The 57,671-nt window shown below is 51.3% G+C and carries 54 protein-coding genes and 1 pseudogene; 32 read left to right on the plus strand and 23 right to left on the minus strand.

The window, feature by feature from the left end; translation table 11 throughout:
- Nucleotides 1-12: 12 nt before the first annotated feature.
- From FBQ85_00005 to FBQ85_00115, 23 genes and pseudogenes are all read left to right on the plus strand, one after another.
- On the plus strand, nucleotides 13-1,194 hold the full coding sequence (locus FBQ85_00005) for a tetratricopeptide repeat protein (GenBank protein ID MDL1873545.1): 1,182 nt from the start codon (nucleotides 13-15) through the stop codon (nucleotides 1,192-1,194).
- Between the two features lie 110 nt (nucleotides 1,195-1,304).
- Nucleotides 1,305-1,543 (plus strand): annotated as a pseudogene (locus FBQ85_00010) (DUF2283 domain-containing protein).
- Between the two features lie 78 nt (nucleotides 1,544-1,621).
- On the plus strand, nucleotides 1,622-2,857 hold the full coding sequence (locus FBQ85_00015; GenBank protein ID MDL1873546.1) for a hypothetical protein: 1,236 nt from the start codon (nucleotides 1,622-1,624) through the stop codon (nucleotides 2,855-2,857).
- A 10-nt stretch (nucleotides 2,858-2,867) separates the two neighbouring features.
- Nucleotides 2,868-3,833, plus strand: coding sequence for a hypothetical protein (locus FBQ85_00020; protein ID MDL1873547.1), 966 nt, complete (start codon nucleotides 2,868-2,870; stop codon nucleotides 3,831-3,833).
- A gap of 70 nt (nucleotides 3,834-3,903) precedes the next feature.
- Nucleotides 3,904-4,965 (plus strand): hypothetical protein, encoded by a 1,062-nt coding sequence (locus FBQ85_00025; protein ID MDL1873548.1) that lies wholly within the window; start codon nucleotides 3,904-3,906, stop codon nucleotides 4,963-4,965.
- A gap of 22 nt (nucleotides 4,966-4,987) precedes the next feature.
- Nucleotides 4,988-5,746: a FecR domain-containing protein gene (locus tag FBQ85_00030; GenBank protein MDL1873549.1), complete on the plus strand. Its 759-nt coding sequence runs from the start codon at nucleotides 4,988-4,990 to the stop codon at nucleotides 5,744-5,746.
- Nucleotides 5,747-5,788: 42 nt separating this feature from the next.
- Nucleotides 5,789-5,995: a type II toxin-antitoxin system HicB family antitoxin gene (locus FBQ85_00035; protein ID MDL1873550.1), complete on the plus strand. Its 207-nt coding sequence runs from the start codon at nucleotides 5,789-5,791 to the stop codon at nucleotides 5,993-5,995.
- 14 nt (nucleotides 5,996-6,009) lie between these two features.
- On the plus strand, nucleotides 6,010-6,171 hold the full coding sequence (locus FBQ85_00040; protein ID MDL1873551.1) for a type II toxin-antitoxin system HicA family toxin: 162 nt from the start codon (nucleotides 6,010-6,012) through the stop codon (nucleotides 6,169-6,171).
- 120 nt (nucleotides 6,172-6,291) lie between these two features.
- The gene (locus FBQ85_00045; protein ID MDL1873552.1) at nucleotides 6,292-7,581 is read left to right on the plus strand and encodes a DUF512 domain-containing protein; all 1,290 of its coding nucleotides are present in this window, start codon (nucleotides 6,292-6,294) and stop codon (nucleotides 7,579-7,581) included.
- Nucleotides 7,582-7,607: 26 nt separating this feature from the next.
- Entirely contained in the window at nucleotides 7,608-8,576 is a 969-nt protein-coding gene (locus FBQ85_00050; protein ID MDL1873553.1) for a hypothetical protein, read from the plus strand.
- Nucleotides 8,577-8,703: 127 nt separating this feature from the next.
- The gene (locus tag FBQ85_00055; protein ID MDL1873554.1) at nucleotides 8,704-9,024 is read left to right on the plus strand and encodes a hypothetical protein; all 321 of its coding nucleotides are present in this window, start codon (nucleotides 8,704-8,706) and stop codon (nucleotides 9,022-9,024) included.
- Nucleotides 9,021-10,367, plus strand: a complete 1,347-nt coding sequence (locus FBQ85_00060) for a ribosome biogenesis GTPase Der (protein ID MDL1873555.1) — start codon at nucleotides 9,021-9,023, stop codon at nucleotides 10,365-10,367. The genes FBQ85_00055 and FBQ85_00060 overlap by 4 nt, the downstream gene beginning before the upstream one ends.
- Nucleotides 10,364-12,043 (plus strand): hypothetical protein, encoded by a 1,680-nt coding sequence (locus FBQ85_00065; GenBank protein MDL1873556.1) that lies wholly within the window; start codon nucleotides 10,364-10,366, stop codon nucleotides 12,041-12,043. The genes FBQ85_00060 and FBQ85_00065 overlap by 4 nt, the downstream gene beginning before the upstream one ends.
- 112 nt (nucleotides 12,044-12,155) lie before the next feature.
- The gene (gene sppA, locus FBQ85_00070) at nucleotides 12,156-13,043 is read left to right on the plus strand and encodes a signal peptide peptidase SppA (protein MDL1873557.1); all 888 of its coding nucleotides are present in this window, start codon (nucleotides 12,156-12,158) and stop codon (nucleotides 13,041-13,043) included.
- Between the two features lie 7 nt (nucleotides 13,044-13,050).
- Nucleotides 13,051-13,284, plus strand: a complete 234-nt coding sequence (locus FBQ85_00075) for a zinc ribbon domain-containing protein (protein MDL1873558.1) — start codon at nucleotides 13,051-13,053, stop codon at nucleotides 13,282-13,284.
- 314 nt (nucleotides 13,285-13,598) lie between these two features.
- Nucleotides 13,599-15,827: a response regulator gene (locus FBQ85_00080; GenBank protein MDL1873559.1), complete on the plus strand. Its 2,229-nt coding sequence runs from the start codon at nucleotides 13,599-13,601 to the stop codon at nucleotides 15,825-15,827.
- Between the two features lie 10 nt (nucleotides 15,828-15,837).
- The gene (gene xseA, locus FBQ85_00085; protein MDL1873560.1) at nucleotides 15,838-17,067 is read left to right on the plus strand and encodes an exodeoxyribonuclease VII large subunit; all 1,230 of its coding nucleotides are present in this window, start codon (nucleotides 15,838-15,840) and stop codon (nucleotides 17,065-17,067) included.
- A gap of 137 nt (nucleotides 17,068-17,204) precedes the next feature.
- Complete coding sequence (locus FBQ85_00090; GenBank protein MDL1873561.1) at nucleotides 17,205-17,642, plus strand: hypothetical protein; 438 nt, start codon at nucleotides 17,205-17,207, stop codon at nucleotides 17,640-17,642.
- 399 nt (nucleotides 17,643-18,041) lie between these two features.
- Nucleotides 18,042-18,428 (plus strand): hypothetical protein, encoded by a 387-nt coding sequence (locus FBQ85_00095; protein ID MDL1873562.1) that lies wholly within the window; start codon nucleotides 18,042-18,044, stop codon nucleotides 18,426-18,428.
- Nucleotides 18,429-18,595: 167 nt separating this feature from the next.
- Nucleotides 18,596-20,155 carry an SLC13/DASS family transporter gene (locus FBQ85_00100; GenBank protein MDL1873563.1) on the plus strand — a complete coding sequence of 520 codons (1,560 nt, stop codon included), beginning with the start codon at nucleotides 18,596-18,598 and terminating at the stop codon, nucleotides 20,153-20,155.
- A 199-nt stretch (nucleotides 20,156-20,354) separates the two neighbouring features.
- Nucleotides 20,355-22,286, plus strand: a complete 1,932-nt coding sequence (locus FBQ85_00105; GenBank protein ID MDL1873564.1) for a hypothetical protein — start codon at nucleotides 20,355-20,357, stop codon at nucleotides 22,284-22,286.
- Nucleotides 22,287-22,498: 212 nt separating this feature from the next.
- Nucleotides 22,499-23,683, plus strand: a complete 1,185-nt coding sequence (locus FBQ85_00110; protein MDL1873565.1) for a pyridoxal phosphate-dependent aminotransferase family protein — start codon at nucleotides 22,499-22,501, stop codon at nucleotides 23,681-23,683.
- Nucleotides 23,684-23,791: 108 nt separating this feature from the next.
- Nucleotides 23,792-24,895, plus strand: coding sequence for an N-acetyltransferase (locus FBQ85_00115; protein ID MDL1873566.1), 1,104 nt, complete (start codon nucleotides 23,792-23,794; stop codon nucleotides 24,893-24,895).
- Nucleotides 24,896-24,913: 18 nt separating this feature from the next.
- Here the strand turns inward: FBQ85_00115 and FBQ85_00120 are convergent, their stop codons facing one another.
- The 12 genes from FBQ85_00120 to FBQ85_00175 form a co-directional block, all read right to left on the minus strand.
- The gene (locus tag FBQ85_00120) at nucleotides 24,914-25,264 is read right to left on the minus strand and encodes a hypothetical protein (protein ID MDL1873567.1); all 351 of its coding nucleotides are present in this window, start codon (nucleotides 25,262-25,264) and stop codon (nucleotides 24,914-24,916) included.
- The gene (locus tag FBQ85_00125) at nucleotides 25,264-25,722 is read right to left on the minus strand and encodes a PTS sugar transporter subunit IIA (protein ID MDL1873568.1); all 459 of its coding nucleotides are present in this window, start codon (nucleotides 25,720-25,722) and stop codon (nucleotides 25,264-25,266) included. Before FBQ85_00125 ends, FBQ85_00120 begins: the two co-directional genes overlap by 1 nt.
- An 8-nt stretch (nucleotides 25,723-25,730) precedes the next feature.
- The gene (locus FBQ85_00130) at nucleotides 25,731-26,120 is read right to left on the minus strand and encodes a hypothetical protein (GenBank protein MDL1873569.1); all 390 of its coding nucleotides are present in this window, start codon (nucleotides 26,118-26,120) and stop codon (nucleotides 25,731-25,733) included.
- The gene (locus FBQ85_00135; protein ID MDL1873570.1) at nucleotides 26,042-27,115 is read right to left on the minus strand and encodes a mannose-1-phosphate guanylyltransferase; all 1,074 of its coding nucleotides are present in this window, start codon (nucleotides 27,113-27,115) and stop codon (nucleotides 26,042-26,044) included. The genes FBQ85_00130 and FBQ85_00135 overlap by 79 nt, the downstream gene beginning before the upstream one ends.
- A 142-nt stretch (nucleotides 27,116-27,257) precedes the next feature.
- Complete coding sequence (locus FBQ85_00140) at nucleotides 27,258-28,517, minus strand: NAD(P)/FAD-dependent oxidoreductase (protein ID MDL1873571.1); 1,260 nt, start codon at nucleotides 28,515-28,517, stop codon at nucleotides 27,258-27,260.
- Between the two features lie 108 nt (nucleotides 28,518-28,625).
- A complete protein-coding gene (trxA, locus tag FBQ85_00145; GenBank protein MDL1873572.1) occupies nucleotides 28,626-28,949 on the minus strand; it encodes a thioredoxin in 324 nt (107 codons plus the stop codon).
- Between the two features lie 195 nt (nucleotides 28,950-29,144).
- Nucleotides 29,145-30,236 carry an undecaprenyl/decaprenyl-phosphate alpha-N-acetylglucosaminyl 1-phosphate transferase gene (locus tag FBQ85_00150; GenBank protein MDL1873573.1) on the minus strand — a complete coding sequence of 364 codons (1,092 nt, stop codon included), beginning with the start codon at nucleotides 30,234-30,236 and terminating at the stop codon, nucleotides 29,145-29,147.
- 104 nt (nucleotides 30,237-30,340) lie between these two features.
- The gene (locus FBQ85_00155) at nucleotides 30,341-31,504 is read right to left on the minus strand and encodes a glycosyltransferase family 4 protein (GenBank protein ID MDL1873574.1); all 1,164 of its coding nucleotides are present in this window, start codon (nucleotides 31,502-31,504) and stop codon (nucleotides 30,341-30,343) included.
- A complete protein-coding gene (locus FBQ85_00160) occupies nucleotides 31,497-32,573 on the minus strand; it encodes a glycosyltransferase family 4 protein (protein MDL1873575.1) in 1,077 nt (358 codons plus the stop codon). Before FBQ85_00160 ends, FBQ85_00155 begins: the two co-directional genes overlap by 8 nt.
- Entirely contained in the window at nucleotides 32,573-33,544 is a 972-nt protein-coding gene (locus FBQ85_00165) for a glycosyltransferase (protein MDL1873576.1), read from the minus strand. The genes FBQ85_00160 and FBQ85_00165 overlap by 1 nt, the downstream gene beginning before the upstream one ends.
- Before the next feature lie 5 nt (nucleotides 33,545-33,549).
- Nucleotides 33,550-34,902 (minus strand): GHKL domain-containing protein, encoded by a 1,353-nt coding sequence (locus tag FBQ85_00170; protein ID MDL1873577.1) that lies wholly within the window; start codon nucleotides 34,900-34,902, stop codon nucleotides 33,550-33,552.
- 2 nt (nucleotides 34,903-34,904) lie between these two features.
- Nucleotides 34,905-36,281: a sigma-54-dependent Fis family transcriptional regulator gene (locus tag FBQ85_00175; protein ID MDL1873578.1), complete on the minus strand. Its 1,377-nt coding sequence runs from the start codon at nucleotides 36,279-36,281 to the stop codon at nucleotides 34,905-34,907.
- Between the two features lie 180 nt (nucleotides 36,282-36,461).
- Between FBQ85_00175 and FBQ85_00180 the strand changes: the two genes are divergently transcribed.
- Both FBQ85_00180 and FBQ85_00185 read left to right on the plus strand, forming a co-directional pair.
- Nucleotides 36,462-37,106 (plus strand): response regulator transcription factor, encoded by a 645-nt coding sequence (locus FBQ85_00180; GenBank protein ID MDL1873579.1) that lies wholly within the window; start codon nucleotides 36,462-36,464, stop codon nucleotides 37,104-37,106.
- Between the two features lie 93 nt (nucleotides 37,107-37,199).
- On the plus strand, nucleotides 37,200-37,661 hold the full coding sequence (locus FBQ85_00185; GenBank protein MDL1873580.1) for an Rrf2 family transcriptional regulator: 462 nt from the start codon (nucleotides 37,200-37,202) through the stop codon (nucleotides 37,659-37,661).
- Between the two features lie 93 nt (nucleotides 37,662-37,754).
- On the opposite strand, the gene FBQ85_00190 is transcribed toward FBQ85_00185, so the two are convergent.
- Nucleotides 37,755-38,033, minus strand: coding sequence for a hypothetical protein (locus FBQ85_00190; protein MDL1873581.1), 279 nt, complete (start codon nucleotides 38,031-38,033; stop codon nucleotides 37,755-37,757).
- Here FBQ85_00190 and FBQ85_00195 point away from each other — a divergent pair.
- The 7 genes from FBQ85_00195 (at nucleotide 38,024) to FBQ85_00225 (ending at nucleotide 44,707) form a co-directional block, all read left to right on the plus strand.
- The gene (locus FBQ85_00195; GenBank protein MDL1873582.1) at nucleotides 38,024-39,040 is read left to right on the plus strand and encodes a sulfate ABC transporter substrate-binding protein; all 1,017 of its coding nucleotides are present in this window, start codon (nucleotides 38,024-38,026) and stop codon (nucleotides 39,038-39,040) included. The two genes, FBQ85_00190 and FBQ85_00195, sit on opposite strands and share 10 nt — an antisense overlap.
- A 106-nt stretch (nucleotides 39,041-39,146) precedes the next feature.
- Nucleotides 39,147-39,980 carry a sulfate ABC transporter permease subunit CysT gene (gene cysT, locus FBQ85_00200; protein ID MDL1873583.1) on the plus strand — a complete coding sequence of 278 codons (834 nt, stop codon included), beginning with the start codon at nucleotides 39,147-39,149 and terminating at the stop codon, nucleotides 39,978-39,980.
- A 23-nt stretch (nucleotides 39,981-40,003) separates the two neighbouring features.
- The gene (gene cysW, locus FBQ85_00205; protein MDL1873584.1) at nucleotides 40,004-40,903 is read left to right on the plus strand and encodes a sulfate ABC transporter permease subunit CysW; all 900 of its coding nucleotides are present in this window, start codon (nucleotides 40,004-40,006) and stop codon (nucleotides 40,901-40,903) included.
- A complete protein-coding gene (locus tag FBQ85_00210) occupies nucleotides 40,900-41,961 on the plus strand; it encodes a sulfate ABC transporter ATP-binding protein (GenBank protein ID MDL1873585.1) in 1,062 nt (353 codons plus the stop codon). The genes cysW and FBQ85_00210 overlap by 4 nt, the downstream gene beginning before the upstream one ends.
- A gap of 290 nt (nucleotides 41,962-42,251) precedes the next feature.
- A complete protein-coding gene (locus tag FBQ85_00215; protein ID MDL1873586.1) occupies nucleotides 42,252-42,824 on the plus strand; it encodes a hypothetical protein in 573 nt (190 codons plus the stop codon).
- A 165-nt stretch (nucleotides 42,825-42,989) separates the two neighbouring features.
- A complete protein-coding gene (locus FBQ85_00220; protein ID MDL1873587.1) occupies nucleotides 42,990-43,568 on the plus strand; it encodes a cytochrome c in 579 nt (192 codons plus the stop codon).
- 626 nt (nucleotides 43,569-44,194) lie between these two features.
- The gene (locus tag FBQ85_00225; GenBank protein ID MDL1873588.1) at nucleotides 44,195-44,707 is read left to right on the plus strand and encodes a hypothetical protein; all 513 of its coding nucleotides are present in this window, start codon (nucleotides 44,195-44,197) and stop codon (nucleotides 44,705-44,707) included.
- Here the strand turns inward: FBQ85_00225 and FBQ85_00230 are convergent.
- The 10 genes from FBQ85_00230 to FBQ85_00275 form a co-directional block, all read right to left on the minus strand.
- Nucleotides 44,697-45,260: a hypothetical protein gene (locus FBQ85_00230; GenBank protein ID MDL1873589.1), complete on the minus strand. Its 564-nt coding sequence runs from the start codon at nucleotides 45,258-45,260 to the stop codon at nucleotides 44,697-44,699. The two genes, FBQ85_00225 and FBQ85_00230, sit on opposite strands and share 11 nt — an antisense overlap.
- A 63-nt stretch (nucleotides 45,261-45,323) precedes the next feature.
- On the minus strand, nucleotides 45,324-45,854 hold the full coding sequence (locus FBQ85_00235) for a GNAT family N-acetyltransferase (GenBank protein MDL1873590.1): 531 nt from the start codon (nucleotides 45,852-45,854) through the stop codon (nucleotides 45,324-45,326).
- A 69-nt stretch (nucleotides 45,855-45,923) separates the two neighbouring features.
- The gene (locus FBQ85_00240; GenBank protein ID MDL1873591.1) at nucleotides 45,924-47,672 is read right to left on the minus strand and encodes a hypothetical protein; all 1,749 of its coding nucleotides are present in this window, start codon (nucleotides 47,670-47,672) and stop codon (nucleotides 45,924-45,926) included.
- A gap of 19 nt (nucleotides 47,673-47,691) precedes the next feature.
- On the minus strand, nucleotides 47,692-50,409 hold the full coding sequence (locus tag FBQ85_00245) for a hypothetical protein (protein ID MDL1873592.1): 2,718 nt from the start codon (nucleotides 50,407-50,409) through the stop codon (nucleotides 47,692-47,694).
- The gene (locus FBQ85_00250) at nucleotides 50,410-52,032 is read right to left on the minus strand and encodes a hypothetical protein (protein MDL1873593.1); all 1,623 of its coding nucleotides are present in this window, start codon (nucleotides 52,030-52,032) and stop codon (nucleotides 50,410-50,412) included.
- Between the two features lie 13 nt (nucleotides 52,033-52,045).
- Nucleotides 52,046-52,564 carry a hypothetical protein gene (locus tag FBQ85_00255; protein ID MDL1873594.1) on the minus strand — a complete coding sequence of 173 codons (519 nt, stop codon included), beginning with the start codon at nucleotides 52,562-52,564 and terminating at the stop codon, nucleotides 52,046-52,048.
- A gap of 7 nt (nucleotides 52,565-52,571) precedes the next feature.
- Complete coding sequence (locus FBQ85_00260) at nucleotides 52,572-52,988, minus strand: hypothetical protein (GenBank protein ID MDL1873595.1); 417 nt, start codon at nucleotides 52,986-52,988, stop codon at nucleotides 52,572-52,574.
- A gap of 1,012 nt (nucleotides 52,989-54,000) precedes the next feature.
- On the minus strand, nucleotides 54,001-54,849 hold the full coding sequence (locus tag FBQ85_00265; GenBank protein MDL1873596.1) for a hypothetical protein: 849 nt from the start codon (nucleotides 54,847-54,849) through the stop codon (nucleotides 54,001-54,003).
- Between the two features lie 192 nt (nucleotides 54,850-55,041).
- A complete protein-coding gene (locus FBQ85_00270; protein ID MDL1873597.1) occupies nucleotides 55,042-55,653 on the minus strand; it encodes a hypothetical protein in 612 nt (203 codons plus the stop codon).
- A 376-nt stretch (nucleotides 55,654-56,029) separates the two neighbouring features.
- A complete protein-coding gene (locus FBQ85_00275; GenBank protein ID MDL1873598.1) occupies nucleotides 56,030-57,613 on the minus strand; it encodes a sigma-54-dependent Fis family transcriptional regulator in 1,584 nt (527 codons plus the stop codon).
- Nucleotides 57,614-57,671 lie beyond the last annotated feature (58 nt).

Genomic DNA, 57,671 nt, shown 5'->3' on the forward strand with positions numbered 1-57,671 from the left:
CGGAGCAAGCCGTTGCAGATGCTCGTCCTGTTGTGCGCCGTGATTTTAATGGCCGGCCAGTGGGCATGCGGGTCAAAGGCGCTCAAGAAAGAGTCCGTCCTGGACACACCCGACAACCATTTCAGCATTGGTATGCGCCGGCTGGATAGCGGCAACATTGCCGAGGCCAAGCAAGAATTCATGCGCGCCAAACAACTCGATCCCAAATATCCCGAAGCGGATGCCGGGCTCGGTTTGGCGTATGCTTACGAGGGCAATATCGATCAAGCGATGAAAGCCGTCGATGATGCGCTGGGCAAAAACGATAAGTCGGTCGAGTCCCGCATTATCAAAGGCCGCATTCTTAGCATGCGCGTCGCCTCGTTACAGGGAGATGAAGGCAAAAATCAGGATAAGATTGCGGATCTCACCAAAGACGCCGTCAATGAATTTGATCGCGCCCTCAAATTGAATCCCAACAGCGACAAGGCGCATTTTTACAAAGCAGAAGCCTACAAAACTGCGTATCAATTCGGGCCGGCCGCGGAAGCGTACAGCAAAGTTATCGCGCTGAAAGGTGAATTTGCCGGCCGCGCCGATGCCGGTTATGCCACGATGCAAAAGATTCAACGCGCTGCCCCGGGCACCAAAATCGGCATGAAAATCGCGTTGATTCCTGAAATCGACCGCGCCGATCTTGCCGTGCTGCTGCTGGAAGAATTGAAGCTTGAAGAAGTTTTCAAAAAGAAACAACAACCCAATTTCGACACCGGTTTCCAAGCCCCGGCAGATCCCACCAAAATGGAACAGCCCAAGGCTGCAGAGTTGCCTGCCGCAACGGATATTGAAACGCATTGGGCAAAAAACTGGATCAAGGATATCATTCGCATCGGCGGCATGGAGGCGTTTCCGGATCACACCTTCCAGCCCGACATGAAAATCACGCGGGCGAACTACGCCACGACGATGCAGAGCATCCTGGTTGCCGTGACCGGCGACAAGGCGCTTACAACGAAATACATTGGCGGGCAATCGCGCTTTCCGGACATGCGCAGCGATCATTTTTCTTACAATGCCGCAGCGTTGATGGCTGATCGCGGCATCATGAATGCCGATAAGATTACCGGCGCATTCAATCCCGAAGGCCATATGTCCGGCGCAGACGCTTTGCTGGTGATTCGCGATTTTCAGAATGCCTTGCGCATCACCTTTTAACTTCACGTGCTGAAATTTTCGAAAACCTCGGCGGGAAGAAAAACCGGCGGTGTTATCACGGGTTTTCTTTCGTCCGGGGTTTTCTGCTGTTGTCGACTGGCGAATAAACCATGAAGCTTACTTACGATTCACGTCATAACCTCGCTTATGTTTGTTTTCACGAAAAAACTTCTGCCGTGGAGGCTATTCCGATGAGTGATGAAGTCGTGGTCGATATGGCGCCGGTGGAACGATCTATGGCATTGAATTGCTGAATGCCAATCAACAACTACGTCATGCCGAAACCGGCACTCTCCTTGTCATAAACGAAGCAACCGGGGAGCACGCCGAGTTGCCATTGGCATTGTAACCGGCAGCCGTGCGTGTGAAATACTGAAAATAATTTTGAACTTCTGGCGTCGAACAACTTAGATCAGGAGGGATAATCTTGTCAAAGCAAAACTGGATGAGCCGGGCGCTTGTCGCGCTCGCCTTGTGGGGCATGTCATCAGTCGCATGGTCACAGGCGGCGCGGCCGCAAACTGCGGAGATCACGGTCGTCGGTTTGGGCGCAGTTTTAGCCGGTGATATGGCGGCTGCCCGCGACAAGGCGATCGATGATGCCATGCGCAAAGCCGTGCAACAAGCGCTGGGCACGAACATCAAATCCGAAACGCTGGTGCAGAATTTTCAAATGGTCGAGGATCGCATTCTCGCCTGGTCTGCCGGCTATGTAAGCAAATATGACATTCTCCGCGAAGGCGCGGGCCAATACGATACCTACGAAGTCGAAATGCGCGCGCAGGTCAATTTGAACGATTTGAAAAACGACGACAATGCGCTCGCGGAATTGCTGCAAAAGGAAAACCCGCGTGTGATGGTGATGATCGGCGAGCAGAACATCGGCTACACCGATCGCTATCATTATTTCGAAGTCGATCTGACGGTGGCGGAGACCACAATCATCGATGCATTCCGCAACAAAGGCTTCGAAGTCATTGATCCCGGCCAGGCAAAGGAAAATCAAAATCGCGATCAAATTTTGGCTGCGCTGGAGGGTGACTCCAAAGCTGCAGCCGCAATTGCCGTGGCGCAACAAGCGGAGTTGATCATCACCGGCAAAGCCGTTGCCAAAGTGGCGCAAACGAATTTGAATCTCGGCGGCATGAAATCCTGCCAGGCGAATATGACGGCAAAAGTTGTGCGCGCCGGCGATGCGCGCATCATCGCAACCGCCACGGATAACGCCGCGCACCCGCATATCGACGAAGTCACCGGCGGCACGAAGGCCATTGAAAAAACCGCTAAAAAAGTCGGCGAAACCCTGTTGACGAAAGTCGTAGCCGAGGCGCAAAAAAATTTCTACAACGAGAACAGCATTACCGTGCAAGTGCAGGGGCACAAAAACTACGGCGACCTGCAACAATTTGTCAGCACGATCAAATTCAACCTGCGTGGCTTGAAAAACGTTTACGAGCGCAACACCGCCGGCGGCGTCGCGACCCTGGATCTCAAAATTTTGGGCACCGGGGCGCAGCTTGCGCGTGAGCTGGCCAACAAGGATTTGGCGCCCTTCACAGTTGATATCGTGAACGTTTCGCCGAATCGCGTTGACATCAAAATCAAACAGCAGGCGGCTGAAATGGAATCTATTTCCACCACGCCTGATTCGACCAATCAATAATCATGCTTATATGCAAGGAGCCAGTATGACGCACAGAAAATTCCTGGGATTGGGGATCTTATTCGTTGCCGCGCTTGCCTTAACCACCGGCGCGCCGGCGCAAGAAAAAACCGGCGGCAAAAAACGCGTTGCGGTTTTCTCCTTCGAGGATAAAACCGACTCACGCAACCGCTGGTATTGGTGGACCGGGCAAGGCGTGGGCGACGGCATGGCGGACATGCTGACAACCACGCTGGTCAAAAGCGGCAAATACCGCGTCATGGAGCGCGGCGAGATGGACAAGCTTCTGCAAGAGCAGGGGCTGGGCATGTCCGGCGTGGTCAATCCGCAAACCGCGGCGCAAGCCGGCAAAATGCTCGGCGTTGAATTGGCCGTGATCGGCGCGGTGACAGAGTTCGGCTACAAGAAAGCCTCCACCGGCGGCGCTCTGAAAAAAATCGGCATTGGCGCAAGCGTCGGCAAGCAAAGCGCAACCGTCGGCATCGATGTTCGCTTCGTCGATGTCACCAGCGGCGAAATCTTGAAAGCGGAAAACATTCGCAAAGAAAATTCCAAAGCCGGCATTTCGGTTGATGTTCCGGATTTCCGCTTCAGCGATCAATCCCAATTTGATCAATCCCTGGTGGGCAAGGCCACCCGTGAAGCGATCGACGACATCGTCAAGTTGCTGGATGAACAAAGCGGGGGCGGCGTGTGGTCGGCGAAAGTGATCATGGTGAAAGACGGCAACGTCATCATCAACTCCGGCAAGGAAAACGGCGTCAAAGTCGGCGATGTTTTTGTCGTGACACGCAAGGGCGAGGAATTGATCGATCCGGATACCGGCGAGTCCCTAGGCGCTTCGGAAGAGACTCTGGGTGAAATTCGTGTCACCGACAACAACTACGGCGGCAAAGGCAAGGCTTCATCATGCGCAGTGGTCAGTGGTAGCGGCTATACCAGCGGCGATGTGGTTAAAGAGAAGAATAAGAAGTAGTGTGCGTTGCAAGGAGAGGGAGGCTGCACACATCACGACGCAGGAAACTTTCAACCAAGGAGAAAGCCTCATGAGAATTCATCGTAATATCACGCGATTGCTCATTCTGTCAATCGTTCCCATTTTTGCACTGGGCGCTTCCTCACGCGGCGTCAAGCAAACGACTGTGACGAAAACCAAGTTTCACGGTTTCATGGGCAGTGTGATGAAAATGGGCGGCGGCGACAAGCCGCAGACCGCCACAAATTCGGTTCAGGGGAATCAGCAGCGCACGGATCAATTCGATGACAAAGGCAAATTGATCAGCACCGCCATCGTCGATCTCGACCGCGAAATCATGATCACTTTCGATCATAAGAAAAAAGAGCGCACCGAGATGACGTTCGCGCAATGGAAAGAAATGCTGAGTAAAATGGCCAGCTCTTTTTCACAGCCACAACCGAAAGCCAAGAAAAAAGACGAATCCGCGCCAGAGGTGAAGGTTGATTTTGACGTTAAAGTCACACCGACAGAAGAGACCAAAACGATAGCCGGGTATTCGACCAAGAAAACGATTCTCACCATGACCGCGACCGGCACCAAGGAAGCAACACCGCAAGAGCAGGGCGGCAAAGGCGGAATGGTTATCACTTCAGCGATGTGGTTGACGGAGAACGCGCCGGGCTATGAAGAGTTATCGGCATTCGGGCGCAAGTTTGCAGAGAAGCTCGGCATGGATATGTCCGCCACTGGGGCGCAAAGCATGCTTGCGGCCTTGCAATCCAACCCGCAATTGAAAGATGCCATGAAAAAGCTGGCGGAAGAAGGCCAAAAGATGAAGGGCTTTGCCTTGTTGACTGAAAGCAAATTCGAAACGACAGCCATGCCTGGCGGCCAGAATCCACAAATGTCAGCGGAGGATCAAGAAAAGGCCGCTAAAATGCCGAAGTCGGTCGGCGGCTTGCTCGGCAAAATGATGCCAAAGCCGAAAAGCGACGAAGGTTCTGGCAGCAACGTGCTCTATGAAACCACGGTAGAAACAACGGAACTCACCACCGAAAATTTTCCGGCAAGCCATTTTACGGCTGAAGCTTTTGCCGATTACAAACTGGTCAAGCATCCACTGGTCAAGCATCCAATGGTGAACGAATAATTTTCCAGCTAAGGCAAGGATCATGCAACTGCGACTGAAGTTTTCAACTTTTGCCTTGGTGGTGTGGTTAATGGCGAGCGGCATGGCGCATGCGCCCGCGCCCGACGCGGTGGGAACCATTAGTTTCGTTTTGGGCAAAAACGAAGAAGTAACCGTGCTGCGCCGCGAGAGCACCAAATGGCTGCCGGCGCAATTGAAAATGCCGGTGCTGCAAGGCGATCAGATTCAAACCGCAGCAGAATCACGCTGTGAAATCAAACTCACCGACGGCAGCGTGATTCGCATCGGCGAAAAATCACTTTTTGATTTCGAACAATCGAAACTGGCGCAAAGCAACCGGCAAGTTGACGGCACACTGAAGAGCGGGTCGATTTGGGCGAATATTTTCAAGCTCAAATGGGGCCGCGAGAAATTCGAGATCAAATCGCCAACGGCAGTTTGCGCCGTGCGCGGCACGGTTTATCGCATGGAAGCCGACAGCACGACGCGCATCGCGGTATATGACGGCCAGGTTGACATCGGGCCGGCCAGCGGTTTGCGCCAACGTTTGCAGCAACAATCGCGTCCCGTTGGCCCGCCGACACAAGTGCCCGGCCCCACGGAAATTCCCGGGCCGTATGAAGTTTCGCTCGATCAGTGGGTGCGCTTGGTTGCCGGCTTTCAAATCGAGATTCGCGAAAACGGGCGCTATGCCAAATCCAGCATCGACCCCAATCGCGAAGCCGGCGTCGATTGGATTCAATGGAATTTGCAGCGTGATCGCGAGCTGCAGCAACGATGACGCACAAAACCAACTGTGCAATACTTTGGAACAACACAGACTATGCGAAGGCAATTTACACTTGAGTACTGGCTTGATGATGGCTGGTACGTCGGCAAACTGAAGGAAATTCCCGGGATCTTCAGTCAAGGCGAATCGCTGGAAGAGTTGGAACAAAACATCCGCGAAGCGCATCAACTGATGATGGCCGAGGAGGCGACCGAATTTCGCGCCGGCGTTCAGACTAAAGAACTGGAAGTTGACGTGTAAAACGGCGCGATTTCATTCGAGAACTCGTCAATGCCGGCTGCTATTTGAAACGCCATGGCGGCAACCACGACATTTACACGAACCCTAAAAACGGACGAAGTGCGCCAATACCCCGTCACACCGAGATCAAGGAAAGCCTGTGTGAATTGATCCGCAAACAACTCGGGATCAAATAGTGCTCAAAGTTTTGGTTTGACTGCGACAGCCCGATTGCTTATATTTGACGCGCTCGCCAAGTATTTGGCGGGCGTTTTATTTTTGACCAAAAATCAATCACATTAATCGAATGAATTTGCGTGAAAATCATCGCGATTGACAACGCCAGTACCGGCGAAGAACTCGGGTTACGCGTCAACGACGAAATCGTGCGCATCAACGGCCAGCGGGTGCGCGACGTGCTCGACTATCGCTATCTCGTCACTGACGAAGAACTCGAACTGGAGGTCAAACGGGAGGGCGAAACTGTCATCTATGAAATTGAAAAAGAAACCGACGACAGCCTCGGCCTCAATTTCGAGCCGTTGAAAATCCGCGGCTGCGGCAATGATTGCATTTTCTGCTTTGTCGACCAAAATCCCAAAGGCATGCGCTCGACCATGTATTTCCGGGACGAGGATTTTCGCCTCTCTTTTTTGTCTGGGCATTACGTCACGCTCTCGAATATTTCGCGCGTCGATCTCAAGCGCATCGTGCAGCAGTGCATGACGCCGCTATTCATTTCCGTGCATGCCACCGAGCCGAAGATCCGAAAATTCCTGCTCGGCATTAATTTCGACGATCGCTTGCTGGATAAGATTGCCTACCTCACCGAAAACGGCATCACTCTCAACACGCAAATCGTGTTGTGTCCGGAGATCAATGACGGCGAGGTGTTGCACAAAACGTTGTGGGACCTGGCTAAATTTTATCCCGGTGTGCGCAGCGTGGCCATCGTGCCGGTGGGCTTGACGAAACATCGCGAGGGTTTGACCAGGATCGCGCCAGTGACGCGAGATTATGCCCGGCAGTTGCTGCGCATTGCCGATGATTACGCCGCGGAATTCCGCCGGAAGCTTGACACCCATTTCGTTTATCCCTCGGATGAATTTTATATTATTGCCGGCGAAGCCCTCCCTCCTGCCGCACGCTATGATGCGTTTGACCAAATGGAAAACGGCGTAGGCATGCTGCGCGATTTGTTGAACGATTTTCAGAAGAAACAAATAAATCGTTTGCCGCAAGTCCTTCCCAAGCCGACCAAAGTCACGCTGGTGACGGCCACGCTGGCCGGGCAATTCATTCAAGAAAATATCGTATCGCGTTTGGCAGAGATCGAAAATTTCACACCGGAACTCGTAGTGGTCAAAAACAAATTTTATGGCGAGAGCATAACGGTTACCGGCCTGCTCACCGGCCAGGATATTTTCGCCGCCCTGCACGAACGCGATCTTGGCGCGGCGGTGTTTTTGCCCAAAAGCTGTCTGAATGATAACAATATTTTTCTCGATGATTGGAAGTTGAGCGAATTATCGGAAAAACTCGGCGTCCCGGTGGCGCCGCTGCAGAATGATTTCAGCCAGATTTTTTCATTGTTAAATGAATTTTGATAAAATCATCATGAAGAAGTCGAGCCATGATACAATTCCTTGAAGTCAAAAATTTCAAGTCGATCAAGCAGCTTGCCCTGGATTGTAAAAAAATCAACATCATTCTTGGTCGTCCGAATACGGGAAAATCGAACCTTCTGGAAAGCATTGGTCTGTTTTCATTACCCTTAGCGCCTTTAAGGAATCTCAAAGAACTTGTCCGATTTGAAAACATGACGAACCTGTTCAATGATCATGATCTCAGCCAGGTTATAGAAATAAATGCCGATACGATGTCCTTGCAAATTAAGTTCGATCGGGGAGAATTCAAGGGCGAACTCAAAGATAAGGAGCACGGCGGCTCTTTCAAATTCAGTGCGACTCTAAAAGAGATTCGAAACTCGGAGGGGGATTGCAACACGCCGTTTAGATTCTATCGGTTTGCCACTCTAGAAGTGTTTACCAATCAGGAAGCTGATTTTCTCATGCCGGTAAATGGGGAGAACCTTTCCCAGATTCTTTTAACCAACAAAGAGTCCAGGAAAATGGCCGCCAACGTATTCAGCGAATACGGCCTCAAGATCGTCTTAAAGCAGAGTGAGAATAAAATCGAAGTCCAGAAAGAAATTGAAGACGCGGTTATCTCTTTTCCTTATGCGCTGGTTTCAGATACGCTACGTCGAATTGTGTTTCATCATGTCGCGATTGAAACCAACCATGACTCCATCATCATCTTTGAAGAGCCGGAGGCGCATGCTTTTCCCTACTACACGAAGTTTTTGGCAGAACGGATTGCATTGGATTCATCGAATCAATATTTTATCTCAACACACAATCCCTATTTTCTAATTTCGGTTTTAGAAAAAGCGCCAAAAGATGATGTTGGTATTTTTGTAGCCTCCTCGTCAGACTCCGTAACTCAATTAGAAGCTGTTTCGCCGGAGGCATGCTCTGAGATTCTTGGCCTCGATGCCAGCGTGTTTTTTAATTTGGAGCGATTTCTGGGGGAGACATGATTTATCTTGAGTGCAACCCGGATAAGGTTCTTGTGAGTGCTTTGGGAATTTCGAACAAAGAGATAAGCATGCTTACAGCAGAGGGAATGTTTGCAACACGCTTGCTAAAAACAATAACGTTGTCGGTTTGGTTGATGAAGTTCCTTTCAGTCCACAACCCGGCTACATCAAAACATTGCAGAATCAGGATTTCCTGCATGGTGTAAAGCTTTTTGTGGATCAACGCCGGGGCAATCGCTTAATCATGCTTTGCCCGAGGTTGGAAGAATGGATTATCTTGGCAGCACATGAGGCCGAAATCAATCTCAACGATTATGACTTGCTTGAGAATGCAAAACAATTACACAAAGCAATAAACCTCCAGCAGTCAAGCTTAAAGAGATTTATTGATGACATAAAAACGAGCAGCGCAAAACTGCAAACGCTCGCCAGTTTCTTGAGATTATGACCAAAAAGCCCATCGTCGCCATCATCGGCCGGCCCAACGTCGGCAAATCGACCTTGTTCAATCGCTTCGCCGGCAAGCGCGTGGCGATCGTGCATGATTTGCCCGGCGTGACGCGCGACCGCAATTATGCTGAGGCGGAATGGGCCGGTTATGAATTCGTCGTGATCGATACCGGCGGTTATTTTGCCGGCAGCTCGAATGTTATCGATCAAGCGGTTCTGCGGCAAATCTCCGACGCGGTTAGTGAGGCGCACACTTTGGTGTTTGTCACGGGTGCGCAAACCGGCATCACTGCGCTGGATCAGGAAGTCGCGCGCATGTTGCGGCAAAGCGGCAAGCCGGTTTTACTTGCGGTAAATAAAATCGACGACAACAGCCATCTGCCCGCCATCGCCGATTTTTTTGTACTCGGGCTCGGTGAGCCTCATCCCATCTCCGCAGTTTCCGGAACACGAGTCGGTGATTTTTTGGATGTCGTCGTTGCGACATTGCCTGCGCACGCCCGGCGCCGCGCTGCGAGCGACGAGGAAAACACCAGCGCTGAACCGCCCTCGGAAGATTTGCGCCTGGCAATTGTCGGCCGCCCCAATGTCGGCAAATCTTCCCTGGTGAATGCGCTGCTGGGTCACGAAAAAGTGATTGTGACCGATATTCCCGGCACCACACGCGATGCCATTGACACGATTTTACGCTACAAGAATCGAAATATCGTTTTGATCGACACCGCCGGCCTGCGCAAATCCGCGCGCGTGAAAGAAGCCGTGGAATTTTACAGCACCGTACGCACACGCGACGCCATTCGCCGCTGCGATGTGGCCGTGGTGGTGATGGATGCCCAGGAGGGCATCACCGAGCAGGAGTTGCACATCATCGATGAAATCGCGCATCTGCACAAAGGCGTGATTCTGGCGATCAACAAATGGGATTTGATCGAGAAAGAGGCCGGCACGGTGAAGGAATTTGAAAAAGCCATTTCCGCAGAGTTGCGCATCTTCAACTACATTCCTTTGATTTTCATCTCGGCGTTGACCGGCCAGCGCGTGTTCAAATTGCTCGAATTGGCGATGCAGGTCGAAGCCGAGCGCAAACGCGAGATTCGCACCAGCGAGCTGAATGCGTTTTTGCAGGAAGCGATTCAAAAATATCAGCCGCCCTCGATGGATCAACGCGAAATCAAACTCAATTACTGCACGCAGGTAAAAATCAATCCACCGGTATTTGCCATCTTTTGCAATCACCCGACTTCCATTGCGCGCAGTTACCGGCAGTATTTGGAAAAAAAATTCCGTTCGCGTTTTGGATTCACCGGCGTCCCGTTAACCTTCACTTTTCGAAAAAAATGACCTTACTTATGTATCGACTTTTGCCTCTGCTTCTGATCTTGTCTGCTCTTGCTCCGTCCGTGTGGGGTCAAACAAAAACTCATGCTGAACAATTGCTGACCGATTATCAACAAGCCCGCGCCGGCTTGGCGGCTGAGCCGGTAAAATGCGGTTTTCCTGCGCTGGCGGCTTTGCATGCCGAGCGCACAAAGAACCCTGACTGGCAACCGCAACTGCGAGCAGCATTCGCGCGTCCCTCCCTCCCGCAAACATATGTGACGCCCGATGGCCGATTCAAAATTCACTATACCACCACTGGGTTCGATGCCGTTAATCCCGCCTCCACCAACACGGCCGGCGTTCCGGATTTTATCTATGAAGCCGGCCTCGCTGCACAACGCGCGTACTCTCTACTCGTCGATGAGCTTGGCATGCGTCCGCACGCAAATGACAACGGCTCAGACGGCCCGGAATTCGACTTCTACGTGCTCGATCTCGGCAATCTTTATGGCGAGACGATTCTGGAGTTCTCGTCCGGTAGTGGGCCTTCTTATATTCGCATCGATAATGATTATGGCTCAAATTTCTATACGCGCGGCTTGGAAGGGCTGCGCGTTACGGTGGCGCATGAATATTTTCATGCTGTGCAATTGAATTACTTTTTCCGTGATGTCGATATCTTTTTTTTCGAGCTTTCTGCCACCTGGTTCGAAGACGTCGCCTACGATGACATCAATGATTATTATCAATATCTGCGCACCTGGTTTCGCAACCCCGATTTACCGCTAAACTCGACGACGAACTTTCATCAATACGGTTCCTGCATTTGGTTGCATTATCTTGCCAAAAAACTTGACCCCGTGTTGGTGCGTCTGATCTGGGATCAAATTGAGGATAAACCGGCGGTATTCGCAATGCAAGGTGTCTTGGATTCGGGAATATACCCCATCACTTTCGCGCAGGCGATACAGGAATTTTCCAGTTGGAATTATTTTACCCGCTACCGGGCAGACGCGGATTTGTTTTATGAAGAAGGCGAAGCTTATCCTGCCGTGGCGATCGCGGCTATGCAAAAGACTTCATCCGATACGACGATCGCAAGCAGCTTAGAACCGCTGGCGGCGCACTACTATCAATTTGTGCGTCAGGGGCGCAGCATGCAAATTTATCTACACGTCGACGCTGATCCCGGACGCTGGGCGGTAACCGCGATTTCAGGTTCGCCCAGTGCAGGTTATGACGTGATGAAAGATCAAGGCCTCGCCGCGGTCAATCTTCCTGCACTGCTGCGTGAAGATACGGTTAGCGTTGTGATCACGAATGTCGGAGCGCCGCCCTCCGCAAATCAGTCGCCGAGTTATGATTATCAATTGCAGGTAAAATACGGCGTGCAGCAGGATTTGCCGAGTGTGTTGGAAAATCCCCGGCCGAATCCTTTTCGCATCGGAGAAGGCGCGGTTCTGGTTTTTCCCTATCGTTTGGCGGAGCGCGAGCGCGTGCACGCTACGATCTATCGCGAAGACGGCAAAGTCGTCAGGGAATTCAATCTCGGGTCGCGTGGTGCGGGCTTTCATTCAGACCTGACTTGGAACGGAACCGACGGCTCCGGTGAGCGTGTGAGCAGCGGCGTCTATTTCATGCGTCTGCGGGCCGGCGATTTGCTTGAAACAACGAAGGTCGTGGTCATTGCGCATTAGAATCAAACGCCCTGTGGGCCTTGGCAGACGTGCCTTTCGTTGACTTTTAGGCGCTTTTTTATTATACTGGTGCGTTCATTAAGGCCTCAACTTAGCAAATCACGAAACAATTATGGCACGCGGGAGAGATTGGTTTTTAGGTTTATTATTGCTGGCGGCAGCGGGCATTTTCATTTTCTTCATCGCCTCGATTTTCTTTGGACGCACCGACAACGATGACGGCTTCGAGCTTTCCACCGGCAGGCGCGTTGGGTTAATCGAGGTCAAGGGTGTCATTCTTGATTCCGAAACCACGGTCAAAAATCTTGAGCGCTACGGCAGCAGCCAGGATATCGCCGCGATTATCCTGCGCATCGACAGCCCAGGCGGCGGCGTGGCTGCCAGTCAAGAAATTTATGAAGCCGTAAAACGCGTGCGCGAAGGCGGCAAATTCGTAATCGCGTCCATGGCTTCGGTGGCGGCATCGGGCGGCTATTATATCGCATGCGGCGCCGATACGATCATGGCGAATCCTGGCACGACGACCGGAAGCATCGGCGTGATCGCGGAGATGTTCAACGCCACGGAGTTGATGCAAAAAATCGGCGTGCATTTTGAAGTCATCAAAAGTGGAAAATTCAAAGATACCGGCTCGCCGTTCCGGCCCATGAACGAAGAAGATCGCCTGCAACTGCAAAGTTATGTTGACAATGCCTATCAGCAATTTGTCAACGTGGTCGCAACGGAACGCGACTTGACCACAGAACAAGTACTGAAATACGCCGATGGCCGCATTTACACCGGCCAGCAGGCGCATGAAATCCGGCTAATCGATCTCCTCGGCACGTATGAGGATGCCGTCGATCTGGCCGGCAAAATGGGCGGCATCACCGGCAAAGCCAGAGTGATCAAACCGTCGGTTCGCAAAACAACCATGTGGGATTTGTTGTTTGGCGATATCGAGCAACATCTGATTCGCTTGCAAACCCTACCCGTACTGCGTTATCAAATGATATTTTGAGGTGACTATGCCGATTTATGAATATCGCTGCCCGGCATGCGAGACGAAATTCGAACAACTTATTCGCGACAGTGAAGCATTGGAATTGCAGTGTCCTAACTGCGGCACGCGCGAGGTGAGCCGCTTGCTCTCGGTTTTTGCGACCAACACGACCCTCGGCAGCAGCGCGCCTGCGCATGCGTCTGACTTCTCCGCCGGCGGCGGCCATTGTTGCGGCGGCGGCGGATGCGGGTGCCATTAGATCGCTGAGCAATCTTTGAACTCCGGCGCGGCAACATCTGAAATCAAATGAAGTTTTGCCCCAAGATTGTAAAATGATGCGATAACACATAAAAACTAGTTCGAAGGAGGTGAAGCGATTTGCCCAGCGGCAAGAAACGTAAACGGCATAAAATTGCTACGCACAAACGCAAAAAGCGTTTGCGGAAGAACCGGCATAAAAAGAAGCTCCGTTAACCGTGGCGGGCGTTTTACTGGGCGACGCAGCAACAAACATGCTGCCAGCGCACGGCGGGACGCCCGTTCGTCTTTTAGCCATTTCTGTATGGATATGCCATGATCGGGGACACGCCTCGCACCATCCTGCTGATCGATGATGATGCCACGATGCACGATCTCGCGCGCGCCCATCTCGAAAAGTCGGGCTATACGCTCATTTCTGCCTACAACGCCCACGCCGGCTTGCAAGCAGTGCTGGCGCATCGCCCGGATTTGGTGTTGCTGGATTTTATGATGCCGGAGATGGACGGCGAGAAAGCCTTCTACGAATTGACGCACAATCCCGCTTATCGCGCCGTAAGCGAGACCCCGGTGATCATGCTCACCGCGCGCGGCGGCGACGAGTTGCTGAAAACGACGCTGCTCGAACGCGGCGTGAGCGCCTACCTGCTCAAACCTTTTGGCCTGCGCGAGCTGACGAACGTCATCGAAAATGTTTTCATCATTCATGACATTCGCCTGCGCAACCAGCAATTGCGCGCCGAAGTCGAGTTGACGCGCGATCATCTCGAGTTGATTATGCGCACGGCCCCAATCGGTATTTTTTCAACAGATGATATAGGCCGGATCGAGCACGCCAATCACGTGCTCGCGCGGCTGCTGGATTTTGAAAACCCCAAAGACCTGCGCCATCGCGTTATTGCAGAAGATGAAAGACTGCGGGACACCTTTTTGCGCACCGCCGTGGCACGCGTATTGACCGGCAAAAAACCCTGGAAGGTTCACTATTTTCATTATATCAAACATGCCGACCGGCGCCGCGTGCTCAATATTCATTGCGTGCCGGTCAAAAAATCCTCCGAAGAAATTGAAGGCGTGGTCGGCGTCGTCGAAGATGTCACGGAGACGCACAAACGCGATGAACAATTGCAGATGCTGACGACCATCGGCCTGGCATTGCAAAGCATTATTGATCTCGATGATTTGCTCCATTTGATTTTAACCGGCATCACCGCCGGACCGGCGCTCGGATTTACGCGCGCCATGATTTTCCTGGCCGACAATTCCGGCCAGCATTTAGTGGGAAAAATGGCGGTCGGCCCGGTTAATGCCAAGGAAGCCGAGGAAATTTGGAAAACGTTCGAGCGCGAGCATCTTTCACTGGAAGATTTCCTGGAGAAATACGGCAAACGCCGGCCTGCGACGCCGAGCCGTTTGGATCTCATCGTGCGCGAACAAATCATTCCACTCGGCATTCAAGATTCCGACTTCGTCCGGCAAATCCTGCTCAAACATACCTATCGCGGGCTGCCGAACCGGCTCGATCATCCGAGTTGCAAAAAAGTCTTTCGCGCATTGCAGCTCGAGGATTTTGTCGCTGTACCGCTGATTGCAAAAGACCGCCTCAAGGGCGTGATTGTGGCGGACAATCGCTTCAGCACGCAGACCGTTGCCTCAGATTTGATTTCCCTGCTGGAATTGTTTGCCAGTCAAGCCGCGCAAGCGCTCGAAAAAGCTGATGCCTATCGCCGGCTGGAGTTGGAAAAGCGCAAGCTCGAACACGCTTATGAACAATTACAGACAACGCACGATCGCCTGGTGCATGCCGAGCGCCTGGCGACAATTGGCAACATGGCGGCGCATGTCGCGCACGAAATCCGCAATCCGTTAGTTACGATTGGCGGATTTGCCCGTTCCCTCAATCGCCAGTTGCATGATCATGAGTCGGCCCGCAACATTACCAGCGTAATCGTGGAAGAAGTGATACGCCTGGAAAAAATTCTGGCGAACGTTTTGGATTTTTCCAAGCTGCCCAAACCCTCACTGCAATTGGCCGATCTCAATCAACAAGCCGCAGAAGTTTGCAATTTGCTGCGCGACGAGGCCCGGGAAAAACGCGTTGAAATACGCATGAATCTCGCGCCGGGCTTGCCCAAAATGTGGATCGATACGATTCAAATCAACCAACTGCTGGTCAATCTCGTGCGCAACGGCATTCAAGCAATGAAAACCGGCGGCTTGCTGGAGGTGCGGACCCTACTCTGGTCAAAGCGTTTTGCTCGCATCACCGTGCGCGACACGGGCAGCGGCATTCCGCACGAAATTATCGAGGATGTTTTTAAACCGTTCTTCACCACGAAAGCCTATGGCACCGGACTCGGGCTTGCGATTTGCCGGCAAATCGTCAATGATCACGGCGGCGAAATTTCTGTGCAATCATCTCCCGGCGAGGGCACGATTTTCACGATTGATCTTCCGCTGGAGAAAACCTCTCCGGAAGAAAAATTTGAAACCACTTTCATCAACGACAATTCGACTCCGGATTCACCGCTTTTGATCACCTGACAACTTTGCCATGGCTTCTCGCGTCGCGCAAAGCGAACAACCACCCAACGAACTGCTCACGGTATCCGAGTTAACTGCGGGCATCAAAAATCTACTCGAAGAAGGGCTCCCTCCCTTTTGGCTGACCGGTGAAATTTCGAATTTTAAACATCACACGTCCGGGCATTTTTATTTTTCGATGAAAGATGAAGAGGCCCAAATTCCCTGCGTCATGTGGGCCGGGCGGAATCGTAATTTGCGCTTCACCCCGCGCGACGGCATGCAGGTCGTGGTGCATGGCAAAGTCACGGTTTACGAAAAACGCGGCTACTATCAATTCGAAGTCTGGCAAATGCAGCCCGCCGGCGTCGGCGCTTTGCAATTGGCGTTCGAGCGCTTGAAGCAACGCTTGCACGCGGAAGGCTTGTTTGATGAAGATCACAAAAAACCTCTGCCGGAATATCCGCAGCGTATCGGCATTGTGACCTCGCCGACCGGCGCGGCGATTCGTGATGTAATCAGCGTGTTGCGGCGGCGTTGGCCGGCGATTGCCATCATACTCCGGCCCGTGCGCGTCCAGGGCGCAGGCGCAGCGGAAGAAATCGCTCAGGCACTGGAGGAATTCAACGCGTACGGCGAAGTTGATCTCGTCATTATCGGTCGCGGCGGCGGCTCGCTGGAGGATTTATGGCCGTTCAACGAGGAGATTGTCGCGCGCGCGATCTACGCCAGCGCGCTTCCGGTGGTCTCTGCCGTGGGGCATGAGATCGATTTCAGCATCAGCGATTTCGTGGCGGATTTGAGGGCTCCAACGCCTTCGGCTGCCGCCGAGATGGTTGTTCCACAAGCAGGGGAAGTAAAACGCCTGTTGTGGCATCAATTACAGCGCGCTTATCTCCACCTTCACCGCCAGATGCAAACGCAGCGCGAACGGTTGCGGCGTTTCGCCCGCAGCTATGGCATGCGCCGGCCAATCGACGCGCTTCATCAACACAGCCAAACGCTGGATGAAAAGCACCGCCGCCTGCAACAAAGCATGCAACAATTGCTGGCGCAACACCGGCGAGATATCGCACATCTCTATCATCGCCTGCAGGCCTTGAGCCATCAGAATATTCTCCGCCGCGGCTTTGCATTAGTTTTTAAAGATGATTCAGGTTCGCTTGTCAGCGCAGCCGCACAGTTGCAGCCGGAAGATAGGATTCGTCTGCAATTTGCTGAAGGTCAGGCGCATGCTACGGTTCAAAGCAACCAACCTTAATCTCTGCCGCGTCAATTTCCTTATCAAACCGCAAATTGTAAGGTTTGCCGGTACCTTTCGTTGTGACTTTTTGGGCACGAACGGCAGCATCCGTTCGGTTTGCATGACATCTCGATGAATTCGAAAGGCACCTCCTCATGCGGTTCATTTGTCTGTTTCTCCTGACACTCGCGCTGCTTGGCTGCGGTGGTACACGAAATCAAACAAGTTTATCCGAATTACAAAACTGGGCCGGCACCTGGCAGGGCAAGGGTATTCGCGAAAATCGTGCTGATCCCGTGCGCGATTGGACCCTGAAGCTGACGATAAAGAACAATCGTCTCACCGGGTTCATGCAAGACGATGGCGGCGAAATGGGAAAACAAAATCTCAATAAGATTCGTTTGCACGGCGGTATATTGACGTTCAATTTGAATTTCGAATCCGCGCGCGGCTTGCAAGTGACTTATCGTCATGAGGCCGTGTTAAAGGGCGATAAGATCTTGAGTGAATTCAAGGGCCGTGAAGGCGGGCGTTCATTCCAGGGCAAATGGGAGGCCGTCAAAACCGCTGAAGACGACAGCACTCACAACTGAAAATCCCGCCAAGCAACTTCGCACGTTTTATTCCATCACCCGGCAGCCCTAGCGTCGAGACTCAAGTTATTGTTGGGATTCAAGAAGCCGGCGCCGCGCTTCGATCTCTTTCGTATCTATGTAAATTGAACAGCTATGCCGGCGATTCTTGAGTCGCACAACAACTTAAACGGAAGTGAACAACGCCGCTTGCTGAAACGATCGCGGCGTTTTTGATTCTTGACAATAGGCCGGCGAGAACACGATACAATCATCTGAAAAAGTGTCAACCTCGTAATCTTGTCGCCGGCTGCCATTTTTCACCTTGCGTTTGGAACAGAAAAAAAATAGATTCGCCGTTACCAAAAATCAGACGTCACACCAGCGTTTGCATCCTTAATAGGATTAAAGGATCTAAACATGACGGACAACATCGAACAGCAACTCATCGACGATCACCCGCTCCAACCGGCCATTATCGACGCAGCACCCGCGACAAAATACGAAAAGAGTAGCTCTTCCCTTTCGCCGGACCAGATTTCACTCGAAGCTGTGATCAACGTTTTAGTGCAACGCGGCATTTGCACCGAAGCCGAGCTCTTAACAGAAGAAAAAAGACTGCACGCCGTGCGCCAGACCATGGCGGGACTGGCCTTCGTCCCGGTGCAAACAAAACACGGGAGGCAAACTCATCACAAGGAACATAGCGCTTTACGACATTGGGCTTCGCGACATCGCTGGTCGCGCCGGTTGGGCAGCACATTATTCGGCTGGAAGTGGCGAAAAATAAAAAATAATCCGGCTTGATCCATCGCACCGGTTGAATTGCGGACAGGCCCGGACCAACGATTGTAGCTCTTCGCGAGCTATCAGGCAATAAATTACCATGCCGTCGTTTCGCGCAGCCTTCCAGGTCTTGTTTACTTGCCGCATTCTAATCAACCTGCTGGTTTAATTTTTGGAAGATTACCTCAATGGCTTCTAAGCCGCCAGTACCAGATGAAATGGCGAGCGGATATTTTGGCGCCCGCCGCAAAATCGGCTTGCTTGTTGGACCGTTGCTCTTTCTCATGCTCTTGTGGCCGCCGTTGACTCCCGAACTTTCACCAGAAGCGCGCAGCCTGCTCGCAATAAGCATGCTTATGGCCTTTTGGTGGATCACGGAAGCGATCCCGATGCCTGCGACTGCCTTGCTGCCCATGGTGTTGTTTCCATTTTTTGGCATTCTGCCGATGAAAGCAGTCACGGTGAATTATGGCGACGAGATTCTTTTTCTGTTTCTGGGCGGCTTCTTCATTGCCATGGCCATGCAAAAATGGAATCTCCATAAGCGGCTGGCGTTACGCATTATTCACCTGCTCGGAACGAGTCCGCGGCGTATGGTGTTGGGTTTCATGCTGGCAACGGCGTTTATCTCCATGTGGATTTCAAATACCGCCACGACGATGATGATGTATCCGATCACATTGGCCGTTATCTCCCAACTTGAAACAAGTGAGAGCGGGCACACGGCTGCCAGCCTCCACAATTTGCGCACGTGTTTGATGCTCAGCATCGCCTATGCCTCGAATATCGGCGGCATGGGCACATTATTGGGAACGGCGCCCAATTTGATCTTTGCCAGCAATGTCAAAAAGCTTTTTCCACAAGCACCCGAAATTGATTTCATAACGTGGGCAAGCTTTGGCATTCCGACCGTCATCATGTTCATCCCGCTCGTATGGTTGTTCATGACGCGAGTTTTATTTCCCCTCAAGATGGAGAGTTCACCGGCAACCGGCGCCGTGATCGCGGATGAGTTGCACAAGCTCGGCCGCATGGAGCGAGGCGAGCGCCTGACGCTGATAATCTTCGTACTGGCAGCGCTGGCCTGGATTTTTCGCATCGATATTGATTTGGGGCTTTTTTGCATTCCCGGTTGGGCCAGCGCGTTCGATCTGCAAAACCATGTAGCAGATTCGACCGTCGCCATGGTCGCCGGCCTGCTGCTGTTTCTGATACCCGTCAACTGGAAACGCGGCGAATTCTTGCTCGACTGGGAAACCGCGGTGAGAGTGCCGTGGGGGTTGTTGCTCTTTTTCGGCGGCGGGCTTGCGCTTTCAGCCGCATTTGTTTCGACGGGATTGTCGCAATGGCTGGGCGAACGCCTGCAATTGCTGTCCGGCATGCCGCCGCTGCTGATGATTTTGTTGATTTGCGCGGCCATCACGTTTTTTACTGAAGTCAATTCCAACACGGCAACGGCAACGATCTTCATACCCATCGCAGCCGCCACGGCCCAGGCGATGCAAATAAATCCCTTGCCGCTCATGATCGCGGTTGCGGTATCCTCCTCCTGCGCGTTCATGCTGCCGGTTGCCACTGCGCCGAATGCCATAATCTTTGCATCCGGTTATGTCTCAGTTCCACAAATGGCAAAAACCGGATTTTGGTTTAATTTGATCGGCATCTTCATCGTGACGCTGGCGATCTATTTTGGCCTGGAAATGGCGTTTGAGGTTGATTGGAATCAATTCCCCGAATGGGCAAGATAGCCAGTGAACATCGTAACAGCTTTTTTGATATGAATTGTTCTATTTAAATTCATCACTTTTCCTGAACGCAAAGCCCGCCGTGATCGCGCAACGGTTACGATATTCAATTTCTTGATCATACCATACGTTCGAGCCTTGCGATTTAGTTAACAATTCCAGGAAATTTATCCTCACTCAGGATGCATCAGAAGGATTCGATATGCACGTTTTCATGTTGCCTCGCGCCGCTGCGAAGGAATTGCACCGCCCGACTCGCCTTTCACACTTCCCCCAAACGCTGGCCTGGTGTTTACTCACGTTAAGCACGGTTTTCGCCGCCGCACCCGGCCGTGCACAAGAAGAACCGGATAGCACACAAAATCAAAGTGGCGTCGAGTTGCGCGGACAAATGCTGCTCTTGCATTTTGTCGAAAATGAGCGGCAGCCGGGTTTTGCCGCGGTCGCCGCGCGCTATGCCACCGGCGAACGCGTGAATGAAGCGCATCGCATGCTGGAAGAGTTGCTGACGCGGCCCAATTCCGAACCGGCAAACGCTTTCTACCGCATTGCAACCTACCTCTTTGGCCGGCAAAACCTGCCGTATGGCCTTGCCGAAAATATCAAACGTTCCCTCTCCCAGGTGCCGACCTTGCGTGGCGAGGCGGAACACGAATGGCATATGTATTATGCCGCATTGTTGCTCGCTTCCGAAACCTGGCCGGATACGCCTGCGGAGCAATGGTTTAACGGAAAATCCTCTGCAGAAAATATGCGCGAAGCCAAGGATTACTTCACCGCCTGGATTAATCAAGTCATCACCAGCGGCCAAAGCGAATATGATTCACCGCAATTTATGCCCGCTTTTTTTGCCTCCCTCGCGCTTATGCACGAGTTTACGCGCGACGATCTTTTTCGTAAGCGCCTGAACGTCATGCTGAATTTGCTCATGCTTGATTTCGCTTCCGAGCATTTAGACGGCTTGTATGCCGGCGCGCACAGCCGGATTTCCGAAGCGCAAATCATGTCCCCGCGTGAAACGTTGAGCGCAGGCTTTGCCTGGTTATATTTCGGCACCGGCAAAATGGTGCCCAGCCCGGAACTATTGTTTGCCTCGCTCAGCAGTTTCGAACTGGCGAGCGTAATTTTGGAGATGGCGACGAACCGCGATCCGCTCGGCGGCTATGTTCATCTCGAACGCAAGCATGCCGGCCGTTTCCTGCGCACCGCGCCAAAGCAGGAGAATAATGTCGGTAAATATGCCTATGTCACGCGGCAGTATATTCTGGGCTCCATTCAAGGCGGATTGTATTATCCCACGTTTCAACATTCCTGGGGATTGACGTACCTGTCCTCGACCGACGATCGTCCAATACTCTTCATCACCTACCCCTCCACAACTGCGCGCGAGCTGGCGTTGTTTCGCACGGAAGAGCCGCGCATTCTGCTTGCCGAAGCCAATTCGCCGCGCGGCCGTTTGGCGCAGGAGATCAAGCTCACCGGCGCTTCAGCTTATGAACGTTTGTTTCAACATCGCAATGTTTTGATCGGATTATATGATGCGCCCGACTCTTCCAGGCAAGTGCGGCTGAACGGTTTTTTCTCCGATGATCTGCAGAACTTTTCCTCCGCGGTGACGGAGAGCAAGGATTTCCTGCCGCCGGATTGGATTTTCTGCCGCGCCGAGGATACTTACATCGCAGTTCTGCCGATGCAGCCCTACCGTTTTGAAAAAATTCCTGACGGCAAATTGTTTGTTTCGGAAGGCCGTCGCAACGGCTTCGTGATCGAAGTCAGCACGCCGCTGGAAAATGAGAATTTTGAAGAATTCCAGCGCCGTGTGCGCGAGGTTGGCCGGCTCGAAATCAAACGCGATATCGACGCTACCAATCGCATCAAATACACCACGAGCTATGGCGATCGCATGTTGTTTTCGTATAACGCCGCAACCGGCGATGTCCGCCGCATTTTGAATGATTTTCCGGTGCGCACCGACGCCTACCCCCTGTTTGACAACCAATTTCTGAAATTCTATCCCGACCAAAAACGCCTGGCATTGCGCGTCAACAACCAATGGCTCGAGCTCGATTTCGTCAAATGGGAAGTTACGCAACGTGTGAGTGAGATTACCGACGAGTTGAAAGCAAATTGGTAATCTAGGGAAACAAAAATTCACCTTGAAATTGTTCAACATTTCATCGCTTTATCTTAAACGAGAGGTAAGCAACCGGCGTTTTTATCCCAGATTTAAGCTTGCTTTAATAGGCGGCCAAGATTATATTTGCGCACGTTCGTTTACCTTGTTGGATATATTTGGCATGTTATGAGAGCAAAATAGCACAGAATCCCAAGGGAGGAGGAAGCAAGTTGGATTTATTTGACAAGTGTCGCAAATTCACCCGCGCCCAGGAAGCCATTGCCGAGGGTTGGTATCCTTATTTTCAAGCCATTTCATCCGGCGCCGATATTGAAGTCACCATTCGCGGCCATCGTTTAATCATGGCCGGCTCCAATAATTATCTCGGCCTCACCCAAGATCCCCGCGTCAAAGAAGCTGTCATCAAAGCCGTGCAAGAATTCGGCTCCGGCTGCACCGGTTCGCGCTTTCTCAACGGCACGCTCGAACTGCACGAAGAGCTGGAGAAGCGGCTTGCGAAATTCATGCAGCGCGAAGCGGCATTATGTTTTTCCACCGGTTTTCAAACCAACCTCGGTGTGATCAGTACGCTGGTGGGTAAAGGCGATATCATCTTCGCCGATCGCGCGAATCACGCCAGCATTGTGGACGGCTGCCGCCTCTCACTCGGCCAGGTCGTGCGTTTCCGCCACAACGACATGGATCATCTTGAGCGCCTTTTGAACAAGCATCAAGATGCTCCCGGCAAGCTCATTATCGTTGATGGCGTTTTCAGCATGGAAGGTGATATTGCTGATTTGCCCGGCCTCGTCAATCTCGCGGAAAAATATCACGCGCGCATTCTGGTGGATGATGCCCATTCCGTCGGCGTATTGGGTAAACATGGCCGCGGCACGGCCGAGCATTTCGGTTTGGAGAAAAAAGTCGATGTCGTGCTGGGCACGTTCAGCAAATCATTTGTGTCGATTGGCGGATTTGTTGCGGGTGATGCTTATGTCATTGACTACATCAAGCATCATGCGCGTTCTCTCATTTTTTCGGCGAGCATGCCGCCGGCGGCCACCGCCGCGGTGCTGGCGGCCTTGACGATCTTGGAAGAGGAGCCGCAACGCCTGGAATGGCTTTGGCGCAACGTGCACAAAGTCAAAACCGCTTTTGATGAACTCGGTTTCAACACCGGCGGAACGCAGACGCCAATCATTCCGATTCACGTCGGCGAAGACATGAAAACATTTGAATTTTGGAAATTGTTGTTCCAAAACGGCATCTTCACCAACCCCGTCATCACGCCAGCGGTGCCCGCAGGCCAGGGCTTGATTCGCACGAGTTACATGGCCACGCACACCGACGAACATCTCGATTACATCATCAGTCAATGCGCGCTTGCCGGACGGCAATTCGGCTTGATTCCCTGATCGCCATTTCGACCTTCCTGCATTTAAACTGCCACGACCGGGTCGTGGCAGAAACCTTCCTCAAAAATTTTTCGCGAAGGGAGCCGCTCGGTGTCAAAAATTGATATCATGCCTGTTGACCATGCGCAAAAACTGCGTGATTTCATTCGTTTACCCTGGCAGATTTACCGCGGCGATCCGCATTGGGTGCCGCCGCTGATTATGGACATGAAGAAGCTGCTCGATAAAAAAAAGCATCCCTTCTTTCAACATTCTCAGGCCGAGTTTTTTCTGGCGCGGCGTAATGGCAAGTATGTCGGGCGCATCGCCGCAATTCTCAACAACAATCATAATCGCTACTATCAAGACCAAACCGGCTTTTTTGGTTTCTTCGAAGCGATCAATGACCAGGAGGTTGCCAACGCTTTGTTCGAAACCGCGGCAAACTGGGTGCGGCAAAAGGGTATGAACGTGTTGCGCGGGCCGGCCAATTATTCAACCAATGAAACTGTCGGCCTACTGGTGGAGGGGTTTGATTTGCCGCCGGCAGTGATGATGACTTACAATCCGCGGTATTATGTCGAGCTGGTTGAAAAAGCCGGATTTGGCAAGGCTATGGATTTGTATGCCTGGTACATGACCACCGCCATCAGCATCAATCCCAAAATTTTGCGCATCGGCGAAAAAGTTCTTCAGGATCAAGGCATTGTTTTGCGCACGATCAATATGAAAAATTTTTGGGAGGAAGTGCAGCTCATCAAGAAAATCTACAATGACGCGTGGAGCACAAATTGGGGATTTGTGCCCATGACGGATGCCGAATTTGATTTTCTTGCCAAAGATTTAAAGCCGGTGGTCGATCCGCGTCTGGTGTTGATTGTTGAAAAAAAAGGGGAGCCGGTGGGGTTTTCTCTTTCGTTGCCCAATTTCAATCAAGCGCTGCAAAAGATCAATGGGCGGCTGCTGCCGTTTGGGATTTTCAAAGTCCTGTATCATTCCAGAAAGATCAAGACGCTGCGCGTGCTCACACTGGGTGTGATCAAAAGACTGCAGAATGTCAGCGGCATTGGCTCGGCGCTCTATATGGAAACCTACCGCCGGGGCGTCACAGCCGGTTTTGACAGCGGCGAGTTTTCCTGGACGCTTGAGAACAATGTTGCGATCAATCGCGGCATGCAATTGCTTGGCGCTGATCTCTATAAACGTTATCGCGTTTATGAAAAGCCGTTGTAGCCGAGTTTTGGAATACCACTACGCCAGCCAGTATAAAAACCGGCCGCAATTTTCGCATACCAAAACTTCCTGGTCAGTGCGGCCGTGCGCGGTGATGGAGGTGGGCACGCGCATGAAGCAGCCCAAACAGGTGTCGTCTTTTACCGGCACAATGGCGCGTTTATAGCGCGAGCGCAGACGCTCGTAGTTGTTAAACAGCGGCTTTTTGATTTTGGCCGCCAGTTCTTCGCGCGCGCGCGTCAGCGTGGCCTTGCCTTCATTGTCAACTTCGAATCCCAGTTCTTTCACATCCTCGATTTCTTTAAGCATGATATCGAGATCTTGCAATGCAACGAGGAATTCGATCGGGGTTTTGATTTTTTCAGCCATTAGTTTTTGAGAAGGTTGATGAAGTCAGAGAAGGATTTGACATTGCGGAATTTTTCACGTTCGCGGGAGTGACTCAGGATTTCGACCAGGCGGCCCAGCACCGGCAGGTACTTGTTATCGTGCTCTTGCGGCGGCGCGATAACCATGAAAACCAACTGAACCGGCTCGCCGTCCATCGCTTCCCACTCGATGCCCTTTTTGGAACAACCGAAGGCGATCATCAGCGTGGGCGCGGCCGTGCTGCGGCCGTGGGGAATTGCGATGCCGCGACCGATACCCGTGCTGCCGAGCTGCTCGCGGCGATGAATCATCTCGAGCACGATGGCGGGATTGCGCACAAACCCGCTGCTCACAAAACAATCCACCAATTCTTCCAATGCGCCGTCTTTCGACTTGGCTTGCAGCGCGGGTACGAACAACGCTTCATTAAAAAACGGCACGAGATCCAGCTTATCCATTTCCGCTCCTATGCACTTTCAAATGAGACTCCGTTCTGCTGCATGCCACCTTCATTGGCGGCCGGTGACGCTGTTGCGCCCACGATCACTTCCCGCAACGCCGGCACGATGAACACGTTTTCCAAATTCATCTGCGCCAACTCGCGCGCCAGTATTTTTATTTTCTGGCCCGCATTCAGCGCGTTGTTGACGATCATCATCGGCTTATCTTTGACGCGGCAGTAGCCTCCAACAAAATCCCCTTTTTCGTAACGCAGGGTAACACCCAAACTATCCAACAGCTTTTCCAGGCCCGGCAGAATTTCTTCTTCTTTCATAATCACAACAAATTCATTTTCTTTTTTCGTTTTAACAGCTCCACCACTTCTTTCACGTCTTGCGCATGCTCGCGCGGACACAGCAACAGCGCATCTTCCGTTTCCACCACGATCAAATCACGAATGCCCACGGCTGCCACCGTTTTTCCGGCGACATCAATCAGGCAGCCCGAGGTATTCACCAGCGCGTGATCGCCGTCACACAGGGCGTTTTGTTCCTTGTCCTTGGGCGATAATTTATACACCTCATCCCAACTGCCTAAATCATTCCATTCGAAATTCGAAAGCACAACTAAAACATTCTTGGCCTTCTCCATCACGCCGTAGTCGATCGAGATGCTTTTGATCTGCTGATACACACGCACGATGATGTCCTGTTCCTCCGGCGTCCCCAAATGCCTGGAGATCTCCAGTAAACCATCGTGAACTTGCGGCAGGTGTTCTTCAAACTGCTCGCGAATCGTGGAAATGCGCCATACAAAAATACCGCTGTTCCACAAGAAATCGCCGCTCGCCAGAAACACTTTGGCTGTTTCGAGATTGGGTTTTTCTGCAAACGTCTTGACCCGCCACGCGCTTGCCTGCCCGGCTGAAACCGTTTCCTGGCTGAACTGGATGTAGCCGTAACCCGTTGCCGGAAACGAGGGCTTGATGCCGATGGTGATCAACACTTTTTCTTCTGCGGCAATTTTCGCGGCGTTCAACAGCGTTTGGCGAAAATTCTGCTCGGCGCCGATAAGATGATCCGCCGGCAACACGATCATCACTTCATCACCGAAACGCTGTTGGATGAACAACGCGGCCAGGCCGATGCACGGCGCGGTGTTTTTGCCCTGCGGTTCGATAATGATATTTTCGCGCGGCAGCTCGGGCAACTGCCCTGCGACCGCTTCCCGATGTGACTGTTTGCAAACGATGAAAACCCGGTCCGGCGGAATGATCGGTTGCAACCGCCGCACCGTGCTTTGCAACATGGTGCCGCTGCCGATAATTTGCAGGAGTTGTTTTGGGTGATGATCTCTGCTCTTTGGCCAAAATCGCGTGCCGGCTCCACCGGCCATAATCAATGCTACCATGATGCAGCCCTCGGTTGATTCAATCCTGAATGAAAAAAGAAGATTCGCCGTAATGTCTCATCTTCTTTTGCTATAACACGAATAATGTCTAGGCCAGATTTGTTTTTGGAACAGGGCAATGTATACAACCGGCTCTAAAAAATCAAGAAGTTTCCCCACTGTTTTTTGCCCCAACGAGGAGATGGGCGGCGAACGCGCCGGCGAGTTTGCGCAACTTTGATTTTTTGAAATGATGACGTTGTTGCCACAATGCTTTAAGCAGAACTTTGTTCGACCACTCCCCTTTCAACAACGGTGGAATTGCATGTGCGGGGAAATGTGACAGCGCCTTGATTTTTTCGTTCCAGGCGTGATCATCATAATCTGCGATATGGCGATTGATAAAGGCGGCCTGTTTGAATAAGCGGCCATAACGCGCCTGCCAGGCTTTATCGTATCGCGCCAAAAACCGGGAGTCAAAACGATTCGCGCGATGCGCCTCCACCGCCATCTCACCGGCCAGCCGGCCCAACTCAATCGCAAACCGAATGCCTTCTCCCAAGAGTGTCGAAATCAAACCCGCAGCGTCGCCGACGACTAGAAGGCCGTGCGCCGAGGTTCTCTGCAGCGGCGGTGTTGCAGGAACGGTTCCAGTATGATATTCCAAAGCTGAAACGGATTTGACATGCACGCCATGAATGGCGCCGCGGCGCACATTTGCCAGCAACGCCTGCAATGCTTGTTCCGGAGCCGTGCGCGTATCCGGTTGAATCAGGCCAACGCCGATCCTAACACGATCCTCGCCGTGTGGAAAAATCCAGCCGTAACCGGCGGGGCCGGCGAGGCCGCCAAATAGCAATGCAACGGTATCTGCCGGCCAGTCATTTGTGACGATATCACATTCGGCGCCCACGCCATAACGTCGCGGGTTTTCTCGCAACCCCATCTGTTTCGCGAGCAGGCCTGCCATGCCGGTCGCATCAATTAAAAGCGGCGCCAATACTTTTTGCCCCCTGGTTATCTGCAATCCTGACGGCTTGCCATTTTCAACAATCACCCGCTCGACTCGCGTTGCTGGAAAGATTTCCGCCCCGGCTTTTATCGCGAGGCGCGCGAGGTATTGATAAAGGCCTCGCACATCGAGTACACAACTCACCGGATCGCCATACGTAAAGGTCGCTTCAGCCGCCGGCGACAAAAACCGGCCAATATGAATGGGGTGAAGGAAACGCTCGGGAATATCGAGGCGCCGCATTTCCGGCAGCCAACTGCCGCCGCTGGTGTGAATCGGATAACCGATCTCTTTGCTGCGCTCGCACAGCGCAACCCGCAAACCTCCAAGAGCAGCCGCATAGGCGGCGCTCAAACCGGCAGGGCCGCCGCCAGCCACAAGCACATCGTATTTATTTGGGGGGGGAGTCATTACACGAAACGATCATCGCTGAAGCGGTAAGTACCGAGGCGATTTCCACCGGCGCTTTGGCCGGGGTATAAACAAAAAAGCATCCGCGTGTGCGGATGCCTAATGCGCCTAAAGCGTGGCATCTAATCGTTCTTTGATTCTTTGCTTGGGCACAGCGCCGACGATTTGATCGACGACAACTCCGTTCTTGAAAATCAATAATGCCGGTATGCTGCGAATGCCGAGTTGGCCCGCGATGATTTGATTGTTATCAACATCCATCTTGGCAATTTTAGCCCGGCCTTCATACTCGCGCGCCAAATCATTGATCGCCGGAGCAATCATTTTGCACGGGCCGCACCATTCTGCCCAGAAATCCACCAGCACCGGCTTATCCGATTTCAATACTTCTTGCTCAAAATTACTGTCACTCAAAACCACGGGGTGAGACATGCGTTTCTCCTTTTCGCCTTGCGGCGTGATTCACATGATATGCAACAACATTTATTACGATATATTTTTCATTTCATGAAAACATAAAAACCTTTCGCAAAATTCCAACAGATTTTTTGTCGTATGCGAGTCAGGCTTGGACACCATGGCTCTCGGTTGCATGTTGATCCGTTGCGTCCAAGCCTGGCCGGCTAGTTACTGGCGAGGTTTGGCGACATGCACGAGTGTCGTGATCATGACATAAATCAAAACCGTGTGAATGAGAACAAGGATTTCGCCCCACAAAGGCAAATATGGCAACAATGCAGCGGCAATGCCGATGGTCGTCGCGACGAGATAAATGAACACGACAGCGCCCGCCGGCGTCATGCCCAGATCTGTCAGCCGATGCGAAAAATGGCGGCGATCGCCGCTAAAGATCGGGCGGCCTTCCTTCAGGCGAATGATGATGACGGAAAGCGTATCAAAGATAGGCAAACTCAGCACCAGCAGCGGCATGAGCGCCGGAATCATCGAGGCGCTTTGCGGCACGACGTAGCTGCTGGTGATCGACAAGGCAGCGAGCATGTATCCGATGAACAAGCTGCCGGTGTCGCCCATAAAAATTTTGGCAGGATAAAAATTGTACCGTAAAAATCCGAGCACAGCGCCAGCAAAGATGCACAAAATCATCGCCGAAAAGAATTGATCTTGAACGATCGTAATAACGAGAAACATTGCCGCAGCGATGATCGCTATGCCGGAGGAAAGCCCGTCCATGTTATCCAACAAATTAAAAGCGTTTGTAATGCCGACGATCCAAACCACGGTTACAACCGTATTGAGAAACGTCGAAGGCATCAAATCCGTTCGAACACCCGCCACAACCAGCAGCAATGCAGCTAAAATTTGGATAGCAAATTTGAGTTTATAGGAAAAATTAAGGCCGCTGCGATCATCGATAAAACCTAGAACAACCATTAACGTGCCGCCCGCACAGATTGCCAAAAGCCGGGGAAGCGTTTGCAAGAAGCGTGCGGATTCATCGGGCAGGCTTGGAAAGATTTGTGCGAACCAGGCGAGATCCTTGCACGCAAGATACGCGATGATTTGTAGGGCCATTGTAAACAGAAATGCGGCATAAATCGCCAAGCCGCCGAGCAACGGCGTCGGCTGAGAATGCGCTTTACGACCCTGCGGCAGATCAATAATGTTCAGACGAAAAGCCAGTTTCCGCGCAAGCGGCACAAACAAAAGCGCAAGCAGCAGGGAGAACAAGAAGAGATAGAAGTAAATAAAAAAGCGCATGATGAGATCCGGCTAAACCCAAGCACGCAAGGTCGAGCGTTCGCCTTTTCGCAAACGCAACAACAGCATTCGTGCGGTGCATTGTAAAACAACTCTGCTTCTGATCATCGCGGCCTCAACTCGTGATAGAGTTGTTCATGATCCTCGACCATCTTTTGTGCGCTAAATTCCTGTACGCGGGCTCGGCCGGCCTGTCCCATTTCCGTTGCACGCCGGCGATCTTGCAGAAGTTGCAACATCGCTAGGGCCAATGCCGCACGATCACCCGGCGGCACGAGTATGCCGTTTTCATTGGCGCGCACGGCTTCAACGTTGCCATCGACTGCGCTCGCAATGATCGGCAAGCCCGCAGCCATGGCTTGCGGCAGAACGCGCGGCAGCCCTTCCCACAAGGATGAGAGCACGAAAATATCAAAAGTCGTCAGCAAATCCGCAACATCGCGGCGCAGCCCGGTGAGGTGAAACCGTTTTTGCAAATCCGCTTGCGCGATCATCCCCTCCACTTCGCCGCGCAGCGGCCCGTCACCCACCATGACGAAATGCGTATCGGGCGCGCTTTGTGCAATCTCAATGGCAGCGGCAGCAAAATCTGTGGGCGCTTTCTGTGCTGATAAACGTGTCACCGTTCCAACCACCGGCGCGGTTAACGGAATATCAAACAGCGCGCGCATGCTCGCACGATCGCGTGCAGGATGCATAAAATCTTCAAGTTCAATGCCGCTGCGAATCGTGAGGTATTTTTCCTTTGTCGCAATGCGATCGGCCAGGCCTTTTTCGATATTGCGCGTTGACACCACGATGAGCCGCTGTGTGATGGCCGCGCTTATTCTTTCAAGCCAGATAAAAAGTCTCTGCACCAAAGGTTGCTGATAATCATGATGCCCCCAGCCATGAACGGTGTGAACGATCACCGGAATGCCAGCCAGCCACGCAGCCCAACGGCCCAGAATTCCGGCTTTACTGCTGTTGGTATGCACGATGTCGTAACCGCCGGCTTTCATAAAACGATATAATTTCCAAAAGGCCTTAATATCTTTTATGAGATCAAGTTCGCGCACCAGGTCCGGCAGAATCGTCAATGGAATGCCGCGCCGGCGCACGTCATCAATCAAACTGCCTTCCACACCGGTTTGCGGCCCGCTGATAACGCTAGCCTGAAAGCATTTTTTGTCCAAACCATCTGCCAACAACATGACGGTTTCTTGCGCACCGCCGACAATGAGGCGAGTGATGACATACAGCACACGAACCTTATGACGTTCAGTCATGCGTCACCGCCAGCAATATCCGGTTCAGGCGATCGGCGCATTGTTCCAACGAAAATCGTTCTTCCACCAGGCGGCGTCCTTTTTCACCCATTCGTTTGCGTAATTCCGCATCACTGATCAACATGTGTAGCGCTTGCTGCCATTCCGCGGAGGTTTCTGCCCAGAATCCATTTTCGCCGTGCGCAACGATGTCGCGATTCATGCCAACCGGCGAACACACGACTGGAATACCGACGCTCATATACTGCAATGCTTTGAAGCCGCATTTTCCGCGCGTCCAGCGATTATCCGGCATCGGCATGATGCCGATATCAAAGCCTTGCAAATCGGTAACTTCTTTTTCCAAAACCCAGGTACGGTAATTTGCCTCGAGCTTTTCAAACCGAAAGTTGCCTGCGCCGACGATTTCGATACCGATGTGGCGGCCAAATTCCGTTTGCAGGTTTTTGAGCGCCTCAGCAACGATCGCAAGATAGGGCGAAGTCGAATGGCTTCCGATCCAACCAATGATGATTGAGATGTTTGTTTTTGGTAATCGCGGCGCAAAACGCTTGACGTCGACAGGCGTTGGCAGTTGAAATGTTTTGGTGCAATACTGTCGGGCATAATCTTCAAGATAAGAATTCCCCGCAATCACGGCGTGGCAGCGCGAGATTAAATGCGGGATCTTTTGCGTGGATTTCAAAACGGCAAAGACGCGGTTGGCGGAGCTGACATGCGGCTCAAACACGGCGTCATCAAAATCATAAACCAAATTTCGGCTGAATTTTGCCACCAACCATTCCAACACGCCGGGCCCGGCGAGCGCCACTTCCCGATGCACGATGCACACGTCATAATTTTTGATTTTTGGCAACAGGCGCAACGTTCGCCACATTCCCGACAACAGGACAAAAATTTTCTGCACCATTCTGCCCGGCAGATACATTGTTTGGTATCCGGCATCATTCAGAAACGGATGAACGAAAACCTCATGGCCATTCGCTTGCAGAAAGGGCACGTATTGGTAAATGCGAAAACGGCTGCTGCCGCCCGCGCGAGGATATGGCGAAATAAAAATGATTTTCATCAATAAAACCAATGCTGCAGAAGCACTCGCCCATGGCTCAAAAGCTGCTCACGCCGATTCCGCCAATAAACCGGGCGTTCTTGAAATTTTTCAGTGATTAACAAAAAAATCAAAGCAACAAATTTCCCCAACTCGCCTACCGTAACAAGCAATTTGGCAATCACCGTTCTCAAAAAGCCGTGATGGCGGCGAAAGTAACGATACATGCTGCGGTAAAACTCCGGAAAGTTTGTCATCACAACTTGATTCGTGCTTTGGCCGCCCACATGAAAAACCCGTGCCTCAGGCAGAAATACGATTTTCCATCCGGCATTATACAGGGCACGGCACAACTCGACATCTTCGAAATACATAAAATAATCTTCATCAAAACCGGAAACAGCTTCAAAGGCTTCGCGCCGCACGGCAAGGCAGGCGCCCATAGGTTGATCGACTTCGCGTTGCTCATTATGATCCCACCAGGTCATCAAGTAACTTCCGAACCGAGAACTGCGCGGGAAAAATCGCGACCAGCCGAGTTGTTCGTAGAGCAAGGTCGCAAGCGTGGGGAATGCGCGTACCGATCCGCGCTGCAGCGTGCCATCCGGATTCAGCACGCGCGGCGCACAACCTCCGGCGCCGGGATGCGCATCCAAATAGGACACCAGCGCTGCGGCGAGATCGTTATCGACCCAGGTATCGGGATTCAAAAAAAGCAGATGACGGCCGCGCGCGTTTGTGACAGCCAGATTGTTAGCACGGCCAAACCCGACATTTGCCGGGTGGCGAAACAGGCGCACCCCAGGAAACTGCTGTGCCACAAGCGTCACGGTATCGTCGGTTGAAGCGTTGTCAAAAACAATGATCTCACACTGCACAGAGAGGAAAAATTGCTGCAACGATCGCAAGCATTTCACAATGTCATTTTGCGAATTGTACGTCACAATGATGATACTCAAATCTGGTGTGGGTTGCGCAGTTTGCCCGGCCATGAATTTTAAAACCTCAATGTAAACACGGTCGCAACATTCGGCTCGGAACTGACGCCAAGGGTGCCGTGATGCAGCCGCATGATCTGGCGCGAGAGGCTCAGGCCGATGCCGGAACCGCCTTTCTTGGTTGTAAAAAAGGGGATAAAAATTTTCTCGCGCGCCTCGGCAATAATCCCGGGGCCATTGTCTTTCACCTGAATGACGACCCGGCCGCGTTCGTCAAGCTGGGCATTCAAATCGATTCGAGCATTCCGCTGTTCGTGCACGGCCTGCATGGCATTGAGCAAAAGATTGATCAGAACCTGTTCGATCAATTCGGGGTCGGCGGTTAATTCAAGGCTGACCGGTTCAATCCGCGCATGAAAGGCGATGCCGTTATTGCGCACGCTCGCCGACATCAATTGCTGCACTTGTTTGAACAAGTTTTTGACCGGGAATACTTGAAAATTGGGCTTAGGAATGCGCGTCAAGTTGCGATAAGAATCCACAAAGTTTAGCAAACCTTCGCTGCGCTTTTGGATTGTCTGCACGGCGCTGCGCACATCGCCGAGCGTTTCGCTATCGACCACGAGGTCGCCATTTTGATCCTCACGGGCGCGCAGGAGATCTTTGACGGATGAGGCGAGCGACGAAATGGGCGTCACCGAATTCATGATTTCATGCGTGAGCACGCGAATCAAATTCTGCCATGCTTCCATCTCCTTCTCTTCCAACTCGCTTTGAATATTCTGCAATGAAACCAGCGTAAAGGTTTCATCACGCATTTTGAATTCCGTGGCATAAACCGCAAGTTGGACCACACCCTCAGCATCATCAATCTTGACCAATGCTTTTTCTCCGGCTCTTAATTGCCGCAGCACGCTCACCAACACCGGGCTGATGGGTTCCAGACCGGCAATATTTTTTAGATAAGGCACTTTTAAGAGGCGTTTCGCAGCGTTGTTGATCAAATCCACAGCGCCGTCATGCTTGAAGGCCAGCAAGCCAATGCCCACATGCTGCACGACGGTTTGCAAATAGCGAAAATGTTCCTCCTTCTCGGCGCGTGCGCGGCGAAACTCGTCTGTCACGCGGGTAAAGGCAGCCTTGAGATCGTCGAAAGAACTTCCCAGCCCGCTGCCGGTAAAACTCTGGGAGAAATCAGCATGCTGAATAGATTGCAAAAACCGCGTCAAATCCCGGTTGGTTTTTTCGACATAGTGCATTAACGCAAAAACTTGATAAAGTGCAATCGCAGCAACGATCACAATCGTTGCGAGCAGGTTCGTATGAAGTGTGAGGTAGAACAGCGTGGCAATCGTCGCGCTGAGCAGCAGCACACGCACCGCACAAACCAGCCGAAATCGTTTATAGATCATTCTCACAACCCGTATTTTTCGATGCGGCGATACAACGACATGCGCGTCAATCCCAACTCCTTTGCCGCATGACTGATGTTCCCTCCGTGCTTGCTGATGGCTTTGCGGATCACCGCTTTTTCGACTTCTTCCAAATTATAATTTTCGAATATCAAACTTTCTTCTTTTGCGTCCGCCGCGGTTAAGAAGAAATCCGAGGGTTGCAAGAGGGAAGCGTCACTCATGATGACCGCGCGTTCGATCGCGTGCTGCAATTCACGCACGTTTCCCGGCCAGGGATACTTTTCCAGCTTCTTGAGCGTCGCGGCATGCAGCCCTCTTGCCGGTTTTTGATACTTGCGCGCATAAATTTTTAGAAAATGATCGATCAAGAGCGGCAGGTCTTCCCCGCGCTCGCGTAGCGGCGGCAGGTGAATTTCAACAGTATTGATGCGGTACAACAAATCCTGACGGAATTTTTTTTCGGTTGCCAGTTGATGTATTGGCGTGTTGGTCGCGCAAATCAAGCGAATATCAAGGGGGCGCGCGATATTCGACCCCAGGCGCGTGACCTGGCGATTTTGCAGCGCAGCCAGCAGTTTCGCCTGCAGCGGCACGGACAAGTTGCCAATCTCATCCAAAAAAAGCGTGCCGCCGTGAGCAACTTCGAAACGGCCGGCGCGATCTTCTTTGGCATCCGTAAATGCGCCTTTGACATGGCCAAACAATTCGCTTTCAAACAAAGTTTCACTTAAAGCGCCCATATCCACGCTGATGAACACTTCCTGAGCGCGCGAGGACTGGCGATGCAACTCACGCGCTACCAATTCTTTGCCGGTCCCGTTTTCACCCAAAATCAAAACATTGGCGTCGGTCTTTGCGACTTTCTGAATCGTGGCAAAAACCTCCTGCATCGCCGCACACCCGCCAACGAACTCATGGAAGCGCTGGTCGAGATCGGCGCTAAGCTGCTTTTGTTGCGCTTTCAGGGCGTCGACCTGTGTTTGCGAACGCCGCAACCGCATGGCCGCAGAAAGCGTCGCCAGCAGTTTTTCGTTTTGCCAGGGTTTGAGCACGAAATCCGTAGCGCCGGCTTTGATCGCGCGCACCGCCATATCGACATCACCGAACGCGGTGATGAGCACAACGACAGCCTGGGGCTCAATCTCAAGAATGCGATCCAGCCATTGAAAGCCCTCCACCCCGCTGCTCGCATCGCGGGTAAAATTCATGTCCAACAGAATAACGTCATAGCTGGTATTCTTCAACAGTTCCGTCATGCGCTCCGGTTTTTTCTCGGTGTGTACCAACTCAAAATGCTGTTTGAGAAAGAGGCGCGCGGCGGTCAAGACATCTTCGTCATCGTCGATGACTAATATTTTTCCTACATGTTGCGGCATAGGGCAGAACGTAAGTTTAATTTGATTTTTTATGCCCATGAATCTAAGCAATAGCATGAGAAAGCAAAAGCAAAATTTACATACGGGATAGTCCAAATGATCTATTGCACGTGTCGCCTAAAACGCTAAATTGTAGCGTGGGAAATAAGAGGCAAACGAAAATTAACGCTGGCGAAAAACATGTCCATTACCGTAGCTGTTGTTGAAGACAACCCCAATCTGCTGGCCGGAACGTCGTACATTCTGCGCGCGTCCCCGAGCTATAAAGTCGTCGGCGAGTATCCTCATGCGGAGGGACTGCTCGACGAGGTTGATGACTGCAAGCCTGACGTTGTCCTGATGGATATAGGCTTGCCGGGCATGTCCGGCATTGCAGCAACTGCGGAATTGAAGCGCCGCTACCCGCATATGCAAATCATCATTCTATCAGTGTTCGAAGATGACGAGAATGTTTTCCAGGCTATTTGCGCCGGTGCGTGCGGCTATATCGCAAAACCGGTGATGCCCGCGGAATTGCTCGAGGCGGTGGAACAGGCCTTCGGCGGCTCTTCGCCCATGTCGCCCAAGATTGCGCGCAAAGTTTTGGAGTTGTTTAGAAGGCACATGCCGCCTCCCCGGGCCGATTATAACCTCACCGAACGCGAGCTGGAGGTGCTCGACTTGCTCACGCAAGGCGCCGATCACAAACAGATCGCGGAAAAACTCTTCCTCAGCCCCTATACCATCCGCGCGCATCTGCGCAATATCTACGACAAACTGCACGTTCACTCAAAATCTCAAGCCGTTGCTAAAGCGCTGCAAGAACGGCTCCTGCCCCGGAAGTAAAGCAGACTTCTCAAAAAACCCCTTGACATTCCCCCACCTGCTGTGTATATAAGCCTATCAAATTGATAGACTAAATCAATTTTATACACTACTGTGCTCTCCAAAAAAGCAAAATATGCGCTGCAAGCCCTGCTGCAACTTGCCGAAGAATACGACCGCGGCCCGGTGCTCATTGCAGACCTGGCGGAACGCGAGGGGATACCCAAAAAATTTTTGGAGCTTATCCTGCTCGAACTCAGGAACCAGGGCATTTTGCAAAGCAGAAAAGGCAAAGGGGGAGGCTATTTTCTGGGAAAGTCTCCCAAAACAATAACGCTGGGACAAGTCATCAGAATTCTTGATGGCCCGCTGGCGCCCCTCCCCTGCGTGAGCCAGACGGCTTATATGAAATGCCAGGAATGCCAGGATGAAGAGACCTGCGGCATTCGGCTTGTGATGAAACAGGTGCGCGATGCCACGGCTAAAATATTGGATACCACAAGCCTCGCCGATGTCGCCAAGCGTACGGCAGGCCTAGCGGCCAAGGCCCAAAAGAGAAAGTCCCGCACACTGTAACTTCTAGTGTTGTTCGTATTACTCTACTAATTTGATAGGATAAATTGCTTTAGTAGGATCCCCCATGACGACAAGCTCCTTTGCTCGGCAACGTTATTTCCCGCGTTCCCCCAAAAGCCGGAAACCACATTCGCGCACTCCCCTGCCATCAAAAGCACACGCCATCATTTCTTTGCTATTATTGGCTAATACGCACGCGTCCTCTAGATTAAGCACCGAGGAGAACATGGCGCCAGAAAAAGCTGAAGGCTGCGCCAGATAAATTGCATTGATGAAAATCAAAAAAGACTGCAAACGCTCGAAGATGTCACCATTAGAGTTGATGAGTAAAAACCCTGGACGGTTAATGCAAGGAGAACGGTATGCGATCATGGATTCATGTGCTTCTCTGTCTGCTGATGTTTCTTGCTGGTGGCGTGACACGCCCGGTCACGGCACAAAAGAAAATAACACTGCTCAACGTTTCCTACGATCCCACGCGCGAGCTTTATCAAGACTTCAACGCCGCCTTTGCAAAGTATTGGAAAGAAAAAACCGGCGAGCTCGCCACCATCCGGCAATCTCACGGCGGTTCGAGCAAACAGGCACGCGCCGTCATTGAGGGGTTGCAAGCCGACGTTGTAACGCTGGCATTGGCCTATGACATCGATGCCATTGCCGAGCGCTCACAATTGCTGCCGCAAGATTGGCAAAAAAGATTGCCCCACAACAGCGCACCCTACACTTCGACTCTGGCATTTCTCGTGCATAAAGGCAATCCCAAACACATCAACAATTGGGAAGATTTGATCAAGCCCGGCGTTGCCGTGATCACACCCAATCCCAAAACCTCGGGCGTGGCGCGCTGGAACTATCTTGCGGCGTGGGGTTATGCGCTCAAACTAAACAGCGGCGATCAGCGCAAAGCGCAGGAATTCATCGGCAAACTTTACAAGAATGTGCCGGTGCTCGATTCCGGCGCGCGCGGTGCTACCACGACTTTCGTCGAACGCGGGATCGGCGACGTGCTGATCAACTGGGAAAATGAACTGCTTTTGATTAAAAAACTAATCCCCGACAAATTTGAAATTATTGCGCCCTCACTCAGTATTCTCGCTGAACCCACGGTTTCACTCGTTGATAAAGTTGTTGATAAACGCAAAACGCGTGTGGTCGCACAAGCCTATCTGGAATATTTGTATTCTGAAGAAGGGCAAGAAATCGCAGCCAAAAATTTCTATCGTCCCCATTCCCCGATGGTTGCCGCAAAATATGCCGCACAATTCCCGCCGATTGAACTTTTTACAATCGCTGAGGTTTTTGGCGGCTGGCAAAAAGCGCAAAAAATCCATTTTGCCGATGGCGGAATCTTCGATCAAATCTACTTATCCGGCAAATAGAAAAGTCTGTGCAGCAGAGTTTGCCTCATCGCAGAATCAATGAGGCTGAAACAGCCTTGGGTACAATTCTCCAATACTTCAGAACTCCGGTTTTTAGGAACACAATATGGCTTTCACGCTTAAACAGCGCAGTGTTCTCCCCGGTTTTGGTTTATCGTTGGGCTATGCGCTGCTGTACCTGAGTCTGATCGTACTCATCCCATTGGCGGGAACGTTTCTAAAAACGGCAACTTTGACCTGGGCGCAGTTTTGGGAGACCGTCACAGCGCCCCGTGCACTGGCCTCCTATCGCCTCACGTTTGGCGCTGCTTTTGTTGCCGCGTTTATCAATGCCGTATTCGGCCTGGTGGTCGCCTGGGTGTTGGTGCGTTATCAGTTTCCTGGAAAACGGCTCATCGATGCGCTCGTTGATCTGCCTTTTGCATTACCGACGGCAGTCGCCGGCATTGCATTCACCGCCGTGTATTCGAGTAAGGGCTGGATTGGCCAGTATCTCGAACCGCTGGGTTTAAAAATTGCCTTCACACCACTGGGAATAATTTTGGTGCTCACCTTCATCGGCTTGCCGTTTGTCGTGCGTACCGTGCAACCGGTTTTGGAAGATATTGAGCCGGAAGTCGAGGAAGCAGCCGCGATTCTCGGCGCGCAGCGCGGGCAAACTCTCACACGCGTGATTTTGCCCGCGCTCTGGCCGGCATTAATTACCGGCTTTGCCATGGCGTTCGCGCGCGCCGTGGGTGAATACGGTTCGGTGATTTTCATCGCTGGCAATATGCCGATGCGAACGGAGATTACGCCGTTGTTGATCATCACCAAACTGGAACAGTATGACTATGCCGGAGCCACCGCCCTGGCGGTTGTCATGCTGGTGATTTCCTTCGTGCTGCTGCTTATCATCAACCTGCTGCAAGGCTGGAACAGCCGCTTTCAGCGCCGGTGATCATCAGTGACAAGGACGTGCATATGAACGAGGGCTCATTCGAACTCAGGGATCGCGGCAATCATGCGCAGGTCAGAACCGAACCGGCAATCGTGCGCAGAATTCTGATTGCAACGGCTTTGGGCTTTCTGTTTCTGTTTATCATCGTACCGCTCGCCGTCGTCTTCATTTCTGCTTTCGAGCAAGGCATTGCAGGATATTTTTCAGCCATCCGTGAACCCGATGCCCTGGCCGCGATTGGCCTTACGCTTTTGACCACGCTGATTGCCGTGCCGCTGAATCTAATCTTCGGCGTTGCGGCGGCCTGGGCCATCGCCAAATTTGATTTTGCCGGCAAAAACATTTTGATCACTCTCATCGATTTGCCGTTTTCCGTGTCTCCTGTTGTGTCCGGATTGATTTATGTTTTGATTTTCGGATTGCACGGCTGGTTGGGGACGTGGCTGAATGACCACAACATAAATATTATTTTTGCCACACCGGGCATTGCGCTGGCAACTGTCTTCGTCACCTTTCCTTTCGTCGCGCGTGAATTGATCCCATTGATGCAAGCACAAGGCGTTGAAGAAGAGGAGGCCGCGCTGTCGCTGGGCGCGGGCGGCTGGCAAACATTCTGGCGGGTCACGCTCCCGAATGTGAAATGGGGCCTGTTATACGGCGTGATTCTGTGTACCGCCCGCGCCATGGGAGAGTTCGGCGCCGTGTCAGTAGTATCCGGACATATTCGCGGCTTGACGAATACCATGACTCTGCATGTGGAAATTTTGTACAATGAATACAATTCTGCCGCCGCCTTTGCCATGGCCTCTCTGCTCACGCTGCTCGCCTTAGCGACCTTGCTCGCGAAAAGCGCGGTGGAGTGGAAAACCAAACAACAGTCAAAAACTGCGGAACGCACAATTACGGAGAAGCCTGCTGCATGAGGATCGACGTTCAAAATCTCACGAAAAAATTTGGCGCATTCACTGCGCTGAGAAACATACATCTGGAAGTAAGCTCAGGGGAATTGTTAGCCTTGCTTGGGCCTTCGGGTTGCGGGAAAACTACGCTGTTGCGCATTCTTGCCGGATTGGAATTTCCCGATAGCGGTTCCATTCGATTCGATGGTGAAGAAGCAATCAATCAAAACGTGCGCGCGCGCAAGGTCGGGTTTGTATTCCAGCACTATGCGCTGTTCCGCCATATGACGGTATTTGAGAACATCGCATTCGGCTTGCGTGTGCGCCCGCATCAAACACGTCCTTCACGCGAAGAAATCAATACAAAAGTACAAACATTGCTCAAGCTGGTGAAACTCGAGGACATGGCCACGCGCTACCCGTCCCTGCTCTCCGGCGGTCAGCGCCAACGGGTTGCGTTGGCGCGGGCTTTGGCCGTGGAGCCGCGCGTGCTTCTGCTCGACGAACCCTTCGGCGCGCTCGATGCAAAAGTGCGCCAGGAGTTGCGGCGCTGGTTGCGCCGTTTGCACGATGAGATACACATCACCAGCGTGTTTGTCACGCATGATCAAGAAGAAGCCCTCGAAGTCGCCGATCGCGTGGTGGTCATGAATGCCGGCCAAATCGAACAGATCGGCGCGCCCGAAGAAGTCTACAATCATCCGGCTACGCCGTTTGTGTATAATTTTCTCGGCAATGTCAATCTGTTTCGCGGCCGCATCGAAGACGATAAAATCTATGTTGGCGGCATGGCAATGGAGCTGCCTGCCGGCACCAAACAAGATACAGAAAGCGCGACGGTATATGTGAGACCGCATCTCCTCGACATTGAACCTCATCCCCGCCACCAAAATCATTTTCGCGCGCGCATCATGCACATCAATGCCGCCGGCCCGCAAGTCAAAATCGAATTGACTACCGAATGGGGCGATCCCGTGCATGTGGAGATCTCACAAGAACGGTACCGCATACTGGGATTACGTCGCGAGCTGGAAGTTTTTGTTACGCCAAAAGAAAAGAACGCGCCGGCACACGGAAACTAGTGGATTGACCGGCCTTAAATCTCGGCACGCTCAAACTTCAAATCTATATCTAATTTTGTTGTTTCGCCTGGACGATAACGCCTCTTGTTTTCTCAGCCTCACTCATTTGTTCTATTTTGCACATTTATCCCCTCCCTGCCAGTTATTTCCATAGTCCCTTTGTTCTAATTTAGTCAGCCACCGGCAACCGCTTGAGAAAGGCGCCGTAAGAGTCGCGTGAAAATTGGGTGATGCCAAAAGCACAGAATTTCCTTCACCCTAAGAATTAAATTGAAAAGCGGAGAACGAACATGAGTGCATACAGACTTTCTACGTTGCACCGGCGCCCAGCGATCATCGTGCTGACCATGTGTTTAATGTTTGCGCTTCTTGCAAGCGGATGCAGAAAGAATCCTACGGCGGTTGACCCGGATGACAACAATGGCCCGGACACACCGCGCACGCCAGTACCCACTGCGCTGGTCGGCGCATGGTATAGCGGAACAGTTTCGGATGTCAATTTTTACGATCGCGCTACCGGGCAATTTGGCTCGCCCTCTGGCACTGGCATTTTCTTGAAGCTGTCGGCAGAGGGTTATTATGAGAAAGGCGTGTTGTTGCAATCGTCTTTGTACAATTGTACCATGACATTTTTTGCCTACAATTCCGGAACAATAACGTTCAAGGATTCGACGATTACACTCTACCCGACGTACGGGAGGATAAAAAGCAGTGACAATTGTGTTGCCGAAAACAACTACCTCAAGAACGATCAACTCGTGACCGAAACGATTATTGCGAAACTCGGAGAAGATGAGTGGGGAAACGAAACCCTGTGGTTGCGCTATCCTGAAAGCAATCCTTCGGCATTCCATCGCAAATAGCCTCGCCGGCGCGCCGTTGGAATATGTCAATCGCTCGATCTCAAATTAGTCCATTCGTTCTATTTTGCCGAACGGACGTTTCGATTAAGTTTGCCTCAACGCCAGGTAAGTAGCATCTTTTTAAGCCACACAAAATTCAAAACAATTGCAGAACAGGAGGATACCTTGCAAAGACTCATCTTGACCACGATCTTTGGAATTGTAGCGATGGTCTTCATTGCCTATGCAGAAAAATTAGCAAGTCACAACGAGACGGGCTTGATCGAACGGGGCAATTATCTTGTTACCACGATGGGGTGCGGCGACTGCCACACGCCCTGGAAAATGGGAGCAAACGGCCCCAAACCGGATAGTACGCGTTTGTTGTCTGGCCATCCCGAACATGCTCTCTACCCCATGTGGAGCCCGGCTGATTTTCAGCGCAATGCGATAGCGCTAGTCAATCCGACCAACACGGCGTGGGCCGGTCCCTGGGGCGTCAGTTTCACGGCGAATCTCACGCCCGACACTTCAACCGGCATCGGTGAATGGAAAGAAGAGACGTTCATCAGCGCGATTCGCACGGGTAAACATCAAGGCTATGCCAATGCGCGCGATATCTTGCCGCCCATGCCGTGGCCGGCATACCGCAACTTGACAGACGAAGATTTATCAGCAATCTGGGCTTATTTGCGCTCGATTCCGCCCGTGAAAAATCAAGTGCCGCTGCCGATACCTCCTGGACAAGAAATAACGGCAGAGTAATATCGAATATTTCATTTTCATGGGTAATGACGCATCTCGTCGCCTGAATCGAAAATCTCGGCATCAGAATGAATTTTGCATGATCTAATCGTTTTGTTTTGAACTTTCAGGCTCATGCTTAGGAAATTGTTATGCACTGCCCACACTGCATGTTTGAATATCCCGGCAACTATCAATTTTGTGGCGATTGCGGCGCTCACTTGAGCCGTATAAACGAAAATTCAATCACTCGTCTCGCACATGAACCGTTGTCGTTTCCACTTGAACAGGCAAAAGCACAACGTGTTCAGACTTTCGGACTCAAGGCGCTGGGCATGTTTCCACGCATAAGCTGCCGGAGCCGACTGTTTTAGTCGATGCTTCAATTAGCCCCGTTGTGATGCGGCTCTGATTTATGTAGCAAAATAGTTCATTTGTTCTAACAACTCTCAAATCGAGTTGCCGTATCAACGATCACAAAAAACATCCTGATTGGCAATGCAAGATTCAGCCCGAGTATTGGCTCATATGAACACGTCATCACCTCGCAAAACAGGAATCTTATGCAGCACGCGGGAAACGGCGACATTGGTAAGTGAATTAAATTGTATCATCACAACTCAACTACTCAATCAGAAGGAGAACACATGAAGAAGACAGTTTTGGTTTTAGCCCTGATCACAATTGTACAAGGCAGTTCGATGGCTTTGGCGCAAGAAAAGAAACTCACCTTTCATGCGGCCGGCGGCGCCAGCGCACCGCTCAGCAATCAAACCTTCCGGGATACGTTCAGCGTGGGTGCGAATGGCAGCATCGGTCTTGATGTGCGTGTTTCGCCGAAACTCGTGGTGGGCCCGGAGTTGGGATACAGCGCGTTTGGACTTGATCGTGAAGGTTTTTTGAAGTTGAACGAGGTCGAGGACACCGATGACATTAAGATCAAGGGCGGCGAAATGAGCGTGGCCGGGATTCTGGGCATTGCCAAGTTTCATCTCAACACCGTTGAAGCCAACACCGGGTTCAACCTGGTTGCGGGCGCCGGCTTGTCGGCCTCGCGCATTGCGAAAATTGCAATCGAAACGCCGGAGGGCGATTTTGAGATCGCTTCAGAATCGGCATCACAATTTGAAATCTTTGATCGCGGCTTTGTCAAGGAATAGCTTTTACGATTTCACCCTTGGGCAAATAGTCAGGATGAATTTGCAGGTGAGCGGATTTTTTCGTCAACACTGGCCTGGCCAGAGCTTTGGTCGAAGCCGATCCAGCGAGTTCATAAATACACAAGTAGATTGGAAGACCAGAGGTTCTGATTGTTTCTTGCAGCACCTGCGCCACGCGATCTTCTATGTCTTCGGGAAAAAGCTCTTCTACAGACTGCCGGTTTTCAGCTTTTCTTTTATCGGTCAATGCGCGCTTGATCTTCTCGTCTGGCCAACCCTTCCTGCGATACTTTTCGAGCACGTGCATTTCAAGCTTAGCTGCCTTGCGCGCAGACTCCTGTTCTTGATCGTCATCCTGCTCGAAGTAGTGCCCGGCAAGGCAACAAGAGCAGCCCTCAGGAATTCCGATGAGGTATGCCGCATAATTCGCGGGCAGCTTTCCGGCCAATTGTGTGCTCGTACACTTTATGACCGCAAGCATCCTCAAAGAACGCCGGACGAAACGCACCACATTGGGGTCTTTCGGAAAACCGATTTCGAGGAAGTAACACATACTGGCTCTGGTCTTCTTTTTTTGGTTCCAGCTTGCCTGGGTTATGGGATTACATCTTGCCCATCACGGTGTAAGCTGTTTCCTCAGAGTTACGTTCCAATACTTTCTTTCCGTGGCGTTGCCTGCTTCATCGTAAAAGATCGCCTTCTTCTGATGCGGCTCATCAATGGGCACATAACCAAGGCGCTCGTACAAAGCCAACGCGCGAGGATTATCGACGGGATCAACACCAACGTGCATCACACTGTGCCCAAACGCGACTGCCAGCTCTTCCATACGCGCAATCATGCTTGTTCCGATGCCCATGGAACGAAAGCGCTGCGCCACGTACAAATCACTGATCTTCGGGATGTGCGACTTGGGCGAGCCTTGTGAGGGCTGGCGCAAGAACAGCATGGCAAACGCACGGATTTCGTTATCCTGTTCATAGACCAGAAACCGGATGCCCTCGCCATCGGCCTCGCGCAGATAGCGCTGAAGTTGCGTGGGGGCATTGCGTAGTTTGGTTAATTCGCTTATGTCTGATTGGGTTGCGTCACGGATGAGGAACATCAGTGCAAAATTGTTTTGAGCTGTGAAAAACTGCTCGGCCAACTCGCGGTTCTCAGAGACTAATCCGCAGCCCTTGATTGAGTTCCAGATGACCCATAGCGATCAGGTCTTCTATCTGATGTTCCTTGATATGTGGCTAAGGGCTTCCATTTTTGACTTGAACATGTCACTTATCAACTTCAAGTTGTTCGCCTTGTTTTGCATTTTCTTCTGCTGGATTAGAAGCCGAATTTCTTTCGAACTCTCTGGATCACTCGCCGCCATTGCTTCTAATTCTGCAATTTCTTTTCGATCTTCTTCAAGTATGGTCTGGAAGTCACCGTCTCCGCTATAATCTGAGTTGGGTGTTCCTGTTGGTTGCGCGTGGGGTTGTTGTACCGGTAGTTCTGGTTCACGCAGCCCAGGACGGGTTCGAAGGCGATCATCCCGCTTTTTTTTCATCTCTTCCTCGGAACCCCAAAACCCAGATACTCTCCCCAATTCGATATAAGTATTAAACCCCTGTTCATTCGCCTGCACAAAAATAGGATTTATTGATTCCGGTAGCTGTGGACAAACGAATTGAACATATGCCATCTCTATGAACATAACACCAAAAAGTAAGGAAATCTCTTTCACGCTGAGCATCTCGTAAAATTCGCTACTTAAGTTACTGTAAATTTTTTTCCTATACAGCAGTTCCGCCAATCCTCTGAAAAGGAGCACGGCCTGTTCAGCAGTATAATCATCCACCCGCATATCAATGCGTCTGCGCGGTAGTTCTAACCCAAGCTTCTCACGTATTTGCTGCACAGCGTTAAACATCGGCCTGAGATGGGCACCTTCAGCTTTAGCAGAGACCTCCTCAAGATCATAAATTATCAATTGACGCCAGTAATCGATTAGAGACTCGTTCCCCCACTTCGCACCTAGCTGCCGAACGAGTGCAACGGGAAAAAGAATGGCCCCTACAGTTTGCTCATCATTTAACGACTCATAAAACATCTGACGCAGAAAATTTCGCTTGTCTTCTGCAAGCTTTACATTGAAGATTGCCTCTACAAACGAGACGAAATCCATAAAAGCTTTACGGTCCTCTTCATTATCAAAGTCTTCAACATCTTCAGCATTCTTTTCAGATAGCAAATCGGATTTTTCGCTTTGAGGAGTAACAACTGGCGTGGCTGCGACGGTCGCAATGGACGGTGCAGAACTGGGTACCCGCACTGCCGAGGAGGCACTTGTGGGTTCCCAAGCGGAGCAGGAGTGATGCGGGTTATGCATAAGACAGATGACATACTCTTCATCCGCTGAGAGCTTGCCGCAATAGTCCAAGTAATTTGGCCTGGTCAAAAGCCTGCCCTTCGCGTTGTATGCGCCAGAGATTTCAAAAGCTTTGCGAGAGGCAACACCTTCCCGATGTTTGTTGAGCAAATTGTCTGAGGTAGAGGTTGAACTCCCTGTAGCGCTACTTTGTCTGGCCATACTCCCGTAAGCTTCCTCCATTTTTTGATCCCTTGCCACACCTTGTGGCGTGATGCGATGCACACAAGTTTTACAACTATTCGTTGGGGGACTCCCGGCCTTGAAGTCTGTGCAGCGACCGCCAAAATTCTTTACTCCACAAATTAGATAGATTTCCTCCTTCTCCCGAAGACCACAAAACTCCGACATAACCGGACGAAAACCCCAAGCTTCGTCGTTAGCGTTTTCTCTTTTTGTTTTAACCTGTGCCTCGGAGCCTTTCTGCTGACTCTCGTCCTCACCAATTTTGTTCAGCGCGGTGGAGATGGCGGCGTCAGTGGTGCCGATTACCTGAACGAATAACTGGCTTGCCGGCTTGATCCGGCGAAAATGAATACATTGCTGGCAGATACCCATGATATGTCTCCTTAATTATTTATGAGATGAACCGCTTAAATTCCTCTTCAATATATTGACTAATTTCTTCGTCTTTCACTTCACGAAGCAACAAAGAAGTCAGTTCATTGCCGACATCAAATAGTTCGCTCTGCTGCAGATGCGCTGCTTCAATAATTCTTGTGTCGGTAATAGTTTTCAGATCGTCCACTGCGCGCCCGGCAGCTAACCGGTCCGCTATTATCTTATCTCTGGCCTGGATTGTCCTTTCGATGTCTGCTTGGATATCCATATCTCTGATCAATTCTTCTGAAACTACACCTGTCTTTAAAGATTCTCGCAGCTTATCCCTCAATTCCATGTCCAGCTTTGTTTTTTCAACCGCCATGTCCCTTGGAATAGTCAATGTGACCATATTGCGGTAGGTGATCTGATTAATGGGTGATTCTTGTGTTTCGGGCTCCAGTGTTTGCAGGACCAGGTTGATTCGGGCTCGGATATGCTCATGTTCAGAGAGTCGGACGCCTTCATCCGAACGGATCGCGCGACGTTGCTGGCTATATACTTTAGTATCACTGAATTGTGCCATTTTGTTTGCCGGATCATTTAACCTTTGGTACTGTTGCTCAAGCTCACCCAACTCTCTCTTGACCACCTGATCAAGTTCCCGTCGCGCCACCTCCTGCTTGGTCAGCACTTCATTCAGCGCAACTTGATGCTCAGGTCCTCGCCGTTCTTCATAAAGAACTTGTTGTAACGTCCATTGATCACGATTTATCTGCGCCTGTACGTGATCTCGATGATCCTTCAGTGTTTGAAGTTGTGCACGGAAATAACTGTCCAGTTGCTCTCGCTTCTGTTGTTGGCTTGCCTCCAGTTGCCGACGCTGTTTATTCAGCGTACGTTCAGCCTTAGGACTGGCCTGATTTGCTTGCTGTTGCAGCTCGGACATTGCTTGTTGTTGCCTGGCTTGGAGGTCAGCTACTGCTTTAGCCTGCTCCTGGAAAACAATTTGCTCAAGTTGCTGACGCTGCGCGAGCTGTTCGCGCTGGGTCTCTTGAAAGCGGTTGAGTGTTTCTTTCTCTGCTTTGCGATCTGCCTCACGCCCCACATTAGCCTCTGGCCGCTTATCAGCATGGTTTCTCTCTAATTTCTGTTGTTGGCGAGTGTGTTTCTCGTTTAACGCCTGTTCTTCTTTCGCGTGGTTGAGACGGGTTAGTTGCGTTTTTACCTCATTCTCGAGCTTCATGTTTTCCAACTGTTGCTTGGCCAGAACTTCCCTTAGCGCCTCCTGGTGCTCAACGCCCTGGCTTTTTTCGGCCAGAGTACGTTCTAATCCTTTTTGATCTTGTTGCATCTGCGTTTGCAATTGCTCGCGATGATCCTGAAGTGCCTGAAGCTGTGCCCGAATATGGCCATCCAGTTGCTCTCGCTCTTGTTGCTGCCGCGCCTCAAGTTGTTGGCGATCATTATCCAGCGCCCGACCGGCCTCTGGACGCTGTTGCAACTCAGATATTTCCTGTTGCTGCCTGGCCTGAAGATCAGCAACTGCTTTAGCCTGTTCCTGAAAAACACTTTGCTCGAGTTGTTGACGTTGCGCGAGTTGTTCACGCTGGGTCTCCTGAAAGCGATGGAGTGTTTCCTTTTCCGCATCGCGATCCATCTCACGAGTTGCATCAGCCTCATCAGCATGTTTTTTTGTCAGATCCTGGCCATGGTTATTATGCTGCTTTTTTTGCGCATCAATTTCTTCCGCATAAAACTTGACGGCGTGCTGTTGCTTCTCGTCAATTTTGTCTCGCATCTGGGCAAGTTCACGGCTTTGATCGCGGATTTGGCGCGCATCGACTTCGCGCCCTGCTTCTTGTTGTTCTGTTTTCGACGTCTCTTTTATCGGATCAGGGGAATATCGGGTGGTTCGGTCCAATGTATTTATTGCTTCTTTCTCTGACCCCTCCTGCACATTCTGTGGTTCATTAAGTGATTGAATTGATCGCAATTGGTCAAGTTGTGTTAATTGTGCTTTGATATTATTTTCGAGCTTCTCGTTTTCCAACTCTTGATTGGCCAACACTTCCTTCAACGCCTCTTGATGCTCAGCGTTGGGCCGTTCTTCATAAAGTGCATTTTGCATTCTTCCTTGATCTTTATCCATCTGCACTTGCAATTGCTCGCGATAATCCTGTAGTGCCTGAAGCTGTACTTGGATCTGTTTATCCAATTGCTCTCGCTCCTGTTGCTGTCGTGTCTCAAGCTGTTGGCGATCATTATCCAGCGTACGATCGGCACGAGGACTGGCCAGATTTGCACCCTGTTGCAGCTTAGAAATTTCATCCTGCTGTCTGGCCTGGAGATCAGCTACAGCTTTAGCTTGCTTCTGCAAAACACTTTGTTCTAGTTGCTGACGCTGTGTGAGCTGTTCACGCTGGGTCTCCTGAAAGCGATTGAGTGTTTCCTTCTCTGTTTTGCGATCTATCTCACGTGTTGCAGCAGCCTGTGGTCGCTCATCTGCCTGAACTTTCGCCAGCTCCTGGCGCTGGCGATCATGCTGCTCCTTTAGCGTCTGTTTTTCCTTCGCGTGAAAGTCGAGGGTGCGCTGTTTCCTTTCGTCAACCTTGTCAAGTAGTTGGGCAAGTTCCCGGCTTTGATCGCGTTTGTGGAGCGCACCAGCTTCACGGTTCGCTTGCTTTCCTGCAGTTTTCGAGGCATCAGTCGTCTGATTCTGATCCCCTTTATGTTGGCGTTTATGGTCGGACATCTATTCCTCCGATTGGGGCGGATTAAACTCCCCTGGTACATGAACGAACTGAGTGAATGACTTCCCCGTGGAGCCGTCGAGCGAACCAAGCACCACTGCATCGCCTTTCTGGAACAACTGGGTCAATACCGAGGTGGGCAGAGACTTTCGTTCCCTTAGCTCCTTTTGGGTGCTGGAACCCAAACCATCTTTACTGCGCGATGTCCCCTGCGACGTGAGATACCAATCGCTTTCCCCGGCAAGCTTGGTTGCTTCCTCGGCAGTTTCATTATCCACCAACCGCATGAAAATCTTGCCGCCAAAATTGCTAAACACAGATCGCCAGGCTTCCTTAAGAGAAGATGCCTGAAGTACATTAACCGATTGGGTGGCGAGCAACCCCATACAACCATTCTGTCGTGACTGCGAGAAAAAATCTCCATCTCCCATTGGCTGACCAGGCAATTCTGATGCTACCTGGCTATATTCGTCGCAAGCGATGATAAGGGGCCGCTTAAAGTTTTTGAGTTTGCGTGCGCGAACTCGTTCAAGCCTACTCAATACAGAACGCTGAAATAGACACTTGATTAGAGTGCAGAGCGTCTTCGCTAGCGCTGGTTCGGAGGGCGACAAGCTGACAAGGACAATCTTGCCCTCGTCTATGATTCGATCATAGAAATTTGATCTCCTTTTGGCGAGTTCCTTGCTCTGCACGAGTGAATAGCAACTGTAGCGCGACCGTTGGAACGCACTATATGCACGCGTGATGATGGCTTCGATGGTGGCAATGTTTTCATTTTCTTGGCGAAAGAAATTCTCAATCTGGTTAATAGCTCGCTCGGCATCGTAACGTTCATCCTCTGATGACAGATTTTCAAGATTCTTTCGCTGCCGGCGCGCGATATGTTGGATGCGTCGTTCCGGTTTATCCGAGGTTAGTGTATTATCTAACTCTACTATGAGAAGAGCATCCAATAATTGTTTCAGGGTAACGACTTCATGACCCAAACTCAGCAGTGAGCAAGCAGCCCCGAAAAGGTTGCCCCATGCCAGCAGCCAGTAAGGATCGGAAGTGCTAACCCCGGCGCTTTGGGCGGCAAGAACCAACTGATTCCCGAGTTCGTACGGATCTAGAGCAGAGTTGATGACATTCTCGGCTTCTTTGCGCTGTATGAGTTCGTCAGTGTTTAGGACAACCAGATCGTCTTCGCGCCCTGCCATTTTAACTATCTCGCGCACGTCATCAATGAGTGCCGCCTTGGGATCGAGGATGAGGCCACCATATTTTAGGTCTTGGTTGTCTTTATTTAGAGCGAGAATCTGCCGCAGAAGGTAAAGAAGCAGGTGCGTCTTACCAGAGCCAGGAGCGCCAAAGATGCCATAAGAAGCGCAGAGCCCATCATTTTTTATCCAAATGTTTTCGTTAATATTTGTGAGGGAATGCACGAGCCGTTGCATCGGCAACTCGCCAGGACGCGAGAGGCGCTGAGAGTAATCGACAGTAGGCATTCCTTGCGGACGCCCAACATCAAAAAATGATGCTTTTGCGGATGGGCGTTCTGCTGCCTGCACCAGTTCCATTTCCTGGCCGACGTGAATACTGCCTTTGACTTTAATCTTTTTGTCGATCTGTGTATCACTCATGTATTTATCTCCTTTATTTGGGAGCACTCTTGGGCTCGAAAAGCGGGCACTGACCTGTCGGATTCATGCGCGCGCATAGCGCGTAAATTTGCATGATTTCACCGGTAACGGGATTCATCGTCGCACGACCGCTCTCCGCGAGTTCATCTAGCGCAGCCGTGTCATCAGCTTTAGCGCGTCGAATAAGTTCTTGTCCACGCTTGACGCTTTCCTTTGCTAATTGGCGTACATGTTCCGGCTCCCCATCCTTGAGCGCATTGGCGATCACGTCTTGCAATTGTGCGTCGTATGGCGTGTAAGCCGCGCACCAGGCGTAATGATAAGGCTCATAATTAAACGGTTGGCCAGCATCCAATCGCTGCATCTCAATTTGGCGACGCTCCTGATCTTGCTGCTCCCACTCAAGTTTCGATTTCAGCACACCAGGTGCTTGTAAGTCAGATTGGCTGAAGAGTTGCGCCTTGGGGCGCATTCGCTGGTGCTGGCACTTGCTGCATATAGCGATAGAGATATTTTCATTTTTTTTAGTCATGATTCACCTAAAAGGTCAACCACTTTGCGAAAATGCGCTTTCCTTCGCGACGCAGAAGTAAAGGTAGGAGACGACCATCCTTTGTATCTGCTTGGATCCATTGGCTTTCTGGAAAATCACTTAATACAAATACTCTACGCATATATACATCCTCCCCCTCCCACCAGTATACCATACCACCGCCTAGCGAAGGGTCATCCTGAGTAAACATTAGCGTAATATCTTTTGTGATAAATGGTTGATAATCTTGCAAGTGCTGCAATTCAAACGGCCGACGAGAATTTAGTGCTGCGCTCACACCTATGGCTATCCCAAAACCAGCCAAAAAAAAGTAAAGCCATATCATTCGCTTGTTGATATGAAAATTATAGCCCAACAAGTTTGCGATGGCAGCTATAATGCTTTTTGAATCGTCATTAGACATATTTCCTCCGATAAAATGTAATTATCTACTTTGATAATAAATCTGCTACAAGAATACCGAAGTTAAATCCGCTTAAAAACATCCAAAACCGCCCCCAGTATTTGTTTTCAATGTTAAAATAAAGCCAAAAGCAACAAATCGCACCTATCGCAACCATCAAGTATACAATGACACTAAACATATTTCCTCCGCAAACGTTTAATAGATTCAAGTTCCGTTTTGCTTGTAAGCAATTGCTATTTTGTTTGTTTTGTCGAATTCCGGCTTACGCCTGGTCATATCCGCTGGATATCGTATGAAAGAATGATGCAATAAAGTTGTATTGAATCTAGCGACAATTAACCTCCTATTCCAGCCACTCTCCGAACATGCGAAGCCCTACGCGGCGCAGGGCCAAAGGCAGGCGATGGCCGTCCCGCGTAGTTGCTTGAAGCCACTGGCCTTCGGGAAAGTCAGCATACGTCAGTTGCACAGTCATACTTCTATCACTCCCGTACATCACGTAACCACCTACTAATGGGTGAGGCTGCAAAGTCACCCAAACGTCACTATTAGGGTGCCGATAAATATTAGGGTTCATAGGATCCTGCAAAAGAGGCAGTAACTCAAAGTTTCGAACCGTTACTGGCGGCCCTCCCACTGACTCCAGATTTTTGTTGAAAGGCATGGTAAACCTCCTTAAATTTTGGCATTCATGATCTTAAAATTGGGTGGACGACCACTCGGCTGTCCGAACAAACTTTAGATAGCCAACGTGTAAGCTTGGACTTCAACACACCGAGCACGGTTCGTCTTGCCTTCAGTTCTATAGACAAAAAAAGCCCAAGTAACTCCCACAACTTTCTGAAAACGTTACGATAAGTGTAATAGTAAACGCGATCTATCCCTTAAAGCGCCGAAGTATTCTTGATTGCCCTCTTACCATTGTCGTACCAGCGCCACATCTTCTGCTCTCTCATCGGTTGTTTGAATTACAATTGAAGAGTGAAAAAGTTGGGAAAAGTGAAACTTTTCAACGCCGAAACGACCCCGCCATCTCCCTGAACACCTGAAGATAAGCCTCGCGCTTTTCACTGCCCACCATCCCCAACATGATGTAATAGTTCTGATCTTCAAACAACATCATCTGATAGATTACCGTTGGCTGTTTTGATTTTGCGCTCATCCCTTTCGCGATGATTTCATAGCCGCTCAGGCTATCAATCAAAACTTTGACCGGTTGTTCGATTTCGATATCGGCGACGGAGTCATTCTGCAGCAGGCTCAGCTTGGCCAGGCTTTCAGGGTCTTCGACATTGACTTTTGAAATCGATTGGCCGATGATAAAGAGGGGAACATCTTCGCCTTCAGTCGGCATGATACCGCCTTTGGTGTAGATGAGCATGTTGGCCATGCGTTTTGCCAGCTTCATCTCCCCTTTTTCGCTGAGCGTGAAGCTCAAGCCTTCGGTGGGGGAAACGGATTTCTCACTGTCCCAGGTGACGGTCAACAGGCTGGTGCGCAGCTTCTCGGAGCGATCACTCTCGTGCTGCTTCGGGAAGGTGGCCATAACCATCACCGTCTCATTTGCATTGCCAAACGCCAAAATCCATTTGAGAAACTCTTTCCCAGCAGCGACTTGCCAGATTTGCAGCAACAAAGCGGTTCGGCCATCGACGGTAATTTCCTCCTTTGTCTGAAGCGTCATGCCCTTTTTCGCCAATTCGGCAGGCACCGAAAAACCGGCAGACACTTCCGCGAAAGGGCCGGGGATTTCAGTGACCATGATCGAAGCGCCGGTTGATTCCTGCTGATAACCCGGAAACTGAGCAGACAGTGTGAACTCCGCCGGCGGTGTGAGGCTCACTCTGGTTCCGGCCACGAGCGTGCTTTGCTGTGGCGTTTCTTGAGCGGGAGAGAAGCCCGGACTGGTGAGCAGTATAATTGAAAGGAAGCTGCAAAAGAATTTCATTTCATCTGTGCCGTTGATCCAATCTGTTCGAGTATAAAACCGCGCCAGTTCCGGCAACGCGCAGCATTGACGCAACTGGCACGCGATTCACTAACGCAGTTTTTAATCGTCGTCATCATCGCGATCATGCTTTTTGAGCTTGATCTTTCCGCGCAGCGAGAACTCGCCTTTGTTCGTTGCCAAGCTGGCCGTTCCCGTAAACTCTGCGCTGCCGCTGGCGCCCTTGAACTTGCCGGTTCCACCCGTAAAGACGTACTCGCCGGAAAATGTGACATTGCCTTGTGCATCCGGAGCGCCGCTGATGCCGCTATGCGTGGCATACAGCTTGTCTCTCTTGGACATGGTGAATACATCCGTGCCCGTCAACTCCGGCGGCGTTTTGGTGAAGTCGACAGTTTGTTCGCTGGAAACCGTGCTCTTGCCCAGTTGCGAAAGCCTGCCAACGCCTTCAAATGGCGTCGAAACGACCACGGGTATGGCGCCCGCCGTACCGCAATCGACCGGTGTGCCGCTGCCATCGACACAGACAAGCGGAATGAACTGAAAGGTTGTTTCAAAGCTTCCCTTGATTGAAACCTGTTTTTTCCCTTTCTTTTCCAGGGATGCGGCATTCTCAAGGGAACCGTTTTGTGGCTGCGCCTCGAATGGGCTTTCGTTGGAACAACCCACCATGACAAGCAGCGCCAACATCAGGAAAAGTGTAAAGCATTTCATGGATGTCCTCCATTTCGTTGAATGATAAAAGTTATACATCATTTGTTTGTTACAAGGAAGTCAAAGATGGTGCCAGGAAAAGCCTCCGCAACAAGCTCGCGGTTATGTAACGATGAACGTGGAAGTTAGAGCAAATAAGCAGGAAGGAAGGGGCAGATTTGACGTGGCGATAAATTCGCAGAAATTTTCAGGGCGGGCAGATCAACATTGTTCTTAAAGCAATTGGATTCGTAGAAATTTTTAGCGCGGAGAGTTAAATCTAAAAATTTTTGCGGAATGCAATACGATGAAGGCAAAACCATTAAAGGGCAAAACTATTCTTTCAATTTCTTTAATCGTTTTGCCCAAAATAGTTTTGCCCTTTGCTTTTTGCCTTTTACTCTGCTGCCGGCCTCGCAATCCCCAACTTCGTCATGCGATAGCGCAGCTTCTGCTCGGATATTTTCAACGCCCGCGCGGCTTTGGATTGGTTCCAATCGTGATCGGCCAAAGTCTGCTGGATGATCTGCCTTTCAAAATCTTGCATGCGGTGGTTGAGTGAAGGATTGGCGCTTGATCCGGCGCCGCTGGTTTTCGATCTCCGGAACTCTTGTTGAATATCCGCCGGCAAGATATCGTGGCTCACCGTCTGCTCGTCCGCAGGAACAAGCGTCACCAGGCGCTCGATAAAATTCTCCAGCTCGCGAATGTTGCCCAGCCAGGAACGCTGCCGCATGAAATCCAGCAGCCGGGCGTGGAACGAGGCGGCGTGCTTCTTTTGCTCGGCGGCAAACTTGACCAGGAAATGGTTGGCGAGCAAAGGGATGTCTTCTTTACGATCTGCCAATGCGGGCACGTAAATCGGATAAACGTGCAGCCGATAAAACAAATCGCTACGAAATTTTCCCTTCTCCACCAAATCGCGCACGGACATGCTGGAGGCGGAGATGATGCGCGCGTTGACTTTGCGCGCCACGTTGCTTCCCACCGGGCGCACTTCGCCCTCCTGCAAAACGCGCATGAATTTCGATTGCATGTCCGAGGACAGATTCTCGATTTCGTCAATGAACAGCGTGCCGCCGGCAGCTTGTTCGATCAAGCCTTTGCGCTCGCGGTCGGCGCCGGTGAATGCGCCTTTGACATGGCCGAACAGCTCACTTTCCACCAAGTTGGCCGGAATCGCGCCGCAGTCCACTGCCACAAACGGCCCGTCGGTGCGGTTGCTGAACCGATGAATGGCGCGGGCGATCAGCTCCTTGCCGGTGCCGCTTTGGCCTTCCAATAACACGCGCACGTCGCAGCGGGCCGCGGCTTCAATGGCCGCCAGCAATTGAATGAAAGTTGAGGATTTTCCAATCAAGCCCGCCCCGGCATATTTGCTGAGCAAACTGGCTTCGGGCATCGGCGCGGCAAAATACGCTTGCAGCTTTTGCACATTGCGCAGAAAAGGCGCGGCGATGGCGGCAAGCTTTTTCAAGCAGGCAAGATCATCTTCACTGAAGGTATTGCTCTTCTCCTGATTCATGAGCAGAAGCGTGCCGATGATGACGCCTTCACCCATAAAAGGCACGCACAAAACCGCATGCACCGGAATATCCGCAAAAAATTTGGCGCCGAATCTTTTGTCCTGCTGCAGGTCCGGACTCAGCAGCGCTTGCTGATGTTTGGTCACCCAGCCGGTGACTTGCGTGTGGACGAAATGAAAATCCGGATTATTCACTTCCTGGCCGGCTTTGATCACGGTCTTGACGGTCTGTCGCGTGAGCGGGTTGATCATCATGATCAACGCCATCTCGGCGCACAATAAGCTCGCGGCTTTGTTCGCCACGACGCGCAGGATTTCGTGAAAGTCATTCTCTTGTCCGAGAATTTCTGCGACTTCGACGAGGACGGAAAGGCGCTGGTTTTCGCGTGCGAATGAATCTTGATTTTCGTTGAGTAGCATCGTCTCTGCAATGGTTATTTTTTTGAAGATCCGCATCCGTTTTATCTTCCAAACAAAAGCTCAGAGAGTAGCGCGCTGGTGTATTGCCCCAAGC

The organism is Cytophagia bacterium CHB2, from assembly GCA_030263535.1.
GTDB lineage: Bacteria > Zhuqueibacterota > Zhuqueibacteria > Zhuqueibacterales > Zhuqueibacteraceae > Coneutiohabitans.

What these genes read in the sequence shown, in the direction of transcription:
- FBQ85_00020 (MDL1873547.1), top strand. Translation starts at nt 2,868, where the DNA reads ATGCAAGGAGCCAGTATGACGCACAGAAAATTCCTGGGATTGGGGATC.
- FBQ85_00025 (MDL1873548.1), top strand. Translation starts at nt 3,904, where the DNA reads ATGAGAATTCATCGTAATATCACGCGATTGCTCATTCTGTCAATCGTT.
- FBQ85_00030 (MDL1873549.1), top strand. Translation starts at nt 4,988, where the DNA reads ATGCAACTGCGACTGAAGTTTTCAACTTTTGCCTTGGTGGTGTGGTTA.
- FBQ85_00035 (MDL1873550.1), top strand. Translation starts at nt 5,789, where the DNA reads ATGCGAAGGCAATTTACACTTGAGTACTGGCTTGATGATGGCTGGTAC.
- FBQ85_00050 (MDL1873553.1), top strand. Translation starts at nt 7,608, where the DNA reads ATGATACAATTCCTTGAAGTCAAAAATTTCAAGTCGATCAAGCAGCTT.
- FBQ85_00060 (MDL1873555.1), top strand. Translation starts at nt 9,021, where the DNA reads ATGACCAAAAAGCCCATCGTCGCCATCATCGGCCGGCCCAACGTCGGC.
- FBQ85_00065 (MDL1873556.1), top strand. Translation starts at nt 10,364, where the DNA reads ATGACCTTACTTATGTATCGACTTTTGCCTCTGCTTCTGATCTTGTCT.
- sppA (MDL1873557.1), top strand. Translation starts at nt 12,156, where the DNA reads ATGGCACGCGGGAGAGATTGGTTTTTAGGTTTATTATTGCTGGCGGCA.
- FBQ85_00075 (MDL1873558.1), top strand. Translation starts at nt 13,051, where the DNA reads ATGCCGATTTATGAATATCGCTGCCCGGCATGCGAGACGAAATTCGAA.
- FBQ85_00080 (MDL1873559.1), top strand. Translation starts at nt 13,599, where the DNA reads ATGATCGGGGACACGCCTCGCACCATCCTGCTGATCGATGATGATGCC.
- xseA (MDL1873560.1), top strand. Translation starts at nt 15,838, where the DNA reads ATGGCTTCTCGCGTCGCGCAAAGCGAACAACCACCCAACGAACTGCTC.
- FBQ85_00090 (MDL1873561.1), top strand. Translation starts at nt 17,205, where the DNA reads ATGCGGTTCATTTGTCTGTTTCTCCTGACACTCGCGCTGCTTGGCTGC.
- FBQ85_00095 (MDL1873562.1), top strand. Translation starts at nt 18,042, where the DNA reads ATGACGGACAACATCGAACAGCAACTCATCGACGATCACCCGCTCCAA.
- FBQ85_00100 (MDL1873563.1), top strand. Translation starts at nt 18,596, where the DNA reads ATGGCTTCTAAGCCGCCAGTACCAGATGAAATGGCGAGCGGATATTTT.
- FBQ85_00105 (MDL1873564.1), top strand. Translation starts at nt 20,355, where the DNA reads ATGCACGTTTTCATGTTGCCTCGCGCCGCTGCGAAGGAATTGCACCGC.
- FBQ85_00115 (MDL1873566.1), top strand. Translation starts at nt 23,792, where the DNA reads ATGCCTGTTGACCATGCGCAAAAACTGCGTGATTTCATTCGTTTACCC.
- FBQ85_00120 (MDL1873567.1), bottom strand. Translation starts at nt 25,264, where the DNA reads ATGGCTGAAAAAATCAAAACCCCGATCGAATTCCTCGTTGCATTGCAA.
- FBQ85_00125 (MDL1873568.1), bottom strand. Translation starts at nt 25,722, where the DNA reads ATGGATAAGCTGGATCTCGTGCCGTTTTTTAATGAAGCGTTGTTCGTA.
- FBQ85_00135 (MDL1873570.1), bottom strand. Translation starts at nt 27,115, where the DNA reads ATGGTAGCATTGATTATGGCCGGTGGAGCCGGCACGCGATTTTGGCCA.
- FBQ85_00140 (MDL1873571.1), bottom strand. Translation starts at nt 28,517, where the DNA reads ATGACTCCCCCCCCAAATAAATACGATGTGCTTGTGGCTGGCGGCGGC.
- trxA (MDL1873572.1), bottom strand. Translation starts at nt 28,949, where the DNA reads ATGTCTCACCCCGTGGTTTTGAGTGACAGTAATTTTGAGCAAGAAGTA.
- FBQ85_00150 (MDL1873573.1), bottom strand. Translation starts at nt 30,236, where the DNA reads ATGCGCTTTTTTATTTACTTCTATCTCTTCTTGTTCTCCCTGCTGCTT.
- FBQ85_00155 (MDL1873574.1), bottom strand. Translation starts at nt 31,504, where the DNA reads ATGACTGAACGTCATAAGGTTCGTGTGCTGTATGTCATCACTCGCCTC.
- FBQ85_00160 (MDL1873575.1), bottom strand. Translation starts at nt 32,573, where the DNA reads ATGAAAATCATTTTTATTTCGCCATATCCTCGCGCGGGCGGCAGCAGC.
- FBQ85_00165 (MDL1873576.1), bottom strand. Translation starts at nt 33,544, where the DNA reads ATGGCCGGGCAAACTGCGCAACCCACACCAGATTTGAGTATCATCATT.
- FBQ85_00170 (MDL1873577.1), bottom strand. Translation starts at nt 34,902, where the DNA reads ATGATCTATAAACGATTTCGGCTGGTTTGTGCGGTGCGTGTGCTGCTG.
- FBQ85_00175 (MDL1873578.1), bottom strand. Translation starts at nt 36,281, where the DNA reads ATGCCGCAACATGTAGGAAAAATATTAGTCATCGACGATGACGAAGAT.
- FBQ85_00180 (MDL1873579.1), top strand. Translation starts at nt 36,462, where the DNA reads ATGTCCATTACCGTAGCTGTTGTTGAAGACAACCCCAATCTGCTGGCC.
- FBQ85_00195 (MDL1873582.1), top strand. Translation starts at nt 38,024, where the DNA reads ATGCGATCATGGATTCATGTGCTTCTCTGTCTGCTGATGTTTCTTGCT.
- FBQ85_00190 (MDL1873581.1), bottom strand. Translation starts at nt 38,033, where the DNA reads ATGATCGCATACCGTTCTCCTTGCATTAACCGTCCAGGGTTTTTACTC.
- cysT (MDL1873583.1), top strand. Translation starts at nt 39,147, where the DNA reads ATGGCTTTCACGCTTAAACAGCGCAGTGTTCTCCCCGGTTTTGGTTTA.
- cysW (MDL1873584.1), top strand. Translation starts at nt 40,004, where the DNA reads ATGAACGAGGGCTCATTCGAACTCAGGGATCGCGGCAATCATGCGCAG.
- FBQ85_00210 (MDL1873585.1), top strand. Translation starts at nt 40,900, where the DNA reads ATGAGGATCGACGTTCAAAATCTCACGAAAAAATTTGGCGCATTCACT.
- FBQ85_00215 (MDL1873586.1), top strand. Translation starts at nt 42,252, where the DNA reads ATGAGTGCATACAGACTTTCTACGTTGCACCGGCGCCCAGCGATCATC.
- FBQ85_00225 (MDL1873588.1), top strand. Translation starts at nt 44,195, where the DNA reads ATGAAGAAGACAGTTTTGGTTTTAGCCCTGATCACAATTGTACAAGGC.
- FBQ85_00230 (MDL1873589.1), bottom strand. Translation starts at nt 45,260, where the DNA reads ATGTGTTACTTCCTCGAAATCGGTTTTCCGAAAGACCCCAATGTGGTG.
- FBQ85_00240 (MDL1873591.1), bottom strand. Translation starts at nt 47,672, where the DNA reads ATGGGTATCTGCCAGCAATGTATTCATTTTCGCCGGATCAAGCCGGCA.
- FBQ85_00245 (MDL1873592.1), bottom strand. Translation starts at nt 50,409, where the DNA reads ATGTCCGACCATAAACGCCAACATAAAGGGGATCAGAATCAGACGACT.
- FBQ85_00250 (MDL1873593.1), bottom strand. Translation starts at nt 52,032, where the DNA reads ATGAGTGATACACAGATCGACAAAAAGATTAAAGTCAAAGGCAGTATT.
- FBQ85_00255 (MDL1873594.1), bottom strand. Translation starts at nt 52,564, where the DNA reads ATGACTAAAAAAAATGAAAATATCTCTATCGCTATATGCAGCAAGTGC.
- FBQ85_00260 (MDL1873595.1), bottom strand. Translation starts at nt 52,988, where the DNA reads ATGTCTAATGACGATTCAAAAAGCATTATAGCTGCCATCGCAAACTTG.
- FBQ85_00270 (MDL1873597.1), bottom strand. Translation starts at nt 55,653, where the DNA reads ATGAAATGCTTTACACTTTTCCTGATGTTGGCGCTGCTTGTCATGGTG.
- FBQ85_00275 (MDL1873598.1), bottom strand. Translation starts at nt 57,613, where the DNA reads ATGCGGATCTTCAAAAAAATAACCATTGCAGAGACGATGCTACTCAAC.